Raw genomic sequence first — 57,671 nt, forward strand, 5'->3', positions numbered from 1 at the left:
GGGGGAAGGGGTCGGGGTGGGGGTGGCGGTGGGGGTCGAGCCGGTGCAGGTCACCCCGTTGACGGTGAACGACGAGGGCTTCGGGTTGGAGCCGGTCCAGGTCCCGTTGAAGCCGATGGAGGTGGACGCGCCGTTCCCGAGGGCGGCGTTGTAGTCCTGGTTGGTCGCGGTGACGTTGGCCCCCGACTGCGACCAGTTCGCCGACCAGCCCTGGGTGACCGTCTGCCCCGCCGGGAACGTGAACCGCAGCGTCCAGCCGTTCCAGGCGTCGCCCAGATTCCTGACGGTGACGCTGGCGGTGAACCCGCCGGTGTTGTTCCCCGAACTCCAGTCGTTCGTCGTGTACGTGACACCGCACGCGACCGCGGCCGCTGCCGACGTGGCCGTGGCGACCACGGTGGTCGCGGCCAGCACGAAGATCGCCATAATCCATCTCATGGCGGCAAGGTACGAGCGCCGAAAACGTTTGTATAGTCAACCAACTAGCGGCACATCCCCGCACCTGGGCGGACGCTAAAGGTTTTCTGTAACTTTCAGCCTGTGCAAGATCAGGCGGTCACATCCGCCCGACCAGCGCGACGATCATGGCGGCGACACCGCCCTGGACGATGGACAGGACGGCGTCCTTGGCCCCTCCGGCGATCGCCGCGCCCAGCGCCTTCAACCTGCCCGGCTGGGCTTCGACCGCCGCCACGACGGCGCCGGGGTCGGCGATGCCGCCGTCGGCGGTGACCGCGCCGTCGCGGGTCAGCTGGGCGACGAAGGCGCGCAACTCGGTGACGGCGGCGTCCAGCTCGGCCCGGTTCACCCCGCCCGACCTGTTGATGACCATGTTGCTGCTGGCGCCGGTCTGCTTGTACTGCTCGCCGTACACGATGTCACTCATCGGAACCCCTACTTGTTGAAGACCATCTTGCTGTCGTTGCCGGTCTGCTTGTGCTGGTCGCCGAGGACCAGGTCGCCGTGCACCTCGATGGTCCGCTCGTACTCGGGCGGATCCTCGATGGCGCCGACGATCTCGTTCTTGATCCGGTGGATCTCGTGCTGGTCGGTGCCGGACAGTGCGGTGAACTGGGTTCCTGCGGTCTCCAGGACCAGCGCGTACTGCCGGCGCCGCAGCAGCATGCGGTACAGCAGGACCAGCAGCAGGTAGCAGACGCGCAGCCCGGAAACGGCGGCCACGACAGCGGCGACCTGCCTCGCTACCTCCTCGACGTCCCAACCGCCGCCGAGATCGAGGTTGGGAGCCACCGCCAGCAGCCCGCCGACAACCGCCCCCGCCAGCACCACGATCATGACGATCTGCTGGAGCGGGTAGAAGGTCGCGAGCTTCCCGGCCCAGACCACCCGCAGGCTCTGCACCCGCGAGATGTTCGCCAGCGGATAAACCTGATGCCCTATCTGGACGACCCGCTTGCTGATACGGATCTGACCGACCTTTTCCTTAGCCATGCCGTCCTCCCCTTCGGCCAAGGTGGTGGAACGGCTTCACAATCACACTGTCGGGGTCGCCGCGAGAGAGTATCCCCCTACTCAAAAACGAGACCGGCCGGCCGGATTTACGACTTATTGCTCTGCACGGCGAGAAAGTGTTGACGGGGTGGAGGTGATCGCGAATTCTGCGTCCGAGCGTTCGTGAGACGTTCGTGAGGCGTTCGCGAGATGAGGGAGGCAAGGCCCATGCCGCACATCACGCTGGTGTCCGATGAGCCGGGAATCCGGGGACTTTTCAGGTTCCGTCCGGAGACGGCCTGGCCGTTGAACGAGCTGGTCGAGACGTTGCTGCGGTCGGACAACACGCTGACGCGCGGTGAGCGTGAGCTGATCGCGGCGTACGTGTCGGCACTCAACGACTGCCGTTACTGCTTCTCCTCGCACGCGGCGTACGCGGCGGCCCAACTGGAGGGCGGCATGGCGCTGGTCGAGCAGGTCCGCGCGGACCTGGGCGGCGCGCCGATCTCCCCCAAGCTGCGGGCGCTGCTGGACATCGCGGCGGCCGTGCAGCAGAGCGGACAGCGGGTCACCGAGCGGCTCGTCGCGGCCGCCCGCGAGGCGGACGCGACCGACGTGGAGATTCACGACACCGTCCTGATCGCGGCGGCGTTCTGCATGTACAACCGGTACGTCGACGGCCTGGGCACGATCGCCCCCGACGACCCCGAGTCCTACGCGGCCCGCGCCAGGCGCATCGTCTCCGACGGCTACCTCGCGTTGCTGGCCGAATCACAGGGCAAGTCGTAACGACCGGTTAACGGTAGGTAGGCGTCCGGTCGGGTAGGTGACCCCCGTAGGTGATCGTTTATCGGGGGCGGTCGTGCGGGGATCGGTCGTGGAGTACGCCGTGTGGTGGGTCCTGTTGTTCGGCTGCTACCTGGCCCTCGTCAGTGACCATCCCCCCGTGGAGTTGGCGGTCGGGGCGGCGACGGCGGCCGGTTGCGCGTGGCTGGCGGTGCGGACCCGGCGAGCCGAGGGACTGTCCTACCGGCCGCGCGCCCGCTGGCTGCGCTGGCTGCCGTCGATGCTCGGACGGGTGCCCGCCGACCTGTGGACGCTGGCCCGGCTGCTGGCCCGCCGCGAGGTGCCCGAAGGCCTCGACCAGGTGCCGTCACCAGAGACCGGGGGCGAGGAACGCAGGGCCGCCTGGCGGGGGCTGGCCACTTTGGCGCTGTCGGTCTCGCCCGGCGCGTACGTCACCGGCGTCCGCACCGGGCGGCCGGACGTGCTGGTGGTGCACCGGGTGGGGCGCGGATGATCGCCGCCACCCTGGTCATGCTGGCCGGGGCGCTGCTGCCGTGCCTGCTCGCCACGGTGCGCGGGAAGCCGGTCGACCGGTTGGTCGGCCTGGTGGCCGCGGGTCCCGTCGCCGCGCTGGTGCTGCTGCTCTTGGCGGCGGCGTACGGCAGGAGCGCCTACCTCGACGTGGCCCTGATCGCCGCGCTGCTGTCGTTCGCCGGATCGCTGGTGTACGCCCGTTTCCTTGGACGCACCCTGTGAGCGTGCTGGGCCAGACGCTCGTGTGGGCGGGGACGGCCGTGATCGTGCCGGCCGCCGCCGGGCTGCTGACCACCTCCGGCGCCCGCCGCCTGCACTTCGTCGGCGCGGTCACCACGGTGGGGGTGCCGCTGGTCGTGGCCGGCCTCATGGTGGACGCGGCGGCGGTGTCGGACGCGCTCAAGCTCGCCGTCATCGGGCTGCTGCTCGTCGCGACCGGCCCGGCGACCGTGACCGCGGTGGCCAGGGCCATGGGACGGCCGGATGGGTGAGGTGCTGCTGGTGGCCGCCTTCGCGCTGACGGCGCTGATGGCGACCGCCGTCGTGCTCACCCGCGACCCGGTGCGCCAGGCGATCGTGCTGTCCGGGTACGGCCTGAGCCTGGGTGTGCTCTTCGTGACCCTCCAGGCGCCCGACGTGGCGATGGCGCAGCTCGCGGTGGGCACGGTCATGGTGCCGCTGATGGTGATGCTCGCCGTCGCCGCCATCCGGCGGCACCAGCGGAAGGACGGGCCGTGAACGCCGTGCGAGGGCTGCGGCTCTGCCTGCTGGCCGCCGGATCCCTCGGCTTCGCGGTCCTGTTCACGCTGGCCGTGCTGGACCTGCCGCCGTTCGGCGGGAACTTCCACCCGTACGGCGACCGCGCCGTCCGGGCCTCGCTGCTGCGCGGCACCCCGAACACGGTGTCGTCGGTCAACTTCGACCAGCGGTCCCTGGACACGCTGGGCGAGGAACTCATCCTGGTGGCGTCCGCGCTCGGCGCCGTGGTGCTGCTGCGCGCGGTGCGGCGCGAGGAGGAGGACGAGCCGGCCCGCCACCACCTGGGCCCGGCCGACGTGTTCGACGCGCTGCGGGTCACCGGGTACCCGCTGCTGCCGGTCACCGTCCTGGTCGGCGTCTACATCGTGGCCCACGGGCAGCTCAGCCCCGGCGGGGGGTTCCAGGGCGGCGTCGTCCTCGGCACCGCGCTGCACCTGCTCTACCTCACCGGCGACTATCCGGCGCTGGCCCGGATCCGGCCGGTCCCGCTGTTCGAGGTCGGGGAGACCGCCGCGGCGGCGGTGTTCGTGGTGCTGGCGCTGGCGTTCGCGGGGCAGGTCATCGCGAGCAACGTGGCCGTCGGCGTCGAGGTCGGCTGCGCGTTCGTGCTGGTGCTCGCCAAGTTCTTCGAGCAGGCGCTGCTGATCCGGGTGCCCGCCTGATGGCCTGGGCGGCGTACCTGGTGGCCGGGTGGATCCTGCTGGCCGGGATCTACGGCATCGTCACCAGCCGGAACCTGGTGCACGTGGTGGTGTGCCTGTCGGTGGCGCAGTCGGCGACGTACCTGCTGCTGCTCTCGGTGGGCTTCCGGCAGGGGGCGACGGCGCCGGTGTTCTCCGACATCCGGCCGGGGCGGCGGGTGGTCGATCCCGTCGTGCAGGCGATGACGCTCACCGACGTGGTGGTGGGGGCGACGGTCACGGCGCTGCTGCTGGCGCTCGCCGTCCAGGTGGCCAAGCGGCGCGGCACCGTCGATCCGGACGCGCTGCGCACGCTGGAGCGGTGACCGGGTGCTCTCGCCGGTCGAACTGGCCATCGCGGTGCCGTTCCTGGCGGCGATGGTGCTCGCCGGGGCCGGCCGGTGGCTGCCCCGGGTGGTCGTGGACGCCGTCGCCATGGGCGCCACGCTCGCCGTGACGGGGCTGCTCGGCGCGGTCCTGTGGGAGGCAGTGCGGTACGGCACGGTCGTCGTCTGGGTCGGCGGCTGGCGTCCGCACGGTGGGGTGAGTACCGGCATCCCGCTGGTGGCCGACCCGTTCGCGACGGCCCTGGCCCTGGTGGTCGCCGTGCTGACGGTGGCGGCGCTGCTGTTCTCCTGGCGGTACTTCACCGAGGTGCAGGCCGTCTTCCACACCCTGATGCTGCTGTTCCTGGGCGCGATGTGCGCGTTCGCGCTGACCGGGGACCTGTTCGACGCCTTCGTGTTCTTCGAGCTGATGAGCGCCGTCGCGTACGTGCTGACGGGTTACCGCGCCGACGAGGCGCGGAGCGTGCACGGCGGCCTGAACTTCGGCGTGGTGAACTCGCTGGCCGCCTATCTCTCGCTGACCGGCATCGCGCTGCTGTACGGGCGGACCGGCGAGCTGGGGTTCGCGGCCGTCGGCGAGCAGATCCGGGCGGCGGGCGGCCCGGACACGGGGGTGCGGGTGGCCTTCGCCCTGGTGTGCACCGGGTTTCTGGTGAAGGCGGCCGCCGTGCCGTTCCACTTCTGGCTGGCCGACGCGCACGCGGTGGCGCCCACGCCGGTCTGCGTGCTCTTCTCGGGGATCATGGTCGAACTGGGCGTGTACGCCGTCGCCCGGACGTACTGGACGGTCCTGGGCGGGGCCGAGGAGACGACCGCCCGGGCGCTGGCCGTCTTCGGCGGGACCACCATGCTGCTGGGCGGGGTGATGTGCCTGCTGCAACGGCACATCAAGCGGCTGCTCGCGTACTCCACGGTCAGCCATGTCGGGCTGCTGGTCACCTGCGTGGCCCTGGCGCGGGCCGACGCGCTGGCGGGCGGCGCGTTCTACCTGATCGGCCATGCGGGGGTGAAGGGCGCCCTGTTCGTCGGGGCCGGCGCGCTCCTCAACCGCTTCGAGACGGTGGACGAGCACGAACTGCGCGGCCGTGGCCGGGACATGCGGGTCACCTCGTGCCTGTTCCTGCTCGGCGGTCTCGCGCTGGCGGGGCTGCCGCCCGGCGGCATGTGGCTGGGCAAGGTGCTCGCCGAGCATGCGGCTCCGCACGGGTGGTGGTGGCTCACCGTGCTGGGGGTGCTGGCCTCGGGGCTCACCGGCGGCGCGGTGCTGCGGGTGTGGCTGCGCGTCTTCCGCGGCGCCGGGCGGCGGCCGGCCGGTCAGGCGGGCGAGCGCGAGGCCGGCGAGACGGCCGCGCCGACGCCTCGGGTCCCCTGGCTGATGCTCGCCCCGGGGCTGCTGCTGCTCGCCGGCGGCCTGCTCGTCGCCGTGCTGCTGTCCGGACCGGAGGTGCTGCGCGGCGCGCGGACGTTCACCACCGGGTACGCCGGAACCGTCCTGCACGGCCGGCCGTCATTGGCCCACGCGGGCCGCCTCCCCGAGCTCTGGACCGCGTCCGCCCTGGTCAAAGGGCTGGCGGGGGTGACCGCCGCGCTCGCCGTGGCCGCGCTCGCCGTCTGGGGCAGGCGGGTGCCCCCCGCGGCCCGGGCTCGGCCGGTGTGGTCGGCGCTGCACACCCTGCACTCGGGGCACGTCGGCGACTACGTGGCCTGGCTGCTCGCCGGGATCGTGCTGTTCACCCTGCTGGTGATCGTCTGAGGTCCGGTGTTGGACGTGTGACATGATACGACTGCTCGTTCACCACACACTTGACCACCCGGGGGCCATTACATGGCGCCAGGCATGCGGACCAGGCCGTTGCTCGCCGATGTGGTGCGTGCGGAACTCCGTAAGGCGATCATGTCGGGCGAGTTTCCTGTCGGCTCGAAGCTGCCGAACGAGGAGTTGCTCCGCGAGCGGTTCTCGGTCAGCAGGGTCACCCTGCGGGAGGCCGTGCGCGGGCTGATCGAGGACGGCATGGTGGTCCGCCAGCACGGCTCCGGCACCTACGTCACCCACCGCCCGGCGCTACGCAACTCGCTGGACACCAACTTCAGCTACACGGAGTACCTGGAGAGCAGCGGCGTCCGGGCCGGCAAGCAGGTCCTCAGCGCCCGCATCGTGGTCGCCGACGAGGCCACCGCGCAGGCGCTGCGGATCGAGGTGGAGTCCGACGTGGTGGAGATCCGCCGGGTACGCAACGCCGACAGCCGCCCGGCCATCTACTCCGAGGACTACCTCCCGGCCAGCATCGTGGATCCCAAGGCGGACCGCGACGCCTTCCGTGACTCGCTCTACCGGCTGCTGGAGGAGCGCGGGCACGCGGTCGAGCACGGGGAGGCCATCCTCGTCCCCGTCGTGGCCGACCGGAGGCTGGCCCGGGTGCTCGACGTCGCGGTGGGCACTCCCCTCCAGTTTCTGGAGCAGGTGGACGTGGACGCGCAGGGGCGGCCGGTGATGCGGTCGCTGGAATGGCACGTGCCCTCGATGGTCGAGCTGCGCGTTTACCGACGCGGGCCCGGCCCCAGCGCAACCTGATCTATCAAGACATAAGACGTCTTACATCCCGTGTTCATGCCTCGCTCGTGGCGACGCCGTCCCGGTAGATCAGCCGATCGGTGACAAGGAAGCGGACCAGGAACATAGCCCCGATCACGACCATCGATCCAGCTAGCGGGTTCACCCTGGCCACGGAGACCAGGACCATCAGGAACGGGACCCGTACCACCAGGTCGGCGTTGCCGGAGAGCATGAACCAGCCGTACCGCCGGAGCCGACGGTCGGGGCCGCGGTCGCGGAACACCAGCCGGTCGGTGAGGGCGAAGTTCCAGCTGTTGGCGACCTGGTGGGCGACGACCGCCGAGAGCGTGTAGTGCAGGCGCAGCAGATCGGTGCAGAGCCACATCACCGCAAGGTTCGGCAGAAACCCGGACACGCCGACCATGCCGAAACCAAGGAACCGGCGGACCCCCGCCGCCCGCACCCGCGGGACCCGGATCCATGCGGCCCGGATCCACGGGGACGGGGTCTGTCCGGCGGGGGCCGGTAAGTGGTCTGCGAGGAGATCCTGCTCCCCCGTGGAGGCCGTCATTTCCGGTCTCCGGGGCCGCAGGCGACGCCGTCCTGGTTGGAATCCAGCTTCTGCCGGTCCTTGCCGTGTACGGCCAGCGGTGGGAAGCCGCGGGCGGCGAGCCACGCACACTTGCTCTCCCCCTTGGCCAGTTTGGGGAAGGAGACCGGCACGCACTGGGCGATCGTGCCGTAGGTACGGTCGCAGCCGTCGGCGAAGGCGGTCACCGCCACCTTCTCCGGCCGCTTGGCCACGCGCGCCTTCGAGGGGCCGGGCTTGGCGGCGAACGGCAGGATCCGGGGGGCGGGCTTGGGGCCCCTGGCCGCGCGGTCCGCCACGGCGTCGGCAGGGACGCCCGTGGAGAGCGCGGTGAGCGCGGTCCCGGCCAGCACCGTCACCGTCGCCAGCGCGATGACCGCCGTCTTCCTGGGTTTCATCGAACCCTCCTTGAAGGCTGGAGACCCCGGGCTTCAACCCTGGGAAGGAAAGCCGGAACGGCGCTTGTCGGCTTATGCAAAGCGGATAGCTTTGGTAAAGTCGATCTATGCGGACGGCGTACAAGTGCCGGGCTTACCCGACACCGGAACAAGCCGCAGTGCTCAACCGCACCTTCGGCTGCGTCCGCTTCGTCTGGAACCACACCCTGGCCTGGCGGCATGAGCGCTTCCACGGCGAACGAGTGAAGACGAACTTCGTCCAGGCCAACGCCCACCTGACGGCAATGAAAGCCGCTGACCAGACGGCATGGCTGAACGAGGTGTCCTCGGTCCCGCTTCAGCAGGCGATCCGCCACCAGCAGGTGGCCTTCACGAGCTTCTTCGCCGGACGAGCCCGCCACCCGCGCTACAAGTCCCGGGCGGGACGGCAGAGCGCCGAATACACCCGCTCGGGATTCCGCTACCGCGACGGCCAACTTTGGCTGGCGAAGACGGACGCCACGCTGGCGTTCGTATGGTCCTGGCCCGGCATCGACCCGGCGGCGATCGACCCGACCACGGTGACCGTGTCCCGTGACCCGTGCGGACGCTGGTATGTGTCCTTCGCCGTTGACGTGGACGACCCCGCCCAATTCCCGGCTACCGGTGCCGTCGTCGGCGTGGACGTGGGCGTCAAGGACTTCGCCGTCACCAGCGACGGGGAGAAGATCGCCAACCCGCGCCATCTGGCGCGCAGAGCGGCGAACCTGGCCCGCTACCAGCGTCGCATGGCCCGCAAGCAGCCCGGGTCTAGCAACCGCGCCAAGGCGAAGGCGAAGGTTGCGCGTGCGCACCGGAAGGTGAAGGCGGCCCGCGCCGACTTCCTGCACAAGACCAGTACCCGGCTGGTCCGCGACCACGACGTGATCGTGATCGAAGACCTCAACGTCAAGGGCATGGTCCGCAACCGATCCCTGGCCAAGGCGATCTCCGACTGCGGATGGGGCACCTTCCGCCGCATGCTGGACTACAAGACCGCGAAATACGGCCGCCACCTGATCGTCATCGACCGCTGGTACCCCAGCTCGAAAACCTGCTCGGCGTGCGGGCGTCTGCTCGCCGGACTGAGCCTTTCCACCCGGCGCTGGACATGCCCGGGATGCGGCACCCTGCACGACAGGGACGTCAACGCCGCCAAGAACATCCTGGCGGCAGGTCTTGCCGTGACTGCCTGTGGAGGTGACGTCAGACACTCCGGGTCCTCCCGGGTGCAGTCGCCGGTGAAGCAGGAACCCCAGCCTGTGAAGGCTGGAATCCCCCGCCCTTAGGCGTGGGGAGGAAGTCAAGACAGATGCACCCACTTCGCGATCGAGGGCACGCCCGCCGCGTCCACCACGGTGAGCATGTACCAGCCCGGCGGGGCGAGGTTCGGGTTGGTCGTGACGTTGAGGTCGAGTTCGTTGCCGGGGAGCACCGAGAGCGGCAGGTCCACGTACCGCTGGTTGGGGTCGGAGGAGTGGGTCACGGCGGCGGGGCGGATGAGCGACGCCTTGACGACGGGCCCGCCGACGGTGATCCGCTGCGCCGCGCCGTACGTCCAGGAGGTGGAGGTCAGCGACACGATCTCCGGGCGGGCGCCCTTGAACAGGTACGGCGGGGAGTAGAGAGAGATGCGCGGGTCGAAAGTGCCGTTGCCCGGGTTGTCGCCGACCGCCATCACCCGGCCGTCCGGCAGCAGCAGCGCGGAGGAGTGGTAGGTACGGGGGACGGGGTCGGTCGCCATGCCCGGGGTGTAGGTGTCGGTCTGCGGGTCGAACATCGACGCCTCGTACACCGGGTCGGCGCGGTTGTGCAGGCCGCCGCCGGTCTCCAGTACCTTGCCGTCGGGCAGCAGGACCGCCGAGACGTACATCTTGCCCTGGTCGCCCGTCTGCGGGGTGTTGTCGTGGTTGTGCCCCTGGGGCAGGTCGGGGCCGGGGGTGTAGGCGGGGGTCGGCTCCTTCAGGTCGATGATGTCGGTGAGCCGGTGGGCGTCCACGTTGGTCTCGATGTTGCCGCCGCCGATGGTGATCACGCGCTGGTCCTGGGCGGGCGGCAGCAGCACGCTCATCGACTGGTCCCGCTCGTCCTTGCGGCGCAGCCCGGTCACGTCGGTGACGGTTCCGGTGGTCCAGTCGTAGAGGGACGCGCCCGTGCCGGGCGTGCCGTTCCCGAAGACGTGCGAGCCCGTGTAGAAGAGCCGCCCGTCCTGGAGCAGGATCATCGCCGGGTACAGGCCCCAGAACCGCCAGGTCTGCGGGACCTCCCACAGCGCCTTCCACCGGTTCTCGGCGGTGGACCAGAGCTCGGTGGCCACCGAGCCGCTGGAGTCCTCCTTCAGCCCGCCCACCGAGAAGACGTCCCCGTTGCCGAGGACGGTCGCCGACGGGTACCAGTGCCCGTCGTTCATGTCGTTGGTCGCCTGGTAGGTGTTGGTGGCCGGGTCGAACAGGTAGGAGACCTTCAGGCCCTTGTAGCCGTGACTGCCGTCGGCGGCGGGATAGTCCTTGTTGCCGCCCATGACGAGCACCTTGCCGTCGGGCAGCTGGACGTGCCCGGCGCAGAACAGGTCGTCCGGCGTCGGCACGTCGGTGAACGTGCCGGTGGCGGGGTCGAACACGCTGGTGGTGAAGGTGCCGGCGGCGAAGGCGTCCGGGTCGTTGCCGGAGCCCGCGATCAGCAGGACCTTGCCGTTGTGCAGCAGCACGGTGTGGATCGCCCGGACCGGTGACGGGTAGGAGAGCACCTCCCACGAGCCGGTCTGGCACGGTCCGCTCGAACAGGGCGGCTCTGGTTCCGGAACCGTGGCGTCGACCATCGCGTAGTCGTCGGTGACCAGGGTGCCGACGCCGTAGACGGTCACTCCCCAGGTGATGCGGTCGGTGTCCGGTGGCACCTCCGGCGTCCGTACGGTGGCCTGCTGCCAGGTGGCGGTGACCGGGAGGGCCGACAGGTCGGTCCAGTAGTGCCAGCCGGCCGCGTCGTGGCGGAACATCGTGATCACGGTGTTGGGGGTGGAGGTCTTGTACCAGACCGACAGGTCGTACTGGTGTCCCGGCGTCACCGCCGGGGCGCAGGAGGAGGCCTCCAGCATCATCGTCTTGCGGTCGCCGCTCGCGATGCGGGTGATGTCGATGGCGACGGCCCTGCTGCCCGAGTGGGCGTCCGAGGTCACGGTGAAGGCGAAGTCGTTGTCGCCCCAGCCCGACTGCTCGAAGCAGGCCGGGAAGCCGCCGGCGTCCAGCGTCTCCAGGCTCGCGTTGAGCACCAGGTTGTCGGCCGCGGCCACCGGCAGGGCCCCGGGCAGGACGGCCAGCGTGGTCAGGGTCGCGGCCGCCAGCAGCGCGGCCGGGCGGGCGCGGCGCATCACTCTTCGCCCAGCGCGAGTACGGGAGGCCGCCGGTCGACGCCGCTGAACCGGAGCCTGCCCAGGTGCCGGACGAAGCGCAGGCCCTCCCTCACCGAGGACTTGGACTCGCCCGCGAACCGGCGGCCGAACCGGTACGGCACCTCGGCGACCGTACGGGGACGGCAGCGCACCACCAGCTCAAGAAGGATCTTGTAGCCCAGCGGCCGCAGGTCGTTCGGCCGAAGCACCGCCCTATTTATCGCGAAAAATCCGGACATGGGGTCGGTGATGCCTTGGAGTTCGCGGAAGAACAGCAGTTTCGCGGTCAGGGTCGAGTACCGGGAGACCATCAGGCGGTAGTTGCCGTCCAGGCCGTCGCCGTTGCCGCCCCGCGCGTACCGGCTGGCCACCACGAGGTCGGCCCGCTCCGCCGCGGCGATCAGCGCGGGCACCGTCCCCGGCGGGTGCTGCAGGTCGGCGTCCATGACGACGATCAGGCCGCCCCTGGCCAGGCGCATGCCCTCGACCACCGCGCCGCCCAGGCCACCCTGGGGAGCGTCCCGATGGTGCAGCCGGACCGGGAGGCGCGAGGTCTCGGCGGCGCGGGCGACGGCCCCGGGAGTGTCGTCGCTGCTGTCGTCCACGAAGATGATCTCCGCTGCGTCGGCTTCGAGGGTCTTGTTGAGCAGCTCGACGAGCTCTGCGATGTTGTCCGCTTCGTTGAAGGTGGGGATGACGATCGACACGGGCGGGGTCATGATCAGCCTCCGTAAACGCGGCGAATCTCGATCCGGGCGTAGCCCTCGCCGAAACCGGTGAGCGGTGTTGAGTGGGTGAGCGTGTCGCGGACGGTGGGCAGGCGGGCGGCGTCCTGGCGCATGATGCCGCTGGAGATCACGTAGTCGAAGTCGCGCCAGCCGCCCGGCAGCTCCTTCCGTACCGCGCTGTCCAGGTCCGCCTTGTAGAACCAGACGGGATCGAAGCCGGAGTTCCGCAGGTCGAGCCAGAGAGCGTCGTCCACCAGGACCTTCACGCCCTGCGGCTCGGCCACCGCGCCGCGGAAGAACTCCAGCGCGGCGCGGCGGTCGGCGTTGGCGTCCACGGTGAGCACCCTGGCCTGGCCGGGGAGCCAGACCGCGAGCACGGCGCCGGCCGCGGCCACCACCGTGGCGGCGAGGAACCAGGGCCGCAGCCGCCGCAGCCGCAGGACCAGCGGCAGCGCCCGCAGGGGCAGCGGCAGCCGGCCGAGCGCCCGCGCCGCCGTCCGGAGCAGGGTCTCGGCGATGCCCGCCGCGCAGATCGCGAAGAACGGCAGCAGCCCGATGATGTACATGGCGGGCAGGTAGCCGGAGGGCCGCATCCCGACGACCATGAGGATCATCCCGCCGAGCGCCACCGGACGCAGCCGGCTGAAGGCCATCCCGGCCACCACCGACAGCGCGCCGCCGACCACGATGACCGGATCGGTCGCCAGCCACGCGGTGAGCAGCTCGTTGGCCCCCGTACCGGAGACGAACATGTTCCCCGACGGCGGCCGGTCGCTGAGCTGGAACCTGACGGCATCCCAGAGGGAGACGTGGTCGGGACCTGGCAGCAGCTCGCCCTTGAGCAGCGCGTAGAGGGGATAAAGAGCCCCGGTGAGCACCAGGCCGCTGCCGAGCCCCGCCAGCGAGAACGTCCGGGTGTGCGGGTCGGCCGTCCGCCACATCGTGTACGCCACCGGCAGCACCGCCAGCAGCATCGTCTCCTTGGTCAGTACGGCGATCGCCGCGCACACGCCGCTGGCCACGTGGTGCCCGAGGTGGCGGCTCGGCGACAGCGCCAGCGCGTACGCGCCGAGCACCCAGGGCACCGCGATGTTGTCCAGGTAGAGCTGCCGCTGGAGGGTCAGCGCGATGGGCGACAGCGTGAACAGCAGCACCGCCGCGCCCGCGGCCAGGGGCGAGAACCGGAGCCGCCTGGCGATGATCCACAGCAGCAGCGCGCTGATCCCCGTGACCAGCGGCATGATGAACCGCCCGGCCGCCACCGCCAGGCCGTCCCGGAACAGCAGCTCGGGGATCCACGAGAACGCGCCGATCTGCAGCCAGCCGACCGGCGGATGGTCGTACCAGTAGGTGTAGTGCGCCAGGGAACCCTGCCGCAGGGCCCACGCCTGCGCGAGGTAGGTTCCCTCGTCGTCGTCGATCGCCGGGTAACCGGTGACGTTGACCAGTTGCACGGCGACCACCACGGTGATCAGCAACGCGGGCGCGTAGGTCAGCAGGCGGCGGGGCGGGGCGACGGCCTGCCCTGGCGCGGCCTGCGGGAGGTGTAATCGTTCGAGTACGGCCATCGGATCAGTCCCCCTCGTGGGCGGCCTTGAGATGCACGCCCAGGTGCTTGGTGAGCTCCCACTCACGCCGTCCGGTGTATTCGCGCAGCACCGCCCGCGCCGCCGCCAGCGCCAGCACGACGTTGTAGAGCGGCATCCCGGCGAGCAGCCGCAGATAATGGAGCGTTCCGATACGTACGCGGTACTGCTTGCCGAAGTCGTGCAGTCCGGCCACCTCGAAGGCCAGCGTGGCCAGGGTGGGGATGACCGGCAGGAACGAGATGAACGCGACCCCGACGGGGACGTCGGCGAACAGGCCCACCGCGAGGCCGACCGGGATGACCGCCCCCGAGAACGCCTGCACCAGCGGCGAGATGAGCGTGTACCGCGCGAGCGCGCGCTGCCCGAAGGTGGGCAGCCGCCGCCAGTCCCCCTTGCGCAGCACCTGGAGGAAGCCCTGGTTCCAGCGGGTGCGCTGCTTGAGCAGGGCCGTGATGGAGTGCGGCGTCTCCTCCCTCGTCACCAGCACCGCGTCGTAGGCGACCGCGATCTTCTTGCCAGCGGTGCTCAGGCGGACGCCCAGGTCGCAGTCCTCGGCCAGGCAGTTCTCGTCCCATCCCCCCGCCTCGCGGATCACCTCGGTCCGGACGAAGACCGTGTTGCCGCCCAGCGGGATGAACCCCTTTTGGGCCTGCAGGTGCAGCCGGCTGCGGAACCAGAAGAAGTACTCCATGCAGTTCCGCACGCTGTACCAGCTCGAATCGAAATTGATGAGCTGGACGCCGCCCTGGACAACGTCGGCCGCGGTGGTGCGGAACTCGTGGTCGATGTGCTCCAGCAGCAGCGGGTGCACCTGGTCCTCGGCGTCGAACACCCCGACCACCTCGCCGGTGCAGTGGGGCAGCGCGGTGTTCAGCGCCTTCGGCTTGTTCTTTCGCTCGTTGGTGTCCACCACCACGGATACTCGTGTGGCGTATTGTGCTTCGAGTTGCCGTGCGATAGCGGTGGTGTCCGGGTCGTCGTGGCCGACGATAATGATGATCTCGTAATTCTGGTGGGTCGACTCGAGGAGTCGCTCGACCGTCGCGTGCAGCACGTTCTCCTCGTGTCTTGCGGGCACGAGGAGGGAGAAGGAGAGGTGGTGTTGTCCGTCCGGCGGGGAGAATCGAGTGGCCTTGAGATTCTCCGGGGTACCCCATGCGTGCAGCATCCACGTTAGGGTGGATACCGCAGATGCGGTAAGGATCAGTGAGACTAGAATAACCAGGACCCAGATCCACATACCGATCACGTTATATGCCGGATGTTATCGGTGAGTTAATCCCGATAGAGCTGGCACGCGACAACGGAATTTCTTTTTCGCTCCAGTGAATTCGGTGTGACGCACACGTTTCCAGGTCCAGACGTTTCAATATCTGGGAAATGATTTCGGAACCGAATTTTATTCCATGCGACGCCTTGGTGTCGCGGCTCGACGGCCAGGTACGGGACGACACCTGCCCACACACCGGAACCGCGTCCCGCGAGTCCGAAACTTTCGGGTGTCGAAGTGGAACGCGCCTACAATTCAGCTAGTTTCCGAAAGTTTCGACATCAGCATGCCCATACTGCCAGTTCAAAGGTAGGGCGATAAGTAGATCTTAGAAACCTTTCGATATCTGCGTTGACGTGTTTCGAGCGGATTCCCAGACTGAGCGCCAATACCCCACCCGGAAGGGAGAGCCCTAGTGATCATCAGCTCGGGCCGCTCAAGGATCCGTTCGAGGGTTGTCGCGCTGGCGGTCGCGGCGTCGCTCACGGTCGTCGGAGCGGTAACGGTAGCGTCCACCGAGGCCGCCGCGGCCGTTGGAGTTGAAAACGAGGGTGCCGACTGCGTAGTGAACGGCCTGCCCACCGAGGGATCCTTGACCACCAACACCAGGCTTCCGGATCCCTTCAGGAAGTTGGACAACACACGCATCTCCACCAAGTCCGATTGGCGGTGCCGGCGGGAAGAGATCAAGAGGCTGGCGGAGCGGTTCGTCTACGGCGAGAAGCCCGGAAAGCCGACGAGTGTGACGGGCACGGTCTCCAGTAGCACCATCACGGTGAACGTGAGTCACAACGGCAGGACCTCCAGCTTCTCCGCGAGCGTCTCGCTGCCGAGCGGTACCGGACCTTTCCCCGCCGTCATTGTCTATGGAGGATTCGGCGCGGACACGGCCACCATCCGAGCGGCCGGTGCCGCCGTCATCAACTACGACCCCTACGTGGTCGGGCGAGAGGGCACACCGCGGAACAACAAGCAGGGCGCTTTCTACACCATCTACGGCGCCACAAGCAGCACCGGACTGCTGGCCGCCTGGGGCTGGGGGGTGAGCCGGATCATCGACGTCATCGAGCAGTCGGGCGGCAACATCCTCAAGGCGGACGCGACCGGCGTCACGGGCTGCTCGCGGTTCGGCAAGGGCGCCTTCGTGGCCGGTGCGTTCGACCAGCGCATCGCGTTGACCATGCCGATCGAGTCGGGCAGCGCCGGTGTGCCCATCTTCCGCGGGATTCCCGGGGAAGGCGCGCAGAGCCTGAGCAGTGCCTACGGTGAGCAGCCGTGGCTGGGCGACGCGTTCGGCTCCTTCACGGGCAGCCCGACCCGGCTGCCGGTGGACACGCACGAAACGGTGGCCATGATCGCACCGCGCGGGCTGTTCATCATGGACAACCCGCACATCGCCAACCTGGGTCCGCGGTCCGCGAGCGTGGCGGCCCTGGGCGGAGCCGAGGTCTACAAGGCGCTCGGCGCCGGGGACAACATCACCTACTGGTCCGACGTCGCGGACGGCACGCACTGCGCCAACCGGGCCGAATGGCGGACCCCGTTGCAGCAGAACATCCAGAAGTTCCTGCTGAAGACGGGCAACGCGGCCGGCACGATGCGGATCTCGTCCAGGGCGCAGGGCAACCTGGCCGACTGGCGGGACTGGACGACCCCGGTCCTCACCGACAGCAGCCCGCCCCCCACCGACACCACCCCGCCCAGCACCCCCGGCACCCCCACCGCGTCCAACGTGACCGCCAACGGCGCCACGCTGACCTGGGCCGCGTCCACCGACACGGGCGGCTCTGGCCTGGCGGGTTACAACGTCTACCGCGAGCAGGGCGCCACCGACCCGCAGCTCGGCACGACCACCACCAACTCGATCACGCTCACCGGCCTGACCCCGAACACCCAGTACCAGGTGTACGTGCGGGCGCGGGACGGCGCGGGCAACCTCTCGGCGGTCTCCAACACCGTCCAGATCACCACCCAGCCCGGGACGTCCACCGGAGGCTGCTCGGCCGTCGCGACCGTGCAGACCCAGTGGAACAACGGGTACGTGATCCAGCCGCTGACCATCACCAACACCGGCACCTCCACGATCACCGGCTGGACGGTCACCTTCACGCTCCCGGCCGGCCACACCCTGACCGGCTCTTGGAACGGCACCGTCACCGTCAGCGGTCAGACCGTAACCGTCAGAAACGTCAGCCACAACGGCACCCTCGCACCCGGGGCCAGCACCACCAGCTTCGGCTTCCAGGCAAGCCGCCCGAACGGCGACACCGCGCTGCCGTCCGGATACACCTGCGCCTGAACTCGATGGCCACCCACTGCAGTGGGTGGCCATCACCTTTTACGGCTGTCGCCTTCCCCCACCGACCACCGTCCCCCTCCCCCGTTGCCCGGCGCTCCTCACCGCTCCCGGCCGACCGCCGTCACGGCCCCAGGTCATGAGGTTCAGTCCACAAGGGCGGCCAGGCGTTTGGGGGCGATCAGGCGGTAGCTGTCTCTGATCAGTTCGTCGAGTTCGGTCCAGTCCTGGTCGGTGTCGAGGCGGGCGCCGACCCAGCCCTTGGCGCCCACGTAGGCGGGGACGAAGAAGCGCTGAGGGTCGGAGCCGACGAGGGCCGCCTGAACGCCCGGGCCGGCCTTGAACATCATCTTCAGGCCGTCCTCGCTGGTCATCAGGAACAGCTTCTCGCGGATGCGGAACGACGGGGCACTGTGGCCGCCGAAGGGCTTCTCGACCACTTCGGGGAGAGCCAGGCAGATCTCGCGCACCCGCGCCAGCACCTCGTCCTCGACTTCGTCAGCCATGTACGCCCTCCCGGTCGCCGCCTGCGATGCGCGACTCACAGTACCCCCGGGGCGTGGACAGCCGATGGAACGGAATGTCACGCCTTCCCGAGGTAGGTCCATTCGTACTGCATGGGGGCATCTGATCATGAAAATAATCCGGCGTTCCGGATCCGTCGTGGTGACGGTGACGGCGTTTCTGTTAGCAGGGGTGACGGGGGCGAGCGGCCAGGCGGTCGCGTCCTCGCACGCGGTGGCCTGGGGCTGGAACAAGCACGGCCAGCTCGGCAACGGCGCGACCGCGATCGCGCAGCCCACCTTCGTGGAGGTGGGCGCGCTACCCCAGAGATTCACCAGAGCCGCCGCGGGCCAGACGCACAGCCTGGCGGTCGCCGCGGATCGTACGGTGTGGAGCTGGGGACGCAACGGCTCCGGCCAGCTCGGCGACGGCACGACGACCTCGCGGCTGAGCCCGGGACCGGTGCCGGGCCTGTCCGACGTCGTCGACGTCGAGGCGGGCGCCGGCTACAGCCTGGCGCTGCGCGCCGACGGCTCGGTCTGGGCCTGGGGCGCCAACGACCGGGGACAGCTGGGCCAGCACGATGTGGTCGACCGGCCGGCGCCGGTCAAGGTGCTCGGGCTGACGAATGTCGTGGACATCGAGGCCGGGGTGGCGCACAACCTGGCGGTCAAGTCGGACGGCACGTTGTGGGTCTGGGGCGACGACACCTTCGGCCAGCTCGGTTACGGCTCCTACGGCGACTACCTGCCCTATCCCCGGCAGGTGGCCGAGCTGAAAGGAGTGATCGGCGCGGCGGCCGGCGAAGGGCACAGCCTCGCGCTGCGCTCCGACGGCGTCATCTGGGCCTGGGGGAACAACAGCTCCGGGCAGCTCGGCGACCACACCGTGACCAGGCGCGTTCGGCCGGTGCTGGTCCCGGGCTCCAGCGGATTCACCCAGGTCGCCGCGGGCTCCGCGCACAGTCTCGCGCTGCGCTGGGACGGCTCGGTGTGGTCCTGGGGAGGCAACTGGGCCGGGCAGCTCGGAACCGGCGACTTCGCCGACCGCCCCTACCTGGACCGCGCGCACGTCGGCGGCGCCACCCGGATCGACGCCGGCGCCCACTTCAGCCTCGCCCGGCAGCAGCCCGGTACGGCCTGGGCCTGGGGCGCCAACGGCCTCGGCCAGCTGGGCGACGGCACCCAGACCGACCGCGCCATCCCGGTCCGGGTCACCGGACTGGACGGCGTCCAGGCCGCGACCGCCTGCGCCGCGTCCAGCCACGCGCTGGCCATCCGGGAGGTGGCGCCCCCGGCCCCGCCCCAGGTCCAGCTCGACCTCGACGCGGAGGGCGGCAGCCTGCCCGCCGGCGGCTCGCTGACCGTCAACGTGGGCACCACCGCGATCAACAGCTCCACCAAGATCCAGATGTCGGTGACCGGCCTGCCGTACGGCGTGACCGGAACGTTCAACCCGGCGGTGCTGATGACCGGCAACGCCACCACGCTGACCCTCACGGCCGCCCCGCAGGCCCCGACCGGCTGGTTCACGATCACCATCACCGCCACCTCGGCCGCGCACACGACGTCGGCCACGTACGAGCTGAACGTCACCGACCCCATCGAGTGACGCGTTCCCGCCGCACCGACGACCGCCGCCTCGGGTACCGACCGGCGGTCGTCATGCCGGGACGCACTCCCGCCCCGCGGACGGCGTAACGACAGGTTTTCGGCACGGGCCTGGTTTCGCGTCGGGAACATTACGGACATTTATGCGTAATAGGTCGTATATACGGTCACAGGCATCATTCGTTCCTCAAGGAGCACGTGGTGCACAAAGTACGCTCCGTCCTCTCCCTCTTAGCGCTCGCTCTGAGCGCCACCCTCGTCCCGACAGCCGCGCAGGCCACCGCGCCGAACCGGCCACCCCACCTCGACCTGGAGACCCTCACCGGCGCCGAGGCCATGGCGCTGATGGCCAAGGGGAAACTCACCTCCGTCGAACTCACCAAGGCATACCTGGAGCGGATCGACGCGCTCAACAAGCGCGGCCCCGGACTCAACGCCGTCACCCAGCTCAACCCTGACGTGCTCAAGGAGGCGGCGGCGGCCGACAAGCTGCGCGCCAAGGGCCAGTTGCTCGGGCCCGCGCACGGTCTGCCGGTGCTCCTCAAGGACCTCATCGACGTCACCGGCATGTACACCTCGGCCGGCAACTACTCGCTGCGGAAGTCCTACCCGGCGACCGACGCGGGGATCACCAAGAAGCTGCGCGAGCGCGGCGTGGTGATCCTCGGCAAGGTGGGGCTTTCGGAGTTCGCGAACAGTTTCGGCAGCCAGCCGTCAGGTTTCAGCAACCTCACCGGACAGGTGCTGCACGCGCTTGACGCCGACCAGAACCCCAGCGGCTCGTCGTCCGGAACCGGCACGGCCATGGCGGCGGCGCTGTCCACGCTCGGCATCGGCACGGAAACCTCCGGGTCCATCATCAGCCCGTCCAACGCGCAGAGCCTGGTCGGCCTGCGGCCGACCGTCGGCCTGGTCCCCGGGTACGGCATCGCCCCGATCAGCGCGTCCCAGGACATCGCCGGGCCGATGGTCCGGAACGTGTCGGACGCGGCGCTGACCCTCGCCTCGATCGCCGGCCCCGACCCGGAGGGCGACGCGGCGTACGCGGCCATGTTCGGCCCCGACTACATCGCCAGCGGCATCATCCCCGCGCTCCCGGCGGAGCTGCCGGACTACACCAAGGCCCTGGACCTCGACTTCGTCCGGGGCAAGAAGATCGGCTACAACGGCACCCTCACCGAGGGCACCCCGCTCAAGATCGCCTACGACGCGCTGACGGCCGCCGGAGCGATCATGGTGTCCCGGCCGAGCGTGTCGGTCGGCACGCTGCCGAGCCTGCCCAGCGGGTACGAGCAGCACAAGAGCATTGACGAGTACTACAAGCGCCTCGGCCCGCAGGCGCCGATCAAGTCGCTCGTCGAGGAGGTGGCCGACAACCAGGCCAACGCCCACCAGGCCCTGAAGTTCGGCAACAACAACCACCTCAACTCCTCGCAGTCCGACGTCACCCCGGGTGGCGCCAACGAGACCGCGTACCGGACCAACCTGGTCATCCGTAAGGCGGCCTGGCACAAGGCCATCAACGACATGGTGACCTACCCCAACTCCGACCCGACCCAGCCCGCCGACCCGGTGATCGCCATCCTCGGCAGCGTCCCCAACGGCCCGCAGGCCGGATACCCCACGATCACCATCCCCATGGGGTACTCCGCCACGCACCGCCGCGCGGTCGCCGTCCAGGTGCACGGCAACGCCTACAGCGAGTACAACCTGCTCGGCGTCGGGTACGTGATCGAGCAGGCCACCCGCCTGCGCCAGCCCGCCTCGGCGGTCAACCCGAGCATGTACCGCTGCGCCCAGACCGACCCGCCCGGCCCGTACGCCAAGCGCGGCCACTGCAACCCCGACTACGACACGGTACTGAAAATGATCGGCGGCGTGCCGAAGGCGTTGCCGTTCTCCCTGGAGACCGAGTCGGTGCAGAGCCTGTCCGCGCGGCTCGCCGCCGGCACCCTGACCTCGGAGGATCTGGTCAAGGCCTACCTCTACCGGATCGCGCTGACCAACGCCGAGGGCCCGGCCACCCAGGCGGTGCGCCTGATCAACCCGGACGCGCTCAAGGAGGCCCGCGAGATCGACCGGGAACGCCGCGACAAGGACAAGGACTTCAAGGACGAGAAGGTCAAGTACAAGGACGACGTACTCAAGGGCAAGGACAAGACGCCACAGGCGCCGAAGCCGCTGTACGGCATCCCCGTCCTGCTCAACGACGGCTTCGACGTCGCGAAGCTGGCGACCACCGGCGGTTCGATCGCGCTCCAGGACTTCGAGCCGGACCGTGACTCGACCGTGGTGGCCAAGCTCAAGGAGGCCGGGGCGATCATCCTCGGCAAGACCAACATCACCGAGCTGAACGGCGTCTTCGACGCGAACATGCCGAAGGGGTACTCCTCGCTCGCCGGGCAGGTGCTGCTGCCCTCCGACACCGACAAGACCCCGGCCGGTTCGTCCAGCGGTTCCGCGGCGGCGACCGCCTCCGGTCTGGCGGCGTTCACCGTCGGCATGGAGACCTCCGCCGACTCGGCCCAGCTGGTGGCGCCCGCCGAGGCGGCCGGCGTCGTCGGCCTCAAGCCGACGGTCGGCCTGGTCAGCCGCACGGGTGTGCTGCCCGTCGCCCGCTCCCAGGACGCGCCCGGGCCGATCACCCGGACCGTGTCCGACGCGGCGAGCGCACTCAACGTCATCGCCGGTCCCGACTCGGCCGACCCGGCGACGGCGGGCGCGCCCGTCAAGGACTACACGGCCGGGCTGTCCCCCACCGCCCTCCAGGGCAAGAAGATCGCCGTGGTGGCGAGTTCGGCCGAGCCGTACCTGACCATGGTGGCCGCCCTGCAGTCCCTTGGGGCGACGACCACCCAGGTCACCGTCGGCACTCCCGACCCCAACCCGGCGAGCATCGTCCAGAGCGAGTTCAAGCGTGACCTCAACGCCTACCTCGCCGGGGCCCGGCGCGGCCCCCGCCCGCCGACCCTCCAGTCCATCATCGACTACAACAACGCCAACTCCGTGGAGGGCCTCAAGTACCAGCAGGGCCAGCTCCTCACCGCCCAGTCCGTCAACCTGGCCGACCCCGCCACCAGCGCCGCGTACCAGGCCGACCTGGAATCCGGTAAGGCAGCCACCCGCGCCCTGATCGACAAGATCCTCACCAACGGAACCGCCGACCCCGCCGACGACTTCGACGCCATCATGGTCCCCAGCGGCAACGCCCTCCTCGGCCACGCCGCCCGCGCGGGCTACCCGGCCCTGACCATCCCCGCCGGCTACGGCGCGATGGCCAGCTCCGCCGGCCGCAACCCCATCGGCGTCACCTTCATCGGCACGGGCTACAGCGAGGCCACCCTCCTCGCCGACGCCTACGCCCTCGAACAGGCGACCAACATCCGCCAGGCGCCCAGCTACACCAACCCCAGCATGTGGCGCTGCGTCCCCGGCAGCACCTTCTTCACCGCAGAACTCTGCCACCCCGGCGACCGCCTCCTGCAGTCCCCATCCCGCAACTGAAACCCCTTAACAGAGGCCCGCGCCGATCATCCGGCGCGGGCCTCCGCGCGCCTGACGTCGCCCGTGAAACGCGGGACAATGTCCCGCATGGCTCACTCCGCGCGTGAATACCCTGGCGATTCGGGCTTACGGTTGGCGCCGGGGGCGCGGGAACGATTGCTGGCCGTCGTGCTGGATGCCAATGCCTATGGGCGGGGCAGACCGGACCTGGGGGATCTGGAGCGTACGGCGCTGCGGTTGCGGGGCATCGGAATCGAGACCTGGGTTCCGGAGCCCGTGGTGTGGGAATGGGCGGAGCATCTGGCCGAGGACTGGCATTTGATAGTGAACCCTTTTCATCCCCTGTGGCAGGTGGGCTGGTCACAGCATGATCGCGATGCCCGAGTTTGCCCCATGACATAGCGAAGCCCCTGGTAGACGGGTTGATCACCACAATCCATCCGCCACCACCAGGAGCTTCGGATGCTGTTCTATCGCGCTTCCGTCGATTTGTCGTCTTCAACGCTCAACTACGTGGCAGGGCTGATCCGCAGGCGACGCAAGGCGATCGGCTCGTCCTGGCGGCGGCTCAACCCCGGCCGGCAGGCCCTCCTGGTCCTGGTCCACTTGCGTAAAGGTGAGACGTTCACTGAGGTCGGGGCAGGTTTCGGAGTGTCGGCGGCCACCGCGTGGCGATATGTGACCGAGACCATTGCGCTGCTGTCGGCGCGCTCGCCCAAGCTGACGGCGGCGTTACGCAAGGCCAAGAAGGACGGACTGCATCTGCTGGTGCTGGACGGCACCCTCATCCGGACCGACCGGGTGCGTGCCGACCGCCCGTACTTCTCCGGCAAACATCGGGTGCACGGCATGAACATCCAGGTCATCGCCGGTCCGGACGGCACCATCGTGTGGACGTCGGGGGCGTTGCCGGGCAAGACACACGATCTGACCGCCGCCCGGATCTGGGGCATCCTGCGCGAACTGGACCAGGCCGGGATCATCACCCTGGCGGACAAGGCCTATCAGGGGGCGGAAGCCGAGACGGTGATCACCCCGTACAGAGGCAAGAACAAACCCGAATCACAGAAGCGGGCCAACCGGTCCCACGCCAAGCTCCGCGGCCCCGGCGAACGCGCAAACGCCCAGCTCAAGAGTTGGCGCATCCTCCGGAAACTACGGTGCAGCCCCAGCAAGGCCGGCCATCTGGTCAAGGCCATCGCCGTACTTCAAAACCACCGAGCCACCTGGGGATGAAAAAGGTTCAGTGACCGCCTTCACGGAGCAGCGCAAGAATCTCGCGCGGGGGCGAATTCCGATGCCGAAGCAGTCGCACGCGAACACCGGTGAGGTCATCGAGAATTTCGTCCGGGCGATCGGAGAGATCGAGCACGTACGTGTGATCGCGGCCACGCCGGAGAGTGCGCTGGCCGGGTTGAAGGATCAGGTGCTGCAGCGTTCGCCCGGCCGGAAGAAGGATGGCGTGAAGACCGGTGCCAGCGACAGCACATGGTTGCGTGACGTGCTGGCCGCCGCCGACGGCTCAGCGGAGCAGTTGCTGTTCCTCACCCAGGACAAGGACATCAGAGACGCCTGCCAGGCTTGGGGAATCGCGGCCCCGCTGACGCGCACCAGGAGACAACTCCGTTCCACCCTCTTCGAGGTCACCATCGACGACGGGCATGCGACACGGGCAGTGGTGCGATATCTCCTGGAACAGCTGCCGATCGGTCTGAGCCCGGGTGACCAGGTCACCCGGTTCGACATCGGTAACACGCCCAGCCTGGACCGGGCGGTGCAGTCCAGCGACCTGGTCGACGCGCTGGACGCGCATGTTCTCGGGGCGAGCGTGACCCGGCTGACCGCCCTGGCCGGACTGGACAGGGTCACCGTCGAATCCGACCCAGCCGATACGGAGGAAGCGGCGGATACACCGCGTGGACCCGGCGATCTCGGATCGGCCTGCCACCATCAGGTGTCGGCGACGGTGTTCTTTCTCGCCGACGCGCAGGCCACGATAGACGAGCCGTTCCAGGGCGTGGATTTTCCGCCGACCAGGACTCTGGAATACCAGGATGCGTTCGTCCGGGCGGATTTGATATTCCATCTGACCGACGGCGTGATAACAGGAGTGTCATCCCAAGGGGACGCCTATGTGAGCCTGCCGGACCTCACGTACGCCGAGCCCGAGGACGCCCTGCAGGATATTCGCGAAGCCCTTTCCTGCGTGCCGGGTCTCACCGTACCGGACGATCTGGAATCGCGGAGGGGCGAGCACCTCCTGAAGGTCAAGGACAGTGACGCCGGCCTCACCCTGACCTGGCGGTCACACGATAACTGGGCCTTTACCCTGGAGCTCAGGAACGGCGACGAATACGACTATTTCGAAGTCTCCTGTGAATACAACGTGGACGCCTGGGTGGGCGGCAAAGATGGATTTCACATGGCAGATCCTTACTACCTTGTCGTAGAAGAAGGAGACCTTTCGCCGCACAATCCCCTCTGGTCGATGCCGGCCTGGATTATCCAACGTCTCGACTGGTCCACGGAGTAAACCGTCAGGCCCTCGTGAGCAGGATCTGGGCCAGTTCGTGGGGCTGGGAGAACATGGGCCAGTGGCCGGTGTTCATTTTGAGTAGGCGCCAGTTGTCGTTTTTCAGTAGGGCGGTGACGTCGTCGGCGGGGTGTTCGCCGTCGAGGAGGCATTTGATGTAGGTGGCGGGGAGGTCGGCGAGGGGGCGGGGCAGGATGGCGGCTTCGGTCAGGGTGGGGCCGGGGTGAGGGGTTGAACCGGTGACTATGCAGTCGATCTGGGTGGGGGTCAGGCCCTGGCCCGCGTAGTCGGCTGCGGTGAGGGGGGACCAGAAGCCGCCGGTTTCGGCGATGGAGGCTTCCACGATGGGGCGGCCGTAGGGCCAGGCGGAGACGAAGGACTCGCCGTCGGCGGGGACGTTGGCGTCGACGAAGACCACGTGGGAGAGGCGGTCGCCGATGTGTTCGGCGGCCTGGCCGACGGGGATGCCGGAGTAGCTGTGGCCGACCAGGATGACGTCGTGGAGGTCGCGGTGGTGGACTTCTTGGACGATGTCCTGGACGTGAGTCTGCTGGCCGGCCGGGAGGTGGCGTTTCTCCGCGAGGCCGGACAGGGTCAACGGGTGGGCACCGTGGCCGGCGGCGCGTAGTTCCGGGACCACCTCGTCCCATGCCCATGCACCCAGCCACGCCCCCGCTACCAGCACGAATTCACTCATGAAGGCAACGTAGCGGAGGGCTCCGACAGAACTCGCCCTCGGTCAGGCGGTCACCACAGGGCTCGGCGTTCCTGGTCCAGGCCCACTCCACAGCAGACCTGCCGCTGAGCGGCCGTGATCTGAAGGCGGGTCAGCCAGGGAACGAACTCCAAAGGCTGAGCGACCGGTGCCTCAGCGGTCGAGGAACGCGCGCATCAGCCGGATGACCTTGTCGAGGGCGCTCTCCAGCAGGAAGTGGCCGCCCTCCAGCAGGTGGACCTGGGCGTCCGGCAGATCCTGGGCGAACGCCCGCGCCCCCTCCGGACCGAACACCGGGTCGTCCTTGCCCCAGACGGCGAGCAGGGGCGGCCGGTGCGCACGGAAATACTCATGCAGTCGGCCATAGAGCGGGATATTGCTGGCGTAGTCCCGGAAGAGCGCCAGTTGCACCCGGTCGTTCCCTGGACGGGAGATCAGCGCGTAGTCGTGGTGCCAGGTGTCCGGGCTGACCAGGGTCTCGTCGGGCACCCCGGTCAGGTACTGCCACCTGATCGCCTCCGGCGTGAACGCCTGCCGCACGACCTTCTCGGTCTCCGGGTTCTGCTCGCGGTGGTAGGCCCAGATCGGCTCCCAGAATTCCGGTACGAACCCGGCCTCGTAGCCGTTGCCGTTCTGGCTGATGATCGCGGTGACCGCGCCCGGGTCGCGCAGGGCCAGCCGCCAGCCGATGGGCGCGCCGTAGTCCTGGACATACATCGTGTAGTGCGTGACACGCAGGTGCTCCAGCAGGGCCGCCGTGAGGCCGGCCAGCGCGTCGAAGGTGTAGTCGAACTCCTCCACCGGGGGCGCGTCGGACAGGCCGAACCCCAGATGGTCGGGGGCGATCACCCGGTAGTCGCGGGCCAGATCCGGGATGAGGTGCCGGAACATGAACGAACTGGTCGGATAACCGTGCAGCAGCACCAGCGTCGGCGCGTTCGGCGGCCCCGCCTCCCGGTAGAACAACCGCCGCCCGTGCACCATGGCATAACGGTGATGAACATCGACCATGACCCAACCCCCTCTCCGCCCGATCAAATCAAATCGTGACGTATCGGACAAATGTTTAGACGAGTTCATAGGGGTTAGAGGGGAAGAAAAACACCTGCCATTGAATCTCTGCCACGGGAACGATTAACGATGCCTTTCACCATTCCCCCAATTACCGCGGCCTGGCGGCACCTGGGCGACCGCTCCGGCTTCGAGGTCGTCTACTTCTCCACGTACGACAACGGCTGGCGGGCCGAAGGCTGCACCACGGCCGCGGAGAACGACCAAACCTGGATGGTCCGCTACGACATCCGCCTGGACGCCACCTGGACCACCCGCACCGCCCAGATCTGGGGCCGCTCCTCCACCGGCCCGTGGTCCACCCTCCTGGAATCAGACGGCCAGGGAAACTGGCTGGTCAACGGCGAACCCGCCCCCCACCTGACCGGCTGCCACGACGTCGACCTGGAATCCTCGGCGATGACCAACACCTTCCCCATCCACCGCATGGACCCACCCGCCAACACCAAGACCCCCGCCCCAGCCGCATACGTCCGCATCGGCGACCGCCCCGTAGACCGCCTCGACCAGACCTACCTCCGCCTCCCCGACGACGGCCCCCACCTCCGCTACGACTACGCCTCCCCCGCCTTCGACTTCACCTGCGTCCTGATCTTCGACGAATCCGGCCTCGTCCTCGACTACCCAGAAATCGCAATCCGCACCCAATAACCCCCAACCGGAAATCACCTCGAACTCGCTGTGCGGGATGGCTAGTCCAGGCGGTTGTGGGTGTTGTGGTCGTTCTCGGGGAAGGCGATGACGTCGTCGGTGATGCGGATGGCGTGGCCGATGGGGAGGGCGGCTACCAGGAGGGCGGCGCAGACCCAGAACATCACCCAGTTGTTCAGGATGAGGGCGAGGCCGCCGCAGGTGAAGACCAGGAGGACGGCGGAGACGAAGATCCAGGAGATGGGGCGGCCGTGTTGCTGGGCGTTCTCGGCGATGGGCCGTTGTCGGTGCCGGGGGATCTCGACCCGGTGCTTGGGTGGTTCGCGTCGCGGGTCTTGGTGCCGACCTGGGTCACGGGGCCTGTGCGGATCGCTCACAACGCTTCCTGGTTACCCACTCCTTCCCTACCCCCACACACCATTTGTCGGGATTTTTCCTGAAAAAGGGCTGTGACCTGCTGTTATGCAGTCATTCTCGGGATTGGGGGTAGGTGATGGGAGAACTGCGCACGGTGAGGGAGACGTCATGGACGGCGACCTGAGCTCGGGAGAACAGGTCCTGCACGACCTGCTCGACGCCGCGCACCTCGCGCCACCCGACGCCATCCCGGACACGGTCGCCCGCTTCGCCACCCGGCTGGGCATCCTCGGCCTGGCCGTCTACCTCTGCGACGTACGCCAGGAGCTGCTGGTCCCCCTCGGCACCGGCGACGAGCCGCTCTCCGTGGACGGCACCCTGGCCGGGCTCTGCTACCGCACGATCCGCGCCCAGCACAGCGTGGCCGAGGGCAGGGTACGCCTCTGGCTGCCACTGATCGACGGCATCGACCGACTCGGCGTGATCGAGCTGACCATGGACTCCTGCGACTCGGCCATGCGCCGCCGGTGCGAGACGCTGGCCTCCGTCACCGCGCTCCTGCTGATCAGCAAGACCGCCTACAGCGACACCTTCCCGCGGACCCGGCGCCGGGAGCGCATGTCGCTGGCCTCCGAGATGGAGTGGGCGTTCATGCCGCCGCTCACCTTCGGCACCGACCGGTTCACCATCAGCGGGGTGATCGAACCGGCGTACGAGGTGGGGGGTGACGCGTTCGACTACAGCCTGCTCGGCGACCGGCTCCAGGTCTCGGTCTTCGACTCCATCGGCCACGACCTGGAGTCCGGCCTAATCGCCAGCGTCTGCCTGGCCAGTTGCCGCAACGCCCGCAGGTCCGGCGGCACACTGACCGACATCGTGGAGCTGGCCGACTGCGCGGTGCACGAGCGGTTCGGCAGCTCCCGCTTCGTCACCGGCGTGCTGGCCGAGCTGGACGTCACCTCCGGCCTGCTGACCTGGATCAACTGCGGCCATCCCGTGCCGCTGCTGATCCGCGGCGGCAGGGTCATCAAGCAGCTGGACCGGCCGCCGCGCCTGCCGCTCGGCCTGGGCGGGTCGATCGCCACCCAGGTCTACGAGGAGCGGCTGGAGGAGGGCGACCAGGTGCTCTTCTACACCGACGGCGTGCTGGAGGCCCGCTCGCCGGACGGGGAGCTCTTCGGCATGGAGCGCCTCACCGACCTGGTCACCCGGAGCGACACCACCGCCCTCCCGGTCGCGGAGTCCCTCCGCCGCCTGGCCCGTACGCTGGTCGAGTACCAGAACGGAAGGCTCCGCGACGACGCCACCGCGGTCCTCCTCCAGTGGCGGCCGTGAGCTCCAAGTTCGGCGCAGGTCAACGGCAAGTCGGTTTCCGCACACTGGCCGCATGACGGAATTCCTCGACGCCTTCAACCATGTCACCCCCACCCGCGGCCCCGGTCCCGGCCTGCTTGGGAAGGTCATCCTGGTGGCCCTCTGGCTGGCCGTCTGCGTGCTCCCCATGGTGTTCTCGGTGACCGCCATCCAGCTGGCCACCGGCCGGATCGGCACCCCCGGCACCCTCACGGTCACCTCCTGCCAGGACCTCGGCCGGGGCCGGTACGACTGCAAGGGCACCTTCACCCCCGACTCCGGCGGCCAGGCGGTACCGGTGGCGGCCTCTCCCGACTCCGACGCGGGCGACGTCGTCCGCGCCCAGCTCACCCCGGAGGGGGACCGCGCCGTGCCCGCCGGCACTGCGGGCCTGCTCGCCGCCCTCGCCCTCCCGGCCGTCGGCGTCGGCGGCCTGGGTTTCCTCCCGTACGTGCTGCTCTACTGGAGCGGCGTCCGCCGGGGGCGGCGAGCGGCGGTGATCGCCGGGACGGCGGTGACCGGGGCCGGTCTGCTGATGGCGATCGTGGGAGTGGCGGCCGCCGTCGTGTAAAGGCTATACGTACGTATAGCGGGCGATTCAAGCGAGTAGTACGTTGTTTGTGTGTACAACGACCCAGAAGACCTGACCGCGCGAGCTCGGATCCGAGACGCGGCGATGGCACAGTTCGGGGAGCACGGCTTCGAACGCGCCACCATCCGGGCCATCGCGGAGCAGGCAGGCGTGTCCCCCGGCCTGGTGCGGCACCACTTCGGGTCCAAGCAGGGCCTGCGGGACGCCTGCGACGACCATCTGGTCAAGCTCGTCCGCCGGTTGAACGCCGACGTCCGCGGGGCCGACCTGGCCAAGCTTGAGACGAACCCCGTGGCGGCGAGCCGGGCGGCCATGAAGCCGTACCAGCGGTATGTCGGGCGGGCGCTCGCCGAGGGCGCGGCGGCGAAGCTCTTCGACGAGATGGTCAAGCTCAGCGAGGAATGGCAGACCGACGCCGACCGGGCCCGCTCCGAACGCTCCGACGTCCCCCCGCGGGTCAGAGCCGCGATCGGGACCGCGATGGCGCTCTCCGTCGCAGTGCTGCACGAGCACCTCACCCGCGTCCTGGGCGTGGAGCTGGACAGCCCGGAGGGCGACCTGCTGCTGGCCAGAGCCCTGCTCGACATCTACTCGCACCCGATCATGAGCGTCGAGGACGCCGCGGCCGCCCGGGCCGCGATCGACCGGGTGTCCACTCCCCACCGAGTCCAGGAGGCTCGCGATGAATGACGCCATCTCGGTTACCGGGCTGATCAAGACCTTCGGCTCCACCAAGGCGCTGAACGGTCTCACCCTGTCCGTACGCACCGGGGAGGTGCACGGCTTTCTCGGCCCCAACGGCGCGGGGAAGACCACCACGATCCGGGTGCTGCTCGGGCTGCTCCGGGCCGACTCCGGCACCGTCTCCCTGCTCGGCGGCGACCCCTGGCGGGACGCGGTGCGCCTGCACCGCCGCCTGGCGTACGTGCCAGGGGACGTGAACCTGTGGCCCAACCTGACCGGCGGGGAGGCCATCGACCTCTTCGGCGACCTGCGCGGCGGGCTTGACCTGGCCCGGCGGGCCGAGCTGGTGGACCGATTCCAGCTGGATCCCACCAAGCGGTGCCGTACCTACTCCAAGGGGAACCGGCAGAAGGTGGCGCTGGTGGCGGCGTTCGCGTCCGACGTCGAGCTGTTCGTGCTGGACGAGCCCACCTCGGGGCTGGACCCGCTGATGGAGGCGGCCTTCCAGCAGACCGTGCGCGAGGTGCGCGGCCAGGGCGCCACCGTACTGCTGAGCAGCCACATCTTCGCCGAGGTCGAGGCGCTCTGCGACCGGGTGAGCATCATCAGGGAGGGCGCCACCGTCGAGTCGGGCACCCTCGCCGAGCTGCGCCACCTGACCCGCACCTCGGTGGCCGTGGAGGCGAACGGGCCGATCACCGGCCTGGCCGGGCTGCCCGGCGTGCACGATCTGGTGGCCGACGGCAGCCGGACCCGGTTCGACGTGGACGCGGCGGAACTCCCCTCGGTGCTGCGGCATCTGGGCAAGTTCGAGGTCCGGGCGATGACCAGCCATCCCCCCACGCTGGAGGAGCTGTTCATGCGCCACTACGGCCAGAAGGCCGCGTCATGACCGCGGGCGCCTGGCGCCTGGTCCGGCTGGCCCTGCGCCGGGACCGGGTGCGCCTGCCGATCTGGATCCTGGTCGCCATGGCGGTGACGGCGGCCGGCGTCGCCGCCGTAGTGGACGAGTTCCCCGACGAGGCGAGCCGGGCCGAGGCGCTCCAGGGCGCCGCGACCAGCCCGGCGGTGCTGCTCATGCGGGGCGTGCCCGTCGGCACCAGCCTGGGCGCGGTGGTGAACTTCCGCAACCTGGCGTCCCTGCTGGTGCTGGCCGCGCTGCTGAGCACCTTCGCGGTGGTCCGGCACACCCGGCAGAACGAGGAGACCGGGCGGGCCGAACTGGTCGGCGCGGGCAGCGTCGGCCGGTACGCCGGGCTCATCGCCGCCCTGGTGGTGGCCTGCGGCGCCAGCCTGGTGCTCGGCCTGGCGATCACCCTCACGCTGCTGGGCTCGGGGCTGCCGGCGGCCGGGTCGCTGGCCTTCGGCACCGCGTGCGCGCTCACCGGGATGGCGTTCGCGGGCATCGCCGCCGTTTCCGCGCAGCTGTTCACCGGCGCCCGCGCCGCCAACGCCTGCGCCGCCGCGCTGGTCGGCGTCGCCTATCTGGTACGCGGGATCGGCGACGCGCTGGGCGAGGTCACCCCCGACGGGGTCACCACCGCCTGGCCGTCCTGGTTGTCGCCGATCGGCTGGGGCATGCTGGCCCGCCCGTACGGCGAGGAGCGCTGGTGGGTGCTCGTCCTGCCGGTGCTGCTGCTGGCCGCCTGCGTGGCGGGCGCGTTCGCGCTGGCCGGGCGGCGGGACCTGGGCGGCGGCCTGATCCCCGACCGGCCGGGTCCCGCCACCGGGTCGCTGCACGGGCCGCTCGGGCTGGCCTGGCGGCTGAACCGGGGACTGGTGTACGGCTGGGTGATCGGGGCGGCGGTGGCCGGGGCCGGGATCGGCTCGCTCGGCGCCACCGTACGGGACGCGATGACGGCCAACGCGGGCGCCGTCAAGGTGATCAACCAGCTCGCCGGCGGGGCGGGCGGGCAGCTGGTGGACGTCTTCTTCGCGGCGATGATGAACGTGTTCGGGGTGCTGGCGGCGAGCTTCGCCGTACAGGCCCTGCTGCGGTTGCGGGCGGAGGAGGCGGGCGGGCCCGGTGAGGCGGTGCTGGCCACGGCCGTCGGCAGGAGCCGGTGGGTGGCCGCCCATCTGGCCTGCGCGGCCGGGGGCGCGGCGGCCGTGCTGCTGGCCGCCGGGGTCGCGATGGGGCTCGCCGACGCCGCCGCCGGAGGCGAGGAGGGCGTGCTGACGATGGCCGGGGCCGGGCTGGCGCAGTTGCCCGCCGCGCTCACGCTGGCCGGGTTCGTGGTGCTGGTCTTCGGGGCGTTGCCGAGGTTCGCGGTGGCGCTGGCCTGGGCGGGGCTGGTGGCCACCATCGTGTGGGGGATGTTCGGGGACATGCTCGGGCTGCCCGACGCGGTCCGGGACCTGTCGCCGTTCAGCCACGTCCCTGCCGTACCGGCGGTGGCCGCCACTCCTGGGCCGATCCTGGCGCTGGTCGGGGTGGCGGCGGCGCTGGCGGTCGGCGGGATGGCGCTGTTCCGCCATCGGGACCTGGCGCCCTGACCCCTGGACCGGCCCGGCGCCTCACGCGCCGGGCTGGTCCACCTGGGCGTCCGAGCGCACCACGCGCAGTTCGGGCTTGCCGCGCACGACCACCGGCAGGAACACCCAGCGACGGTAGGCCCAGAAGCGGAACACCGTGCCGATGATCACGCCCAGCAGGTTGGCGGCGTTGAGGGCGACGGGGTTGCTCAGCTGGAGGGTGTACTCGGTGAAGCCCACGCAGAGCACCTGGATCAGCAGGCCGATGCCGTTGAAGACCGCGAACAGCGCGAACTCCTGGGCCTGGGCGACGTTGCCGGGGCGGCGCCAGGTCCAGTACCGGTGGGCGAGGTAGGTGAACGCGCAGGCCGTGACGGTGGCCAGCACGACCGAGGTCAGCGGTCCCAGGCCGATGCCGTAGCGGAGCAGGTTCGCTCCGGGGACGCTGATCACGAAGCCGATCGCGCCGATCATGCCGAACTTCGCGACTTCTTGCACCATGGGGGACAGCCGGGCCAGACGCATGCGCTCGATGGTAGCCAGCCCCAGGTAAAGGCCCGCCAGACCCTTGGGAGAACGCTCTCCCACGTTCAAGTCACCTCTCTCGATCATCAGTTATCGACATGTAATAAATCGAAAAATAAGCCACCGGCATGCGGATTTGGAAGAACTTCCCTGGCCAAGGGAGGTCTCTTCAGTCAAGAGAGCGCTCTTGTGAGGATATTGACTCGGAACCGTTACACGGTCAGGATTCGGCGTGGTGGCCGCCATGACCGTTTCGCGATACGAGAACGGACCCTCGCATGACCAAGCCATTTGCCCGGCCTCTCGCCCGGTCCAGTACCCGGCGGCGCGTTGGCGCGACCCTGGCGGGATTAGCCCTCCTGGCCGCCGGGGTGGCCGCCACGCCGGCGGCGAGCGCGGTGAGCGCGGTGAGCGCCCCCAGCCTGGGCGGCTCCGGACGCCAGCCCGAGATCGGCCAGCCCGCCATGGACCACGGCTGCGCCAGGATTGAAAAGCAGCTGCCCACCCTCTCCGACTGGCCGAAGGTCAAGAGCAAGATCACCCAGAACGCCGCAGACGAGAAGCGGATCGCGAAGATCGTCGCCGGGATGACGCTGGCCGAGAAGGTCGGCCAGATGACCCAGCCGGAGATCGGCGCCATCACCCCGGCCGAGGTCGGGCAGTACTTCATCGGCTCGGTCCTGAACGGCGGCGGCTCCTGGCCCAACCGCGACAAGCACGCCGCCCCCAAGGCCTGGCTGGACCTCGCCGACGCGTACTGGCAGGCCTCCCTCGGCACCCGTACGAAGATCCCCGTGATCTGGGGCATCGACGCCGTGCACGGCAACAACAACGTGTACGGCTCGACGATGTTCCCGCACAACATCGGCCTCGGCGCCGCCGGTGACCCGTGCCTGCTCCGCGAGATCGGCGAGGCCACCGCCGGGCAGATCCGCGCCACCGGCCAGGACTGGGCGTTCGCCCCCACCCTCGCCGTGGTCCGCGACGACCGCTGGGGCCGTACCTACGAGGGCTTCTCCGAGGACCCGCGGATCACCCGCGCGTACGGGTACGAAGTGGTCCGCGGCCTGCAGGGCGGCAACGCCCACCGGCTCGGCGACAAGGGCGTTCTGGCCACCGCCAAGCACTTCATCGGCGACGGCGGCACGCTGAAGGGCGTCGACCAGGGTGTGAACCCCTCCTCCCAGGCCGAGATGATCAACCTGCACGGCCAGGGCTACTACGGGGCCCTCGCCGCCGGGGCGCAGACCGTGATGGTCTCCTTCAACAGCTGGACCAACGAGGAACTCGGCATCAACGAGGGCAAACTGCACGGCAGCGAGCTCGCGCTGAACCAGATCCTGAAGAAGAAGATGGGCTTCGACGGGCTCGTGGTCTCCGACTGGAACGGCATCGGCCAGGTCGCCGGGTGCACCAACGCCAGCTGCGCCCGGGCCGTCAACGCCGGCATCGACATCGTCATGGTGCCCAACGACTGGAAGGCGTTCATCGCCAACACCATGGCCCAGGTGCAGTCCGGCGAGATCCCGATGTCCCGGATCGACGACGCGGTGACCCGGATCCTGCGGGTCAAGCTCCGGGCCGGGCTCTTCGACGCGCGCAAGCCGTCCGCCCGCCCGCTGGCCGGTTCCGCCTCCGCGCTGGAGGCCAAGCGGCTGGCCCGCGAAGCCGTACGCAAGTCGCAGGTGCTGCTGAAGAACAAGGGCAAGGTGCTGCCGCTGGACTCCCGGTCCAAGGTCCTGGTGGTCGGCAAGAGCGCCGACAGCCTGCAGAACCAGACCGGCGGCTGGTCGCTGACCTGGCAGGGCGCCGGCAACACCAACGCCGACTTCCCCAACGGGACCACCATCCTGGGCGGCCTGCGTGAGGCGCTCGGCACGTCCAGGGTGACCTTCAGCGAGACCGCCGACGGCGTCGACCCCAGCGCGTACGACGCGGTGATCGCGGTGATCGGCGAGACGCCCTACGCCGAGGGCGTCGGCGACCTGTCCCGGCGCACCCTGGAAGCCGCCAAGCTCTACCCCGGCGACCTCGCCGTCCTGGACAAGGTCGCCGGCAAGGGCACCCCCGTGGTCACCGTGTACGTCACCGGCCGCCCCCTCTACGTCAACAAGGAGCTCAACCGCTCCGACGCCTTCGTGGCCGCCTGGCTGCCCGGCACGCAGGGCGGCGGCGTCGCCGACCTGCTGGTCAAGTCCCGCCGCGACTACGACTTCACCGGCAAGCTCTCCTACTCCTGGCCGAAGAGCGCCTGCCAGACCCCGCTCAACCCGGGCCAGGAGGGCTACGACCCGCTCTTCCCGCTCGGGTACGGCCTGCGCTCCCACCAGACCGGCAACGTCGGACAACTCGACGAGACCTCGCCCCAGTTCCCCTGCGGCTCGACCGGCGGCGGCGGAACCGCCACCGAGGACCTGGAGCTCTTCAACCGCACCGACGTCGACCCCTACCGCAGCTACATCGGCTCCCCCGAGAACTGGGGCGGCACCGAGATCGGCCCCGACATGACCGCCGCGCACGCCGAGATCAACGTCGTCCCCTCCGACGTCAACGTGCAGCAGGACGGCCTGCGGGCCACCTGGACCGGCGTCGGCCCCGGCCAGATCTACACCCAGAACCCGGCGGGCGGCACCGACCTGCGCGGCTACCTCAACGCCGACGCGGCCCTCGTCTTCGACACCATCGTCCACTCACCCCCGGCGGCCCGGACGGTGGTCAGCGTCCACTGCGTCTACCCCTGCTTCGCCGAAGTCGTCGCCACCTCCCTCTTCCAGAACCTCCCGGTAGGCGCCAAGTCCACCATCAAGATCCCCATCTCCTGCTTCGCCGAGACCGGCCTGGACATGGAGAACGTCAACACCACCTTCCTCGTCTACACCGAGGGCGCCTTCTCCGCGTCCTTCGCCAACATCCGCTGGGTCCCCCAAGCGGCCAAGGACCCCGACGCCAAGAAGTGTTCTGACCTGGTTTAACGACAGCACCACACCACCCGACCGGCTACGGCGATGTCCGCGTAGCCGGTCGGGATTTTTCCGTTGTGCCCTAGTTCGGGCGGCTTATCCATTGTTGAGGTGACTCGGCATTCATGACCGAATGAGAACTAGGTAATGCTCTAGGCACACCCCACCTACGCTCCCCGGGAGGCACATCACGAACTAAGGCCGCTCTTGGAGAGATCCCCGTGAGCAAACGCACGAGTTCGTCGAAGGTAGCCGTTGTGGGCCTTGCCTGTCGGCTACCTCAGGCCGATGGTCCGCCGGCGTTCTGGGACTTGTTGACCGGCGGAGTCGACGCGATCACCGAAAGGACCGGTGACGGAGGGCCGAAGTGGGCGGGACGATTAGCGGACAAAGTGGCTTTTGACGCGACTTTCTTCGGACTCTCCCCACGAGAGGCCCGGTACACCGATCCCCAGCAGCGGATCATGCTCGAACTCGGCTGGGCGGCGCTGGAAGACGCCGGAATCGTCCCGGGTGCCCTTAAGGGGACGCCGACCGGCGTTTTCGTCGGTGCGATGGCCGACGACTACGCCTATCTGAGCCACCGCGCCGGGCACATCGGCCACCACTCGCTCACCGGAATCGGCCGCGGGATCATCGCCAACCGCCTCTCGTACTTCCTGGGCGTCAACGGGCCGAGTCTGACCGTCGACACCGGGCAGTCCTCATCGTTGACCGCCTTACACCTGGCATGCGAAAGCCTGCGGCGCGGTGAGAGCGAGATCGCCCTGGTGGGTGGGGTGAACCTCATCATGGCCGAGGAGAGCACCAGGATCGCCGAGGAGTTCGGCGGGCTGTCGGCCGACGGGCGATGCTTCACCTTCGACGCCCGCGCCAACGGTTACGTGCGCGGTGAGGGCGGCGTCTGCGTCGTGCTCAAACGGTGGGAGGACGGCGACGACGCCTACGCCGTCATCAGCGGGACGGCGCTGAACAACGACGGTGGCGGCGACTCGCTCACGGTGCCGCGCGGCGAAGCGCAGCAGGCGGTGATCCGGGCCGCTTGTCGTCGGGCCAGGGTGCGGCCGGCTGATGTGCACTATGTGGAAGTGCACGGCACCGGCACGGCGGTCGGTGACCCGATCGAGGCGGCGGCGTTGGGGGCGGTGTTCGGCCCGGGCCGGGATTCGCCGTTGCTGGTGGGGTCGGTCAAGACGAACATCGGTCACCTGGAGGGCGCGGCCGGGCTGGCGGGTTTCCTGAAGGCGGTGCTTTCGCTGCGGCACCGGGTGGTTCCGCCGAGCCTGAACTTCGCCGAGCCCAACCCTGAGATCGACTTCGACGCCTGGCGCCTGCGGGTCGTCCAGGACAACACCACGCTGCCGGAGGGTGCGGTGGCGGGGGTCTCGTCGTTCGGAGTCGGCGGGACCAACTGTCATGTCGTGCTTTCCTCGGTCGAGCGAAGGGGCGACGCACCGCAGAACCCCCTTGAGGGACCGGTGCTGTGGCCGTTGTCGGGTAAGACGCCGGGGGCGGTCGGCGACCAGGCCCGGGTCCTGCGCGCGGAGCTTGTGGCCCGTCCCGAGCTCAGTCCCGCCGACGTCGGCTTGTCGTTGGCGACGACCCGCACCGCCTTCCCCTATCGGACGGTGATCCGCGCGACCGGCCGGGCCGGGTTCCTGGAGGCTCTGGACACCCTCACCGGTCCGAACGTGGTCAGTGGCAAGGCCCGTGCCGAGGTGAAACCGGTCTTCGTGTTCCCTGGGCAAGGGACGCAATGGGTCGGCATGGGGACCGAACTCCTTGGCACCTCACCGGTCTTCCGCGGACAGTACATCGCCTGCGCAGCGGCGTTGCGATCGCAGGTGACCTGGGATCCGTACAGCGTGCTCAACGATGAGGCCGCGCTCGCCCGCGTGGACGTCGTGCAGCCGGTGCTGTGGGCGTTCATGGTCTCGGCCGCCGCGCTTTGGCGTTCCTACGGTGTCGAGCCCGCGGCGGTCGTCGGTCACTCCCAGGGCGAGATCGCCGCGGCCACTGTGGCCGGCGCGTTGTCCATCGAGGATGGCGCGCGGGTCGTCGCCCTGCGCAGCAAGGTCATCGCTACGAGGCTCGCCGGTCGCGGGAAGATGGCATCGGTCGCGATGTCCCTGGCGGAGCTGCGACCGTTGCTCCGGCCAGGAGTCTCGGTCGCTGCGGTGAACGGCCCCAAATCCGTCGTCGTGGCAGGTGAACCTGATCCGGTACGGCAGCTCGTGGACGAACTTTCGCGAGCCGGTGTCAGGGTCAAACTGATTGATGTCGACTACGCCTCCCACACGGCACAGGTCGAACCGGTCATGGCGGAACTGGCCGAACTGCTCGCGCCGATACGACCACAGCGCCCTCGGATTCCCCTCCAGTCCACGGTGGACGGCGGCCAGGTGCTCGACGGCGACTACTGGGTGCGCAACCTGCGCCGGACCGTGGAGTTCGAGGCGGCGACGGACGCGCTGAAGGCCGCCGGGCACGAGGTCTTCCTGGAGATGAGCCCACATCCGGTGCTGACGCCCTCGATCGAGGGTGATGTCTCGGCGGTGGGCACGTTACGCCGTGACGACGGAGGACTCGACAGGTTCCTGTTGTCGTTGGGGACCGCCTACGCCCATGGCGTCAGCGTGGACTGGCAGGCGGTGTTCGGTGCCGCGCGCCGCGTCCGGTTGCCGGGCTATGTCTTCCAGCGCCGGCGGTACTGGCTTGACGAGCCGGATGAAGCCGAGCGGCCGGCCGCCGTGGACATGGCAGGCATCGTCGCCGCCGAGATCGGCGCCGTGCTCGGCCATACCGACCTCGACCCCACCGCCACGTTCAAAGAACTCGGCGTCGACTCGGTCACCGCGACCGACCTGCGGGCCAGACTCGTCGCCGCGACCGGGCTTCCGCTGTCCGCCACGGTGATCTACAACCATCCGACTCCGGCGGCGTTGACGTCTCATCTGGACTCTCTGGCCGGCGAGTCGCCGGAGTCGGCCCGGGTGAACCAGCGGCGGGTGGCCGGCGATGACGATCCCGTGGTGATCGTGGGAATGGCGTGCCGTCTGCCGGGTGGGGTGGACTCGCCGGCCGCGCTGTGGCGTCTCATGGACTCCGGTGCCGACGCGATCTCCGCGTTCCCGGCCGACCGTGGCTGGGATGTCGACGCGTTGTCGGCGTTGCCGCGGCGAGGCGGCTTCCTGGACGACGCGGCCGGGTTCGACAACGACTTCTTCGGGATCAGCCCACGTGAGGCGCTGGCCATGGACCCGCAGCAGCGAGTGCTGCTCGAGGTCGTCTGGGAGGCGATGGAGCAGGCAGGGATTCCGCCGTCGTCGCTGCGTGGCACCCGGACCGGTGTCTATCTCGGCGCGATGGCGCAGGACTACGGCGCCCGGATGCACGAGGCGTCCGGCGATGCCGAAGGGTACACGCTGACGGGTACCTCGCCCAGCGTGCTGTCCGGCCGGGTCGCGTACACGCTGGGTCTGGAAGGACCCGCGATCACGGTGGACACCGCGTGTTCGTCGTCGCTGGTAGGCATGCACCTGGCCGTACAGGGGCTGCGGTCGGGGGAATGCTCGCTGGCGCTGGCGGGTGGTGTCACCGTCATGTCGACGCCGGGCATCTTCCAGGAGTTCGCCAAGCAGGGCGGCCTGTCCCCGGACGGGCGATGCAAGGCGTTCGCCGACGCCGCCGACGGCACGGGCTGGGCCGAGGGCGTCGGCGTGCTGGTCCTGGAACGGCTTTCCGACGCCCGCCGCAACGGCCATCAGGTGCTGGCGATCCTGCGTGGCTCGGCCGTCAACTCCGACGGCGCGTCCAACGGGCTGACCGCACCGAACGGCCTCGCCCAGCAGCGGGTCATCGAACAGGCCCTGGACGATGCCGGCCTGCGCGCCGCAGACATCGACGCGGTCGAGGCGCATGGCACCGGAACCCGTCTGGGCGACCCGATCGAAGCCGACGCCATCCTCGCGACCTACGGCCAGAACCGGACCACACCACTTCTCCTGGGATCACTGAAATCCGTCATCGGCCATGCCCAAGCGGCGGCCGGAGTCGCCGGCGTGATCAAGATGGTGCTGGCGATGCGACAGCAGACCCTGCCGCGCACCCTGCACATCGACGAGCCGTCCTCCCGAGTGGACTGGAGAAGTGGTCAGGTCGAGTTGCTGACCAGCAGCCGGCCATGGCCCGACAACGGTCACCCGATGCGGGCCGGCGTGTCGTCGTTCGGGATCAGCGGCACCAACGCGCACGTGATCATCGAGCAGGCTCCGCCATCCGAGCCGACCGCTTCACCGGCCCCGGGCGAGCCCGGTTCGCCATCAGGTCCGGGCGAGCCCGGTTCGCCATCAGGTCCGGGCGAGCCCGGTTCGCCATCGAGTACGGCATCCGGGGCGGCACCGGCGGTGGTGCCTTGGGTGGTGTCCGGCAAGACCGAGGTTGCGCTCGGTGCCCAGATCGATCGGCTGGTGTCCTTCGTGGCCGAGACCGGTGCGGATCCGGTCGATGTCGGCTGTTCGCTGGTGACGGCGCGCTCGGAGTTCGCTCATCGGGCAGTGCTGCTGGCCACCGGCGACGGTGTGGCCGAGGCGGCACGTGGTGTCGCCGGGCCGCCGGGCGCGCTGGCGGTGCTGTTCGCGGGGCAGGGCGCGCAGCGGATCGGGATGGGCCGCGAGCTCGCCGCCCGGTTCCCCGTCTTCGCCCGCGCGTTGGACGAGGTTTTCGCGGGGCTGGAGCAGTCACCGCGTGAGGTGATGTTCGGTGCCGACTCGGGACTGCTGGACCGCACCGAGTTCGCCCAGTCGGCGCTTTTCGCGATCGAGGTCGCACTCTTCCGCCTGCTGGAGTCGTGGGGTGTGACGCCGGACCTGCTGGTGGGGCACTCGATCGGTGAGATCGCCGCCGCGCATGTAGCCGGTGTGCTGTCGCTGGATGATGCCTGCACGCTGGTCGCGGCCCGGGGCCGGTTGATGCAGCGTCTGCCCGAGGGCGGGGCGATGGTGTCGGTCCTGGCCGGTGCGGCGGAGGTCGAGCCGCTGCTGGAGGACGGAGCCGTCATCGCCGCGGTGAACGGGCCGTCCTCCGTCGTGATCGCCGGGGACGAGGACGCTATCCTGCGCACCGCCGCGCACTTCGGCAAGGCCACCCGCCTGCGGGTGAGCCACGCGTTCCACTCGCCGCTGATGGAGCCGATGCTGGCGGAGTTCCGGGAGGTCGTCGAGGGGCTGACCTTCGGCGAGCCGAGGACGACGATCATCTCTACCGTGACCGGCGAGGTGGTCGACGCCGCGTACCTGTGTTCAGCGGAGTACTGGGTGGACCATGTGGTGCGTCCGGTGCGTTTCGCCGCGGCGGTGCAGGCTGCGGGCTCGGCAGGGGCCAGGGTGTTTCTGGAGCTGGGGCCGGACGGCGGGTTGTCGGCGCTCGTTCACCAGAACCTTTCGGTTCGCCAGGACCCGCACGAGCCGACGGCTGCCTTTCCCGTTCTGCGAAAGGACCGCGGTGAGGAGGCGGCGGCGCTGACCGCGGCCGCCCGGTTGTACGTGCACGGCGTGCCGGTGCGGTGGCGGGAGCTGTTCCCGGCCGCTCGCCGGGTGGATCTGCCGACCTACGCGTTCCAGCGGGTGCGGTACTGGCCCAAGCTCTCGCCGACCGCGGGCGACGTCACCTCCGCCGGGCTGGACCGGCCGCGTCACCCGCTGCTCGCCGCGGGCACGGAGTTGCCCGACACCGGCGGATTCCTGTTCACCGGTCTGGTCTCGACCGCCGCCCATCCCTGGCTGTCCGATCATGTGGTGGCCGGACAGGTTCTGTTCCCCGGCACTGCCTTCGTCGAACTGGCCGTCCAGGCCGGCGGCGAGGTCGGCTGCGGCCTGCTGGAGGAGCTCACGCTCACCTCTCCGCTCGTACTGCCCGAGCGGGGAGGCGTTCAGTTGCGGGTGGCGCTCGGCGCCCCCGGCGAGGGCGGCAGCCGGACGGTCGGCGTGTACTCCCGTCCGGAGGGTGAACCGGACGCGCCGTGGGTTCAGCACGCCACCGGTGTGCTCGCCTCCGCCACACCGACGAGCGTCCCTGACGCCGGCCTGCGGGAGTGGCCCCCCGCGGACGCCGTCCCGGTGGACCTCGACGGCTTCTACGACCGGCGGGCGGTGGCGGGATTCTCCTACGGCCCCGCGTTCCAGGGAGTGCGCGCCGTCTGGCGTACCGAACGGGAGGTGTTCGCCGAAGTCGCCCTGCCCGAAGCCGTCGCCGCCGACGCGGGCTCCTACGGACTGCATCCGGCCCTGCTCGACGCCGCGCTGCAGGTGGCATCACTGGCCGGGCTCGACGAGGCCGAGGGCGGACTGCTGCCCTTCGCCTGGACCGGGGTGTCCCTGCACGCATCCGGCGCGGCCGCGCTCCGGGTCCGCATCAGCAGGGTCGGCCCGGAGGCGATCACGCTGGTCGTGGCCGATGCCGGGGGCGTGGTGGCCGCGGTGCGCTCCCTCACGCTCCGCGCCGCGCGGCCTGCGGCACGCACCGGCGGTGGACCGCTGCTGCGGCTGGACTGGCCGCCGGCGGCGGCATCCGGGAACGGAGACCATCCGGCCAGGCGGTGGTCGGTGCTCGGCTCCGACGGATGGGGTCTCGTCGCGGCCCTACGCGAAGCCGGGCAGGTGGCGGACATCGCGTGGGAGATGGAGCCGACCGCGGACGTGACCCTCGTGCATGGGGCGGACGTGACCTTGGTGCCGGTCCCGGTCCCCACTGGGGACGACGTTCCGGCCGAGGTGCGGTCGGTGACCTCGGCGGTGCTGGCTCGGCTGCGGGAGGCCGGGCGCGACGAGCACGCCAACCGCTTGGTGGTTTTCGTGACTTCAGGCGCGGTCGCGGTGGCCACCGAAACCGCGGCCGACCCTGTCGCGGCGGCGGTATGGGGTCTGGTGCGTTCGGCACAGGTGGAGCACCCGGGGCGGTTCGTCCTGGTGGACCTTGATCGTGATCAGGTGGATGCCGGTCGGGTGGACGGCCGGATGCTGGTCGCGGCGCTGGATTCCGGCGAGCCGCAGTCGGCGGTGCGTGACGGGCTGCTGCGGGTGCCGCGCCTGGTCAGGCTCGACGACGACCGCTCTCAGACCGGGCCGGCTGCTGGCACCGTCCCGGGTGCCGGCAGGACGACGTGGCATGCCGACGGCACGGTGCTGGTCACCGGTGGCCTGAGCGGGGTGGGCGCGCTGGTCGCGCGTCATCTGGTGGCCGAGCATGGCGTGTCTCACCTGGCTTTGGTGTGTCGTCGTGGCCTGGATACCGAGGGCGCCGCGGAGCTGGTGTCGGAGCTGAGGGCCCTGGGTGCCGAGGTCATGGTCGAGGCTTGCGATGTGGCCGATCGTGACCGCCTGGCCGGGCTGATCGCGGCGATCCCACCGGAGCACCCGCTCACCGGGGTGGTGCATGCCGCGGGGGTGCTCGATGACGGCCTGATCGAAACGCTGACACCCGAGCGGATCGAGGCCGTGCTGCGGCCGAAGGTGGACGGCGCCTGGCACCTGCACGAGCTCACCCGCGACCTGGGCCTGACCGCGTTCGTGGTGTTCTCCTCGGTGTCGGCGACGCTCGGCAACGGCGGCCAGGCGAGTTACACCACGGCGAACGCCTTCCTCGACGCTCTCGTACGGCAGCGCGCCGTCCAGGGGCTGGCGGGCCTGTCGGTCGCGTGGGGCCCGTGGCAGCAGGACACCGGGATGACCAGCGCCCTCACCGAGACGGACATGCGGCGCATGGCCCGCGCCGGGCTGCGACCGATCTCCGCCGAGCAGGGACTCGCCTGGTTCGACGCCGCGACGGTCAGCCCGGAACCGGTGGTCGTGGCGGCACGGCTGGACCTGGCCGCGCTGCGGGCGCAGGGCCGTGTCCCCGCGGTCTTCCAGGCACTGGTCCCCGCTGCCATGCGCCAAGCCGCCGCCACCCCCGCCGCCTCCGACGCCCTGGGCGGCCTGTCGGGACAGGCGCTGGGTGAGGCGGTGTCCCAGCTGGTGCTCACTCAGGTGGCCGCCGTACTGGGGCACGCCTCGGCGAACGCGATTTCGCCGGACCTGACCTTCCAGGACCTCGGCCTGGACTCCCTCACCTCGGTGGAGCTGCGCAACCGGTTGATCGAGGCAGCACGGTTGCGCCTGCCCGCCACGCTGGTGTTCGATCACCCCACCCCGGCGGCGGTCGTCCGTTTCATCCGCGGGCAACTCGAGGGCGTCGAGGCCGCGGCGCCGGTGCGGGTCACGGCTCCGGTCACCGGCGACCCGATTGTCATCGTCGGCATGGCCTGCCGCTATCCGGGCGGGGTCACCTCACCGGAGCAGCTGTGGGAGCTGGTCACCGAGGGCAGAGACGCCATTTCCGGTTTTCCGGCCGACCGTGGCTGGGAGGTCGCGGACGCGTCTTTCGCTCGGGCGGGCGGATTCCTGTACGACGCGGCCGAGTTCGACGCGCAGTTCTTCGGGATCTCGCCCCGCGAGGCGCTCGCGATCGACGCCCAGCAGCGACTGCTGCTGGAGGTCTCCTGGGAGGCCGTCGAACGGGCAGGCATCGACCCGCTCACCCTGAAAGGCAGCCCGACCGGCGTCTTCGCCGGGATGATGTACCACGACTACCCGTCAACGGGCGACGGAGTACCGGACGCGCTGCGCGGGATCGTCGTCAACGGGAGCACGGGCAGCATCACCTCCGGCCGGGTGTCGTACACCCTCGGCCTGGAGGGTCCGGCGGTGACGGTGGACACGGCGTGTTCGTCGTCGCTGGTGGCGTTGCATCTGGCGGCGCAGGCGCTGCGCTCGGGCGAGTGCTCGCTGGCGCTTGCCGGTGGTGTGACGGTGATGGCCACACCCAACACCTTTATCGACTTCTCCCGCCAGGGCGGTCTGAGCTCTGACGGCCGGTGCAAGGCGTTCTCCGACAGCGCCGACGGGGTGGGCTGGTCGGAGGGCGTGGGTGTGCTGGTGCTGGAGCGGTTGTCGGACGCTCAGCGCAACGGGCATCAGGTGCTGGCGGTCGTGCGCGGGTCGGCGATCAACCAGGACGGGGCGTCCAACGGATTGACGGCGCCGAACGGTCCGTCCCAGCAGCGGGTGATCCGGCAGGCGCTGTCCGGGGCCGGGTTGTCCTACGCGGATGTCGACGTGGTCGAGGCGCACGGTACCGGCACGACCCTGGGCGACCCGATCGAAGCGCAGGCCCTGCTGGCCACCTACGGGCAGGACCGGCCGCAGGACCGGCCCGTGCTGCTGGGGTCGATCAAGTCGAACATCGGTCACAGCCAGGCCGCGGCGGGTGTCGCCGGTGTGATCAAGATGGTCATGGCGATGCGCGCGGGTGTGGTGCCGCGCACGTTGCACATGAACGCACCGTCCTCGCACGTGAACTGGAACGAGGGCGCGGTCGAACTGGTGACCGCGCCGGTGGAGTGGCCGCAGACCGACCATTCGCGCCGGGCCGCTGTGTCGTCGTTCGGGATCAGCGGCACCAACGCCCACGTGATCATCGAGCAGGGGCCGGAGGTTCCGGAAAGTCGGACTGAGGCTCGTGCTGGGGACTGGGCACCGGGTACTGGGGCTCGTGCTGAGGACCGGGCTGTTGACCGGGATCCGGGTGCGGAGCTGGTGCCGGGTGCCGGGATGGCGCCGGGTGCCGGGATGGTGCCGGTGGCGGGTGTCGCGGTGGAGCCAGCGGTGGATCCGGGGCTGGTTCCGGGGCTGGTTCCGGGGCTGGTTCCGGGGCTGGTTCCGGGGCTGGTTCCGGTGGTGGTGTCGGGTCGGTCGGCTGGGGCGTTGCGGGCGCAGGCCGGGCGGCTGGTCGCCCATCTGGAGGGTGCTGCTGGTCTGGGTCTGGCCGATGTGGGGTTCTCGCTGGCCACGACGCGGTCGGTGTTTGAGCATCGGGCGGTGGTGCTGGCCGGGGACCGTGATGGTCTGCTGGCCGGGCTGGGCGCGTTGGCGGAGGACCGGCCGGGTGCGGGTGTGGTGCGGGCGGTGGCCGGGGCGGAGCCGCAGCTGGCGGTGCTGTTCACCGGTCAGGGCAGTCAGCGGGCGGGGATGGGCCGGGAGCTGTATGACCGGTTCCCGGTGTTCGCGCGGGCATTGGATGAGGTGATCGCCGGGCTTGATCCGCTGCTGGATGAGTCGCTGCGGGAGGTGCTGTTCGCCGAGCCGGATTCGGCCGGGGCGGAGGCGCTGGATCAGACCGGATGGGCACAGCCGGCGCTGTTCGCGGTGGAGACCGCGCTGTTCCGGCTGGTCGAGTCCTGGGGGGTGCGCCCGGATGTACTGGCCGGCCACTCGATCGGGGAGATCACGGCGGCGCATGTGGCCGGGGTGCTGTCGCTGGGCGATGCGTGTGCGCTGGTGGCGGCGCGGGCGCGGTTGATGCAGGCGCTTCCCGCCGGTGGGGCGATGGTGGCAGTGGCGGCGTCCGAGGATGCGGTCGCCGAGCTGCTGGCCGGGCGTGAGGACGAGGTGTCGGTCGCGGCGGTCAACGGTCCGGCCTCGGTGGTGCTCTCCGGGGTGGAGGGGCCGGTCCTTGAGGTGGCGGCGGTGCTTTCTGAGCGCGGGGTGCGGACGCGGCGGTTGCGGGTGTCGCACGCGTTCCATTCACCGTTGATGGATCCGATGCTGGCCGACTTCCGCGCGATCGCCGGGACACTCACCTACAACCCGCCGCGAATCCCGATCGTGTCCACTTTGACCGGGGAGCAGGCCACGGCCGAGCGGTTGTGCTCGCCGGACTACTGGGTGGACCAGGTGCGTGGCGCGGTCCGCTTCGCCGACGGTGTCCGTACGCTGCACGCGCAGGGCGTGCGCGCGTATCTGGAGCTGGGCCCCGACGGGGTACTGAGCGCGATGGCCCAGGACACCCTCGCCACGGAGACCGATACGAACGTGTTGGTGCCGGTGCTGCGCGGGGACCGGGACGAGCAGAGCGCGGTGATGACGGCGCTGGCCGGACTGCACGTGCACGGGGTCCCGCTCGATTGGCGTGCGATGTTCCCCGGTGCCCGGCGGGTGGAGCTGCCCACGTATGCCTTCCAGAAGGAGCGGTTCTGGCCAAGCGGTCGGCGGGGCGGGGACGCGCGAGGTCTGGGGCTGGGCGCGGTGCTCCACCCGTTGCTCGGGGCCGTGGTGGTGTCGCCGGAGTCAGGCGGAGTGGTCCTGACCGGACGGCTGTCGGCGTCGGAGCAGCCGTGGATGGGTGATTACGAGGTTCTGGGGCGGGCGCTGCTGCCGGGGGCGGCGTTGGTGGAGTTGGTGGTGCGTGCGGGTGATGAGGTCGGCTGCGCGGTGGTGGAGGAGCTGGCGTCGCAGGCGCCGTTGGTGCTGCCGGAGTCCGGTGGGGTTCAGGTCCAGGTGGTGGTCGATGGCGTGGATGAGGCCGGCGGGCGCGCGGTCCGGGTGTACTCCCGGGCGGACGAGCACGATGGCGGCGACTGGATGCTGCACGCCCGGGGAGTGCTGGCGGAGCGGTCGGTGGAGCCGGGGTTCGATCTGGCGCAGTGGCCGCCGGCGGGGGCGAGCGAGCTGGAGGTGGCGGGGGCCTACGAGTGGCTGGCCGAGGCCGGTTACGGTTACGGACCGGCGTTTCAGGCGTTACGCGCGGCGTGGCGGGGTGCGGGCGGGGACCTGTACGCCGAGGTCGTCCTGGATGACCGGGCGGCTGCGGAGGCGGGCCGGTTTGGGGTGCATCCGGCGCTGCTGGACGCGGCGATGCAGGTGTCACTGATCGATCCTTCGGGCGTGGCCGATGGCGGGCGGGCGGTGTTGCCGTCGATGTGGCGGCAGGTGGCGCTGCACGCGGCCGGTGCTTCGATGCTGCGGGTACGGGTGCGGCGTTCGGGCGAGCACACACTGACCTTGGAGGCGGCCGATGAGAACGGCCGGCCGGTGTTGTCGGCGGAGTCGGTGGTGACAGGCCCGGTGCCGACGGGGCAGCTGGGCGTGGCGTGGGAGCAGTCCCTGTTCCAGGTGGCGTGGAACCCGATCGAGATGCCCGCGGCCGCCGCTGCGGCACCGGTGAGGGAATGGCTCGCTGACGCGGCTGTCGGCGATGCCGAGTCGGTCGTGGTGCTGGAGTGTGCGGGACGGCCGGCCGGTGAGGTGCCGGAGGCGATGCGTTCGGTGGTCGGCGGCGTGCTTGAGGCGTTGCAGGCGTGGCTGGAGCGGGAGGATCCGGGTTCGCCGCCTTTGGTGGTGGTGACCAGAGGCGCGGTGGCGGTGGGTGCGGGTGCGGGGGTGGATGTGGTGGTCGCGCCGGTGTGGGGGCTGGTGCGGGCGGCGCAGGCTGAGCATCCGGGACGGTTCGTGCTGCTGGATCTGGAGGAGGGCCAGGAACGGGACGCGGCGGTGGCTGTGGCGGTGGCCTGCGGCGAACCGGAGCTGGCGATGCGCTCGGGGGCGTTCCTGGTGCCCCGGCTGGTCAGGATGGCACGGTCTGAGTCGTCTGCCGGCGTGGTCGCCGACGGCTCGGGGCCGGATCTGGGCTCCGCTGAGCGGTCCGGCGGCTCGGTTGAGCCGGCCGCGGGGACGGTGCTGGTGACGGGTGGCACGGGCGGGTTGGGGGCGTTGCTGGCGCGGCATTTGGTGGCCGAGCATGGGGTGCGCCATCTGCTGCTGGTCAGCCGGCGCGGCCTGGGCGCTCCGGGTGCGCTGGAGCTGCGGGCGGAGCTGATCGCACACGGGGCCGAGGTCACGATCGCCGCGTGTGACGTAGGGAATCGGGATCAGGTGGCGGCGTTGCTGGCGCGGGTTCCGGCCGAGCGTCCATTGACCGCGGTGGTTCATGCGGCGGGTGTGCTGGATGACGGGACGATCACGTCGCTGTCGAAGGAGCGGCTGGACGCCGTGCTGCGGCCCAAGGCGGATGCGGCGTGGCATTTGCACGAGCTGACGCGGGATCTGCCGTTGGCGATGTTCGTGCTGGTGTCGTCGGCCAGTGGCCTGGTGCTGGCGGCGGGCCAGGGCAACTATGTGGCGGCCAATGGGTTCTTGGACGCGCTGGCGGCCTATCGGCGGTCGCAAGGGCTGGTGGCGACGTCGCTGGCGTACGGGCTGTGGGATGTGGACACCGGGATGGGCTCGGAGTTGTCCGACGCCGGCCGGGACCGGCTGGCCCGGCAGGGGCTGTCGGGGTTGTCCGTGGCCGAAGGGCTGCGGCTGTTCGATCTGAGCCTGCGCACGGATGCGGCGATGACCGTGCCGCTGCGCGTGGACCTGGAAGTGCTGCGGGGCCGCGGCGATCAGGTGCCGACGTTGTTGCGGGCGTTGGTGCCGGCGGCGCGGGTCCGTGCGGGCGCCGGTGGGGGTGAACGCCGGCCCCCGCGAAGCAAGGAGGCCTTGGCTGAGTTGGTACGCCACCAGATCGCGGCCGTCCTCGGCCATGCGGACGGTGCCGCCATCCGTGGTGACCGCGCCTTCAAGGACCTGGGCTTCACCTCACTCACCACTGTGGAGTTGCGCAACGTCCTGGCGAAACGCATCGGTCTGGCGCTACCCGCGACCATGGTGTTCGACCATCCGACGGCTGATGAGCTGATCACCTATCTCTGGTCGCGGATCGAAGGCGCCGCTCCGGAGGTAAGTCGGCCTCAGGCGCCTCAGATAGGGGCCGACCACGACGACCCGGTCGCGATTGTCGGTATGGCGTGCCGTTTTCCCGGTGGGATCGACACTCCTGAACAACTGTGGCGGTTGCTCGCCGATGGAGGTGAGGCGCTGTCCTCTTTCCCGGAGGACCGCGGCTGGGATCTGGCGACCTTGGTGAGCCGCAGTGCCACCGCATCCGGCGGGTTCCTCGACGGAGTCGCCGACTTCGACCCGGGATTCTTCGGGATCAACCACCGCGAGGCCCTGGCGATGGACCCCCAGCAGCGACTGCTGCTGGAGACCTCGTGGGAGGCACTCGAACGAGCCGGGATCGTGCCCTCGACCTTGCGTGGCGCCGACACGGGCGTGTTCATCGGCACCAACGGCCAGGACTACCCGGCACTGTTGGCCCAGTCCGCAGACGACTTCGGTGGCTACGCCGCCATCGGCAGCGCGGCGAGCGTGGCGTCCGGGCGGCTCTCCTACATCTACGGCTTCACCGGTCCGGCGCTCACCGTGGACACCGCGTGTTCCTCGTCGCTGGTCGCCCTGCATCTGGCCGCCCGGTCACTCCGGTCGGGAGAGTGCTCGCTCGCCCTGGTCGGCGGTATCACCGTGATGACGACGCCAGGCTTGTTCGTCGAGTTCAGCCGGCAGGGAGGGCTGTCCGGCGACGGACGTTGCAAGGCTTTCGCCGACGCGGCCGACGGCACAGGGTGGGCCGAAGGCGCGGGCATGCTGGTCGTCGAGCGGCTGTCGGACGCGCGCGCGAACGGCCATGAGGTGTTGGCGGTGCTCCGGGGCAGTGCCGTCAACCAGGACGGCGCCTCCAACGGGCTCACCGCACCGAACGGCGTCGCGCAGCAACGTGTCATTCGCCAGGCGTTGGCCGCCGGCGGCCTGTCGGTGGCCGATGTGGACGTTGTGGAGGCACACGGCACCGGAACCAGGCTGGGCGACCCGATCGAGGCCGGCGCGTTGCTGGCGACCTACGGGCAGGAGCGGGACCGGCCGTTGTGGCTCGGTTCGGTGAAGTCGAACCTGGGGCACACCCAGGCGGCCGCGGGTGTGGCAGGCGTGGTGAAGCTGATCCTCGCCATGCGGCACGGGCTTGTTCCGCGCACGCTCCATGTGGACAAGCCTTCGTCTCAGGTGGACTGGTCGGCTGGTTCGGTCAGGCTGGCGACCGATGCGGTGCCGTGGGTGGGTAGCGGGCGTCCGCGACGCGGCGCGGTCTCCGGCTTCGGAGTCAGTGGGACCAACGCACACGTCATTCTTGAAGAAGGCGACCAGTCCATCGAAGGCGAACAGCCCGGAAATCCGTCAGGTCCGGGGATGCCGCCTTGGTTGTTGTCCGGGCGCACCGCCGATGCCCTTGCCGCGCAGGCGGAACGCCTCCTGGCGGCCGCCCCCGACGCGCGTGTGGCTCGACCGCTCGCGGTTTCCCGCACGCACTTCGAGCACCGCGCGGCGGTACTGGACGGCGACCTCGACGCCCTCGCCGCTCTCGCGAGGGGCGAAGACCATGAGTCGGTCGTCCGTGGTGTGGTCTCGAAGCCGGTGGTGCCGACGATCGTGTTCGCCGGCGCGGCCGCGCGTACCGAACTGGCCCGTGAGCTGGACCGGTTCCCGGTGTTCGCGGCGGCGCTGGCCGAGATCGGCGGCCGGTTCGGGGAGGAGAGCGGTTTCGCGTTCGAGGTGGCGTTGTTCAGGTTGCTGGCGTCCTGGGGAGTGCGGGCGGACGTCCGCGGCCATTCGGGGGGCGAGGTCGCCGCCGCGCATGTGGCCGGGGTGTTGTCGCTGGACGACGCGTACGAACTGGTCACCGCCAAGGCCGGGGAGCATGGTCTCGACGACTACCGGGTCCGGCCGTTCGGGCAGGACGAGGTCGTCGTCGAACCGGGCACCTGCGGTTCACTGTCCGGCCTGGTCAACGCACTGGCAGGACTCCATGTGCGCGGCGTCGCGGTGGACTGGGCAGCCGTGATCCCGGGCGGGCGGTACGCCGTGCCCACATATGCCTTCCAACGGCAGCGGTTCTGGCCGCAGGTGGCCCACGCCCTGCCTCCCGGCCCCAGCACGGCCGATGCCCCGGCCGAGCCGCTGTCGGCGGTGGATCTCGTCCGGACCGAGGTGGCCAGGGCCCTCGGCCTGCCTGATATGCAGGCGGTGGCGCCGGATCGTGAGTTCTCCCAGCTCGGCCTGGACTCGTTGGCCCTGATCGACCTGCGTGCCAGGCTGCGTGCCCGCACCGGCAAGAAGATCGAAGCGAGCGCGGTGTTCCGGCACCCGACCTCCGCGGCTCTCGCCCGCTATCTGGACGAACTCGACGAGGGGCCGCAGGCCCAGCCGGGCGTGGACGGCCGGATGGTGTGGGTGTTCCCGGGTCAGGGGGCGCAGTGGCCGGGCATGGGGGCGCAACTGCTGCAGGAGTCGCCGGTGTTCGCCCGCCGGATGGCGGAGTGCGCGGCGGCGTTGGAGCCGTTGGTGGGCTGGTCGCTGCTGGATGTGGTCCGCCAGGTGGAGGGTGCTCCGGGGCTGGATCGGGTGGATGTGGTCCAGCCGGTGTCGTTCGCGGTGATGGTGTCGTTGGCAGCCGTATGGGAATCGCTCGGCCTGCGCCCGGACGCGGTGGTGGGCCATTCCCAGGGCGAGATCGCCGCCGCGGTCGTGGCAGGCGGGCTGTCGTTGCCCGATGGCGCCCGGGTGGTGGCCCTGCGCAGCCGCCTGATCGCCGAGCGGTTGTCCGGGCGGGGAATGATGCTGTCGGTGCTGGCTCCGGCGGAGCAGATTCGCGGGCTGATCGCCGATGCCGGTCTGCTGGATCGGATCTCGATCGCGGCGGTCAACGGGCCCAGGGTGGTGACGGTGGCCGGTGATCCGGAGGCCTTGCGGGTGCTGGAGCGGCGGTTGTCGGCCGATGGGGTGATGCGCTGGCAGCTGGCCGGAGCGGACTTCGCCGCGCACTCGCCGCAGGTCGAGGGGCTCCGGGACGAGCTGTTGGCCGATCTGGCCGAGATGGCGCCGCGTACGGCGCGGGTGCCGATGTTGTCGACGGCGACCGGGCAATGGCTGGACGGCTCCGAGCTGGACTCCGGCTACTGGTACGAGAACGTACGGCGGACGGTGGAGTTCGCGCCGGCGATCGAGCGGTTGCTGGACGAGCGATACCGGGCGTTCGTCGAGGTCGGCCCGCATCCGTTGCTGACGCTGGGGATCGAGCAGGCGGTGGAGGAGGCGGGGGTCGTCGCCGTGGTGGCCGGGACGTTGCGTTCCGGCGAGGGCGGGCTTGATCGGGTGCTGGCCGCGGCGGCCGAGCTGTTCGTCCGCGGGGTCGCGGTGGACACCGCGCCTAGCGCGCCACAGAGCCCGCCGGACGTCATCGCGCGCCTGCACCGGCAGTCGGTCGACGCCGGCAGGTTGGACCAGGCGGACGCATTGCTGCGCGGGGTGGCCGAAGTGCGCGAGAAGTCGGCCGAGCCGCCGGCCCTCCCGCTGACACCGTTGCGGGACAGCGGAACCGGGCGCCGGCTGGTCTGCGTCGCGCCCATCGTTCCCACCACCGGCGAGCATGTCTACCATGGCCTGGCCACCGCCCTTGGCGGACAGTGGGATGTCAGCGTGGTCACGCCTGGCGGGTTCACCGCCGGCGAGCCGTTGCCCAGCTCCCGGACCGCGTTGATCGAGCAACTGGCGGCCGCGGTCGGGGACCGCACCGCGGCGGGCCCGCTTGTCCTGCTCGGGATATCTTCCGGCGGGTTGCTCGCCCACGAGGTCGCCGCCTGGCTTGACGACCGCGGCCTTGCCGTCGACGCAGTCGTCCTGCTGGATACCCACCTGCTCGACTCGAGATCCACTGAGGTGTTGCGGCCCAGGCTGTGGCCGGCGTTGCATGCCCGGGAAGCGGTGGTCGACGGGCTCGACTGGATCCGGTTGTCGGCCACCTCCTGGTATCTGGACCTGTTGTCGTCGTGGCGTCCTCGGCCGACGCGAGTGCCTTCGCTGCTGGTGCGCGCGTCCGCGCCGTTGGGCACCGTGCACGACGACGACTGGCGGCCGACGCTGCCCGGGATGACCGATGTCATCGACGGCCCCGGCGACCATCTGTCGATGGTCGAGCAGCACGTCATGGAGACCGGTGGCCGGGTGGCGGACTGGCTCGAACGCACGATGTCGGACAAGAACCCGCGTGAGGGAGAACGAGATGCACTATGAGCGCCTGAGTGAGTCCGTGTGGATCGCCGGTGACGGAACCTCCCGCAACGCGGCGTACGTTCGGGGTGACATGAGCGGAGGGATGCTCGTCGGCACTCTCGACAGCGCGGACGAACTGCTCGATTACGGCGAGGGCGCGGCGCAGGTGGTGGTGCTCACCGACACCGACTCCGGGCAGCACATCCCGAACAGGGCCACGACACTCACCTCGGTGGCGACGGCGACCGCGCTCGCCCGTTGCCCGCTACTCGAGGGCGTCGAGGTGCAGCGGGGCTCTCCCCTCCACGCCTATCTCGGGAGATCCCGGCGCACGCACGGGATCGCGGCGCGGAGACTGAGACCTGATCACACCTTCAGCGGTGAGATCGACCTCAAACTCGGCGACACCCGTGTCGAGGTGCTGGACATCGGGCGCGCCTACAGCGCCGCCGACACGGTCGTCTGGCTTCCTGACGAGGCGGTGCTGATCACCGGCGCCGTCGTCGTCAACGGTGTGCATCCCGCGTCGTGGTCGGGTTCGATCGAGCGATGGCGTGCGGCTTGCACCGAGCTCGCGGCGCTCCGGCCGGCTCTGGTGGTTCCCGGGTACGGGCAGGTCACCGACATCACCGGGATCATCGATCTGCGGGACTATCTCGAGCACCTCCACAGCGAGGCGGAAGTGCGCTACCGCAAGGGGATGCCGGTCGAGGAAGCCGCGACCGAACTACCACTCGGCCGCTGGGCGGGGTGGGCCTGCCGGGAGAACCTCGCGATCACCTTGGCCACCGTCTACAAGTCCCTGGGAGACAGCACCGACCGCACGGTCACCGGCGTGCTGACCACCGCCGCCGAAATCGCCGAGGGCATCCGCCGACGGCCTCGGATCGCCCCCATCGCCCCCGGTGAGCGTGACCAGGAAACACTGGACGCGTTAAGCCTCACCAAAGGGGAGAACTCGATCTTCGAGCTGCACAGCGCGAACATACCGAACGTCATCACCACGCTCGTGCGGCACACCAAGCTGTTTCACGAGTCCGTGCCCATCGCCCGTGGCGTGATCACCGGCGTCCTGCCGCCACGCCACCGCGAACTGGCGATCCTGCGCGGCGCGTGGGCGTGTTCGGCGATCTACCAGTGGAATCACCACTACCAGGTCGCCCTCGGCGTCGGCCTCACCCCAGGAGAGATCGACCTCGTCTCCCGGGACGTCTCCCTCGGGCCATGGACCCGGCACGAGCGGGCGGTGCTGACGGCTGTGGACGAACTGCACACCGAGTCAGTGGTTTCCGACCACACCTGGGAGACCCTGTCGGAAACCTACGACGAACGTGAACTGATCGAACTCATCACCCTGATCGGGGAGTACCACAAGATCTCCTTCCAGCTCAACAGCTGGGGTGTCCCCCTCGAACCGTGGATGGGCCCTTACCGCATCCCCTCCGGCTGGCACACCGCCCACCACAGCCGACCCGCTCTTGGCGCGGGTCAGCGCGGCGAAGAGGTCGAGGAAGGCGAGGAAGTGGCCGCCCTCGCGGCGCAGGAGCACTGAGCGCGTCAGTGGTCAGCGTGTCGATCGGTGTTCGGTGAAGTGGCGGTGATGGAGGGCGCGGATCTGGTCGGTGAGTTCGGGGACCGGGCCTTCGACGCGGACGCGTGGGGCGATCTGCTGGATGGGGAGCGGGTTGACCGGGGCCGGTGCGGCGCCGAGTTCGGTCAGCCATTCCACCAGTTGGGCGGAGGAGGCGACGTAGACGATACGGTTGAGGCCGACCCAGCCGTGGGCGGCGGCGCACATGGGGCAGTGCTCGCCGGAGGTGTAGACGGTGGCGGCGGCCCGTTCCGCCGGGGTGAGGTGGGCCGCGGCCCAGCGGGCCAGGGCGAATTCCGGGTGGAGGGTCTGGTCGCGACCGGTGGTCTCCCGGTTGTGGTCCTCGGCGAGGACGGCGCCGTCGCCGCCGACGAGCACCGAGCCGAAGGGCTCGTCGCCACCCGCGAGTGCCTGTCCGGCCAGTTCGACGCAGCGCCGGAGGTGCGTGAGATCAGTTTCGTTCCACATGGCGCCCCCACCGTGCCACACGGGGACGGCCGATGGCGAGCCGCGTTCAGGGCCGGGCGGCCAGTTGGGCGGCCCTGCTGGTGAGGTAGTCGCGTTCGGGGATGTTGGTGGTCCGGCCGGCGGCCGTGCGGTAGTCCTCGATCGCGCCCGCCACGTCCCCGGCCATCTCCCGCAGGTGGGCCCTGGCCGTGTGGTAGCGGTGGTGGCCGTGCAGGCGGTCGTCGAGTTCCTTGAGCTGGTCTAGGCCGGTGGCGGGGCCGTGGGCCATGGCGGCGGCCACCGCGCGGTTGAGTGCCACCATCGGGTTGTCGGACATGCGTTGCAGCAGGCCGTACAGGGCGAGGATCTGCGGCCAGTCGGTCTGCTCGGCGGTCGGGGCCTCGTCGTGCAGGGCCGCGACCGCGGCCTGCAGCTGGTACGGCCCGACGGCGCCCTTGGCCAGGGTGGTGGTGACGAGGGCGACGCCTTCGGCGATGGCGGCGGCGTCCCAGCGGCTACGGTCCTGCTCGGCGAGCGGGATCGGGACGCCGCGCGGGCCGGTTCTGGCCTCCCGGCGGGCGTCGGTGAGCAGCATCAACGCGAGCAGCCCGGCGACCTCGCAGTCGCCGGGAAGCAGCGCGTGCAGCATCCGGGTCAGCCGGATGGCCTCCCTGGCCAGGTCCGCGCGGTGCAGGTCGGGGCCGGCGCTGCTCGCGTACCCCTCGTTGAAGGTCAGGTAGAGCACGTGCAGGACCGAGCTCAGCCGCTGGGCCCTGTCCTGCGGGGCCGGCATGCGGAAGGGCACGCCGGAGGCCTTGATGCGCTGCTTGGCGCGGCTGATGCGCTGGGCCATGGTGGCCTCGGGCACCAGGAAGGCTTTGGCGATCTCGGCCGTGGTCAGGCCGCCGACCGA

At 70.0% G+C, this 57,671-nt stretch carries 41 protein-coding genes (1 of these 41 running past the window's edge); 25 read left to right on the forward strand and 16 right to left on the reverse strand.

Annotated elements, in window-relative coordinates; genetic code table 11:
- The 3 genes from KIP79_RS27080 to KIP79_RS27090 all read right to left on the reverse strand — a co-directional run.
- The coding region (locus tag KIP79_RS27080; protein WP_214107755.1) for a cellulose binding domain-containing protein at positions 1–438 on the reverse strand (438 nt) is incomplete at its 3' end.
- 118 nt (positions 439–556) lie between these two features.
- Positions 557–886 carry a hypothetical protein gene (locus tag KIP79_RS27085; protein WP_214107756.1) on the reverse strand — a complete coding sequence of 110 codons (330 nt, stop codon included), beginning with the start codon at positions 884–886 and terminating at the stop codon, positions 557–559.
- A gap of 8 nt (positions 887–894) precedes the next feature.
- The gene (locus KIP79_RS27090) at positions 895–1,452 is read right to left on the reverse strand and encodes a DUF6232 family protein (RefSeq protein WP_214107757.1); all 558 of its coding nucleotides are present in this window, start codon (positions 1,450–1,452) and stop codon (positions 895–897) included.
- A 228-nt stretch (positions 1,453–1,680) separates the two neighbouring features.
- Here KIP79_RS27090 and KIP79_RS27095 point away from each other — a divergent pair, with 228 nt between their 5' ends.
- The 9 genes from KIP79_RS27095 to KIP79_RS27135 all read left to right on the forward strand — a co-directional run bounded on the left by KIP79_RS27095 (position 1,681) and on the right by KIP79_RS27135 (position 7,130).
- On the forward strand, positions 1,681–2,241 hold the full coding sequence (locus KIP79_RS27095; protein ID WP_214107758.1) for a carboxymuconolactone decarboxylase family protein: 561 nt from the start codon (positions 1,681–1,683) through the stop codon (positions 2,239–2,241).
- Between the two features lie 88 nt (positions 2,242–2,329).
- The gene (locus KIP79_RS27100) at positions 2,330–2,752 is read left to right on the forward strand and encodes a hypothetical protein (protein ID WP_214107759.1); all 423 of its coding nucleotides are present in this window, start codon (positions 2,330–2,332) and stop codon (positions 2,750–2,752) included.
- A complete protein-coding gene (locus KIP79_RS27105) occupies positions 2,749–2,994 on the forward strand; it encodes an MrpF/PhaF family protein (protein ID WP_214107760.1) in 246 nt (81 codons plus the stop codon). Before KIP79_RS27100 ends, KIP79_RS27105 begins: the two co-directional genes overlap by 4 nt.
- A 2-nt stretch (positions 2,995–2,996) precedes the next feature.
- Positions 2,997–3,263, forward strand: a complete 267-nt coding sequence (locus KIP79_RS27110; protein WP_214107761.1) for a monovalent cation/H(+) antiporter subunit G — start codon at positions 2,997–2,999, stop codon at positions 3,261–3,263.
- The gene (locus KIP79_RS27115; protein ID WP_214107762.1) at positions 3,256–3,510 is read left to right on the forward strand and encodes a Na(+)/H(+) antiporter subunit B; all 255 of its coding nucleotides are present in this window, start codon (positions 3,256–3,258) and stop codon (positions 3,508–3,510) included. Before KIP79_RS27110 ends, KIP79_RS27115 begins: the two co-directional genes overlap by 8 nt.
- Positions 3,507–4,193, forward strand: coding sequence for an MnhB domain-containing protein (locus tag KIP79_RS27120; protein WP_308169914.1), 687 nt, complete (start codon positions 3,507–3,509; stop codon positions 4,191–4,193). Before KIP79_RS27115 ends, KIP79_RS27120 begins: the two co-directional genes overlap by 4 nt.
- Complete coding sequence (locus tag KIP79_RS27125; protein ID WP_214107763.1) at positions 4,193–4,537, forward strand: sodium:proton antiporter; 345 nt, start codon at positions 4,193–4,195, stop codon at positions 4,535–4,537. Before KIP79_RS27120 ends, KIP79_RS27125 begins: the two co-directional genes overlap by 1 nt.
- A 4-nt stretch (positions 4,538–4,541) precedes the next feature.
- Positions 4,542–6,311 (forward strand): complex I subunit 5 family protein, encoded by a 1,770-nt coding sequence (locus KIP79_RS27130; protein ID WP_214107764.1) that lies wholly within the window; start codon positions 4,542–4,544, stop codon positions 6,309–6,311.
- An 84-nt stretch (positions 6,312–6,395) separates the two neighbouring features.
- Complete coding sequence (locus KIP79_RS27135) at positions 6,396–7,130, forward strand: GntR family transcriptional regulator (RefSeq protein WP_214107765.1); 735 nt, start codon at positions 6,396–6,398, stop codon at positions 7,128–7,130.
- Between the two features lie 34 nt (positions 7,131–7,164).
- On the opposite strand, the gene KIP79_RS27140 is transcribed toward KIP79_RS27135, so the two are convergent.
- Together KIP79_RS27140 and KIP79_RS27145 are read right to left on the reverse strand one after the other, a co-directional pair.
- Positions 7,165–7,683, reverse strand: a complete 519-nt coding sequence (locus KIP79_RS27140) for a GtrA family protein (RefSeq protein ID WP_214107766.1) — start codon at positions 7,681–7,683, stop codon at positions 7,165–7,167.
- Positions 7,680–8,099, reverse strand: a complete 420-nt coding sequence (locus tag KIP79_RS27145) for a hypothetical protein (RefSeq protein ID WP_214107767.1) — start codon at positions 8,097–8,099, stop codon at positions 7,680–7,682. Before KIP79_RS27145 ends, KIP79_RS27140 begins: the two co-directional genes overlap by 4 nt.
- A gap of 107 nt (positions 8,100–8,206) precedes the next feature.
- Here KIP79_RS27145 and KIP79_RS27150 point away from each other — a divergent pair, with 107 nt between their 5' ends.
- Positions 8,207–9,406 carry an RNA-guided endonuclease InsQ/TnpB family protein gene (locus tag KIP79_RS27150; protein ID WP_214107768.1) on the forward strand — a complete coding sequence of 400 codons (1,200 nt, stop codon included), beginning with the start codon at positions 8,207–8,209 and terminating at the stop codon, positions 9,404–9,406.
- Positions 9,407–9,420: 14 nt separating this feature from the next.
- On the opposite strand, the gene KIP79_RS27155 is transcribed toward KIP79_RS27150, so the two are convergent.
- Genes KIP79_RS27155 through KIP79_RS27170 form a run of 4 tightly spaced genes read right to left on the reverse strand, consistent with a single transcriptional unit; the run spans position 9,421 to position 14,990 of the window.
- Positions 9,421–11,484, reverse strand: a complete 2,064-nt coding sequence (locus tag KIP79_RS27155; protein ID WP_214107769.1) for a galactose oxidase early set domain-containing protein — start codon at positions 11,482–11,484, stop codon at positions 9,421–9,423.
- Positions 11,484–12,224 (reverse strand): polyprenol monophosphomannose synthase, encoded by a 741-nt coding sequence (locus tag KIP79_RS27160; protein WP_214107770.1) that lies wholly within the window; start codon positions 12,222–12,224, stop codon positions 11,484–11,486. The genes KIP79_RS27155 and KIP79_RS27160 overlap by 1 nt, the downstream gene beginning before the upstream one ends.
- 2 nt (positions 12,225–12,226) lie before the next feature.
- A complete protein-coding gene (locus tag KIP79_RS27165) occupies positions 12,227–13,801 on the reverse strand; it encodes an ArnT family glycosyltransferase (RefSeq protein WP_214107771.1) in 1,575 nt (524 codons plus the stop codon).
- A gap of 4 nt (positions 13,802–13,805) precedes the next feature.
- Entirely contained in the window at positions 13,806–14,990 is a 1,185-nt protein-coding gene (locus KIP79_RS27170) for a glycosyltransferase family 2 protein (RefSeq protein WP_214107772.1), read from the reverse strand.
- Between the two features lie 733 nt (positions 14,991–15,723).
- Here KIP79_RS27170 and KIP79_RS27175 point away from each other — a divergent pair.
- Entirely contained in the window at positions 15,724–17,391 is a 1,668-nt protein-coding gene (locus KIP79_RS27175; RefSeq protein ID WP_250213914.1) for a glucuronyl esterase domain-containing protein, read from the forward strand.
- Between the two features lie 143 nt (positions 17,392–17,534).
- Here the strand turns inward: KIP79_RS27175 and KIP79_RS27180 are convergent, their stop codons facing one another.
- On the reverse strand, positions 17,535–17,894 hold the full coding sequence (locus KIP79_RS27180) for an MmcQ/YjbR family DNA-binding protein (RefSeq protein ID WP_214107773.1): 360 nt from the start codon (positions 17,892–17,894) through the stop codon (positions 17,535–17,537).
- Positions 17,895–18,060: 166 nt separating this feature from the next.
- Here KIP79_RS27180 and KIP79_RS27185 point away from each other — a divergent pair, with 166 nt between their 5' ends.
- The 5 genes from KIP79_RS27185 to KIP79_RS27205 all read left to right on the forward strand — a co-directional run bounded on the left by KIP79_RS27185 (position 18,061) and on the right by KIP79_RS27205 (position 25,539).
- Positions 18,061–19,503: an RCC1-like domain-containing protein gene (locus KIP79_RS27185; protein WP_214107774.1), complete on the forward strand. Its 1,443-nt coding sequence runs from the start codon at positions 18,061–18,063 to the stop codon at positions 19,501–19,503.
- 200 nt (positions 19,504–19,703) lie between these two features.
- Complete coding sequence (locus tag KIP79_RS27190; protein WP_214107775.1) at positions 19,704–23,006, forward strand: amidase family protein; 3,303 nt, start codon at positions 19,704–19,706, stop codon at positions 23,004–23,006.
- A gap of 87 nt (positions 23,007–23,093) precedes the next feature.
- Positions 23,094–23,408, forward strand: a complete 315-nt coding sequence (locus KIP79_RS27195; protein WP_214107776.1) for a hypothetical protein — start codon at positions 23,094–23,096, stop codon at positions 23,406–23,408.
- A 60-nt stretch (positions 23,409–23,468) separates the two neighbouring features.
- A complete protein-coding gene (locus tag KIP79_RS27200) occupies positions 23,469–24,242 on the forward strand; it encodes a transposase family protein (RefSeq protein ID WP_214107777.1) in 774 nt (257 codons plus the stop codon).
- Positions 24,243–24,252: 10 nt separating this feature from the next.
- Positions 24,253–25,539: a hypothetical protein gene (locus tag KIP79_RS27205; RefSeq protein WP_214107778.1), complete on the forward strand. Its 1,287-nt coding sequence runs from the start codon at positions 24,253–24,255 to the stop codon at positions 25,537–25,539.
- Between the two features lie 4 nt (positions 25,540–25,543).
- Here the strand turns inward: KIP79_RS27205 and KIP79_RS27210 are convergent, their stop codons facing one another.
- Positions 25,544–26,236, reverse strand: coding sequence for an alpha/beta fold hydrolase (locus KIP79_RS27210; RefSeq protein WP_214107779.1), 693 nt, complete (start codon positions 26,234–26,236; stop codon positions 25,544–25,546).
- Positions 26,237–26,407: 171 nt separating this feature from the next.
- Entirely contained in the window at positions 26,408–27,265 is an 858-nt protein-coding gene (locus KIP79_RS27215) for an alpha/beta fold hydrolase (protein ID WP_214107780.1), read from the reverse strand.
- A gap of 129 nt (positions 27,266–27,394) precedes the next feature.
- Between KIP79_RS27215 and KIP79_RS27220 the strand changes: the two genes are divergently transcribed.
- Complete coding sequence (locus KIP79_RS27220; protein WP_214107781.1) at positions 27,395–27,976, forward strand: putative glycolipid-binding domain-containing protein; 582 nt, start codon at positions 27,395–27,397, stop codon at positions 27,974–27,976.
- A 41-nt stretch (positions 27,977–28,017) separates the two neighbouring features.
- Here KIP79_RS27220 and KIP79_RS27225 read toward each other — a convergent pair whose 3' ends face one another.
- Positions 28,018–28,353 (reverse strand): hypothetical protein, encoded by a 336-nt coding sequence (locus KIP79_RS27225; protein WP_214107782.1) that lies wholly within the window; start codon positions 28,351–28,353, stop codon positions 28,018–28,020.
- Positions 28,354–28,501: 148 nt separating this feature from the next.
- On the opposite strand from KIP79_RS27225, the gene KIP79_RS27230 reads away from it, so the two are divergent.
- The 5 genes from KIP79_RS27230 to KIP79_RS27250 are packed head-to-tail and all read left to right on the forward strand — an operon-like array spanning position 28,502 to position 33,458.
- Complete coding sequence (locus KIP79_RS27230) at positions 28,502–29,668, forward strand: PP2C family protein-serine/threonine phosphatase (RefSeq protein WP_214107783.1); 1,167 nt, start codon at positions 28,502–28,504, stop codon at positions 29,666–29,668.
- A gap of 52 nt (positions 29,669–29,720) precedes the next feature.
- Positions 29,721–30,257, forward strand: coding sequence for a hypothetical protein (locus KIP79_RS27235; RefSeq protein ID WP_214107784.1), 537 nt, complete (start codon positions 29,721–29,723; stop codon positions 30,255–30,257).
- Positions 30,258–30,308: 51 nt separating this feature from the next.
- Positions 30,309–30,968 carry a TetR/AcrR family transcriptional regulator gene (locus KIP79_RS49665; RefSeq protein WP_308169915.1) on the forward strand — a complete coding sequence of 220 codons (660 nt, stop codon included), beginning with the start codon at positions 30,309–30,311 and terminating at the stop codon, positions 30,966–30,968.
- A complete protein-coding gene (locus tag KIP79_RS27245; protein WP_214107785.1) occupies positions 30,961–31,854 on the forward strand; it encodes an ABC transporter ATP-binding protein in 894 nt (297 codons plus the stop codon). The genes KIP79_RS49665 and KIP79_RS27245 overlap by 8 nt, the downstream gene beginning before the upstream one ends.
- Positions 31,851–33,458, forward strand: a complete 1,608-nt coding sequence (locus tag KIP79_RS27250) for an ABC transporter permease (RefSeq protein ID WP_214107786.1) — start codon at positions 31,851–31,853, stop codon at positions 33,456–33,458. The genes KIP79_RS27245 and KIP79_RS27250 overlap by 4 nt, the downstream gene beginning before the upstream one ends.
- A gap of 21 nt (positions 33,459–33,479) precedes the next feature.
- Here the strand turns inward: KIP79_RS27250 and KIP79_RS27255 are convergent, their stop codons facing one another.
- Positions 33,480–34,025 carry a GtrA family protein gene (locus KIP79_RS27255; RefSeq protein ID WP_308169916.1) on the reverse strand — a complete coding sequence of 182 codons (546 nt, stop codon included), beginning with the start codon at positions 34,023–34,025 and terminating at the stop codon, positions 33,480–33,482.
- 215 nt (positions 34,026–34,240) lie between these two features.
- Here KIP79_RS27255 and KIP79_RS27260 point away from each other — a divergent pair, with 215 nt between their 5' ends.
- The 3 genes from KIP79_RS27260 to KIP79_RS27325 all read left to right on the forward strand — a co-directional run bounded on the left by KIP79_RS27260 (position 34,241) and on the right by KIP79_RS27325 (position 56,272).
- Positions 34,241–36,934 (forward strand): glycoside hydrolase family 3 protein, encoded by a 2,694-nt coding sequence (locus KIP79_RS27260; protein WP_214107787.1) that lies wholly within the window; start codon positions 34,241–34,243, stop codon positions 36,932–36,934.
- 209 nt (positions 36,935–37,143) lie between these two features.
- Complete coding sequence (locus KIP79_RS47405; protein WP_308169917.1) at positions 37,144–54,741, forward strand: SDR family NAD(P)-dependent oxidoreductase; 17,598 nt, start codon at positions 37,144–37,146, stop codon at positions 54,739–54,741.
- Positions 54,731–56,272, forward strand: a complete 1,542-nt coding sequence (locus KIP79_RS27325; RefSeq protein ID WP_214107788.1) for a carboxymuconolactone decarboxylase family protein — start codon at positions 54,731–54,733, stop codon at positions 56,270–56,272. The genes KIP79_RS47405 and KIP79_RS27325 overlap by 11 nt, the downstream gene beginning before the upstream one ends.
- 12 nt (positions 56,273–56,284) lie before the next feature.
- On the opposite strand, the gene KIP79_RS27330 is transcribed toward KIP79_RS27325, so the two are convergent.
- A complete protein-coding gene (locus KIP79_RS27330) occupies positions 56,285–56,779 on the reverse strand; it encodes a nucleoside deaminase (RefSeq protein WP_214107789.1) in 495 nt (164 codons plus the stop codon).
- Between the two features lie 46 nt (positions 56,780–56,825).
- Positions 56,826–57,671, reverse strand: partial view of an RNA polymerase sigma factor gene (locus tag KIP79_RS27335; RefSeq protein WP_214107790.1) — the 3' portion only. 387 nt of this gene lie beyond the right edge of the window; 846 of the gene's 1,233 nt are visible here — the last part of the coding sequence; the start codon falls outside the window, past its right edge; the stop codon is at positions 56,826–56,828.

The organism is Acrocarpospora catenulata (assembly GCF_018476525.1).
In the GTDB taxonomy this organism is placed as follows: Bacteria; Actinomycetota; Actinomycetes; order Streptosporangiales; family Streptosporangiaceae; genus Acrocarpospora; species Acrocarpospora catenulata.

Coding starts and splice junctions, on each gene's coding strand:
- KIP79_RS27085 (WP_214107756.1), bottom strand. CDS start 886: ATGAGTGACATCGTGTACGGCGAGCAGTACAAGCAGACCGGCGCCAGC.
- KIP79_RS27090 (WP_214107757.1), bottom strand. CDS start 1,452: ATGGCTAAGGAAAAGGTCGGTCAGATCCGTATCAGCAAGCGGGTCGTC.
- KIP79_RS27095 (WP_214107758.1), top strand. CDS start 1,681: ATGCCGCACATCACGCTGGTGTCCGATGAGCCGGGAATCCGGGGACTT.
- KIP79_RS27105 (WP_214107760.1), top strand. CDS start 2,749: ATGATCGCCGCCACCCTGGTCATGCTGGCCGGGGCGCTGCTGCCGTGC.
- KIP79_RS27115 (WP_214107762.1), top strand. CDS start 3,256: ATGGGTGAGGTGCTGCTGGTGGCCGCCTTCGCGCTGACGGCGCTGATG.
- KIP79_RS27125 (WP_214107763.1), top strand. CDS start 4,193: ATGGCCTGGGCGGCGTACCTGGTGGCCGGGTGGATCCTGCTGGCCGGG.
- KIP79_RS27135 (WP_214107765.1), top strand. CDS start 6,396: ATGCGGACCAGGCCGTTGCTCGCCGATGTGGTGCGTGCGGAACTCCGT.
- KIP79_RS27140 (WP_214107766.1), bottom strand. CDS start 7,683: ATGACGGCCTCCACGGGGGAGCAGGATCTCCTCGCAGACCACTTACCG.
- KIP79_RS27145 (WP_214107767.1), bottom strand. CDS start 8,099: ATGAAACCCAGGAAGACGGCGGTCATCGCGCTGGCGACGGTGACGGTG.
- KIP79_RS27150 (WP_214107768.1), top strand. CDS start 8,207: ATGCGGACGGCGTACAAGTGCCGGGCTTACCCGACACCGGAACAAGCC.
- KIP79_RS27155 (WP_214107769.1), bottom strand. CDS start 11,484: ATGCGCCGCGCCCGCCCGGCCGCGCTGCTGGCGGCCGCGACCCTGACC.
- KIP79_RS27160 (WP_214107770.1), bottom strand. CDS start 12,224: ATGACCCCGCCCGTGTCGATCGTCATCCCCACCTTCAACGAAGCGGAC.
- KIP79_RS27165 (WP_214107771.1), bottom strand. CDS start 13,801: ATGGCCGTACTCGAACGATTACACCTCCCGCAGGCCGCGCCAGGGCAG.
- KIP79_RS27170 (WP_214107772.1), bottom strand. CDS start 14,990: ATGCTGCACGCATGGGGTACCCCGGAGAATCTCAAGGCCACTCGATTC.
- KIP79_RS27180 (WP_214107773.1), bottom strand. CDS start 17,894: ATGGCTGACGAAGTCGAGGACGAGGTGCTGGCGCGGGTGCGCGAGATC.
- KIP79_RS27195 (WP_214107776.1), top strand. CDS start 23,094: ATGGCTCACTCCGCGCGTGAATACCCTGGCGATTCGGGCTTACGGTTG.
- KIP79_RS27200 (WP_214107777.1), top strand. CDS start 23,469: ATGCTGTTCTATCGCGCTTCCGTCGATTTGTCGTCTTCAACGCTCAAC.
- KIP79_RS27210 (WP_214107779.1), bottom strand. CDS start 26,236: ATGAGTGAATTCGTGCTGGTAGCGGGGGCGTGGCTGGGTGCATGGGCA.
- KIP79_RS27215 (WP_214107780.1), bottom strand. CDS start 27,265: ATGGTCGATGTTCATCACCGTTATGCCATGGTGCACGGGCGGCGGTTG.
- KIP79_RS27220 (WP_214107781.1), top strand. CDS start 27,395: ATGCCTTTCACCATTCCCCCAATTACCGCGGCCTGGCGGCACCTGGGC.
- KIP79_RS27230 (WP_214107783.1), top strand. CDS start 28,502: ATGGACGGCGACCTGAGCTCGGGAGAACAGGTCCTGCACGACCTGCTC.
- KIP79_RS27235 (WP_214107784.1), top strand. CDS start 29,721: ATGACGGAATTCCTCGACGCCTTCAACCATGTCACCCCCACCCGCGGC.
- KIP79_RS27245 (WP_214107785.1), top strand. CDS start 30,961: ATGAATGACGCCATCTCGGTTACCGGGCTGATCAAGACCTTCGGCTCC.
- KIP79_RS27250 (WP_214107786.1), top strand. CDS start 31,851: ATGACCGCGGGCGCCTGGCGCCTGGTCCGGCTGGCCCTGCGCCGGGAC.
- KIP79_RS27260 (WP_214107787.1), top strand. CDS start 34,241: ATGACCAAGCCATTTGCCCGGCCTCTCGCCCGGTCCAGTACCCGGCGG.
- KIP79_RS27325 (WP_214107788.1), top strand. CDS start 54,731: ATGCACTATGAGCGCCTGAGTGAGTCCGTGTGGATCGCCGGTGACGGA.
- KIP79_RS27330 (WP_214107789.1), bottom strand. CDS start 56,779: ATGTGGAACGAAACTGATCTCACGCACCTCCGGCGCTGCGTCGAACTG.